The 57,671-nt window shown below is 60.8% G+C and carries 54 protein-coding genes (1 of these 54 running past the window's edge); 23 read left to right on the top strand and 31 right to left on the bottom strand.

From position 1 onward, the window contains the following. From ccoN to EE36_RS01850, 9 genes are all read left to right on the top strand, one after another. Positions 1-1,452, top strand: partial view of a cytochrome-c oxidase, cbb3-type subunit I gene (gene ccoN, locus EE36_RS01890; protein WP_005848932.1) — the 3' portion only. Its footprint begins 159 nt before the window's first position; 1,452 of the gene's 1,611 nt are visible here — the last part of the coding sequence; the start codon falls outside the window, past its left edge; the stop codon is at positions 1,450-1,452. Between the two features lie 5 nt (positions 1,453-1,457). Continuing rightward, positions 1,458-2,294 carry a cytochrome-c oxidase, cbb3-type subunit II gene (gene ccoO / locus EE36_RS01885; protein ID WP_005848931.1) on the top strand — a complete coding sequence of 279 codons (837 nt, stop codon included), beginning with the start codon at positions 1,458-1,460 and terminating at the stop codon, positions 2,292-2,294. Between the two features lie 10 nt (positions 2,295-2,304). Then, complete coding sequence (locus EE36_RS01880; protein WP_005848929.1) at positions 2,305-2,493, top strand: CcoQ/FixQ family Cbb3-type cytochrome c oxidase assembly chaperone; 189 nt, start codon at positions 2,305-2,307, stop codon at positions 2,491-2,493. Continuing rightward, positions 2,490-3,395: a cytochrome-c oxidase, cbb3-type subunit III gene (ccoP, locus tag EE36_RS01875; protein WP_005848927.1), complete on the top strand. Its 906-nt coding sequence runs from the start codon at positions 2,490-2,492 to the stop codon at positions 3,393-3,395. Before EE36_RS01880 ends, ccoP begins: the two co-directional genes overlap by 4 nt. 96 nt (positions 3,396-3,491) lie before the next feature. Continuing rightward, entirely contained in the window at positions 3,492-5,099 is a 1,608-nt protein-coding gene (gene ccoG, locus EE36_RS01870; protein ID WP_005848925.1) for a cytochrome c oxidase accessory protein CcoG, read from the top strand. Next, complete coding sequence (locus EE36_RS01865) at positions 5,080-5,550, top strand: FixH family protein (RefSeq protein ID WP_005848923.1); 471 nt, start codon at positions 5,080-5,082, stop codon at positions 5,548-5,550. Before ccoG ends, EE36_RS01865 begins: the two co-directional genes overlap by 20 nt. Then, the gene (locus tag EE36_RS01860) at positions 5,547-7,667 is read left to right on the top strand and encodes a heavy metal translocating P-type ATPase (protein WP_005848921.1); all 2,121 of its coding nucleotides are present in this window, start codon (positions 5,547-5,549) and stop codon (positions 7,665-7,667) included. The genes EE36_RS01865 and EE36_RS01860 overlap by 4 nt, the downstream gene beginning before the upstream one ends. Next, the gene (gene ccoS / locus EE36_RS01855; protein WP_005848920.1) at positions 7,664-7,828 is read left to right on the top strand and encodes a cbb3-type cytochrome oxidase assembly protein CcoS; all 165 of its coding nucleotides are present in this window, start codon (positions 7,664-7,666) and stop codon (positions 7,826-7,828) included. The genes EE36_RS01860 and ccoS overlap by 4 nt, the downstream gene beginning before the upstream one ends. Before the next feature lie 156 nt (positions 7,829-7,984). Further along, positions 7,985-8,806: a glycosyltransferase family 25 protein gene (locus EE36_RS01850; protein ID WP_368072180.1), complete on the top strand. Its 822-nt coding sequence runs from the start codon at positions 7,985-7,987 to the stop codon at positions 8,804-8,806. Positions 8,807-8,811: 5 nt separating this feature from the next. Here the strand turns inward: EE36_RS01850 and EE36_RS01845 are convergent, their stop codons facing one another. From EE36_RS01845 to EE36_RS01835, 3 genes are all read right to left on the bottom strand, one after another. Further along, on the bottom strand, positions 8,812-9,543 hold the full coding sequence (locus tag EE36_RS01845) for a hypothetical protein (RefSeq protein ID WP_005848918.1): 732 nt from the start codon (positions 9,541-9,543) through the stop codon (positions 8,812-8,814). A gap of 22 nt (positions 9,544-9,565) precedes the next feature. Then, complete coding sequence (locus EE36_RS01840) at positions 9,566-10,411, bottom strand: glycosyltransferase family 25 protein (protein ID WP_005848916.1); 846 nt, start codon at positions 10,409-10,411, stop codon at positions 9,566-9,568. A gap of 306 nt (positions 10,412-10,717) precedes the next feature. Further along, on the bottom strand, positions 10,718-11,833 hold the full coding sequence (locus EE36_RS01835) for a glycosyltransferase (RefSeq protein WP_254655529.1): 1,116 nt from the start codon (positions 11,831-11,833) through the stop codon (positions 10,718-10,720). Between the two features lie 229 nt (positions 11,834-12,062). Between EE36_RS01835 and hmgA the strand changes: the two genes are divergently transcribed. The 4 genes from hmgA (at position 12,063) to EE36_RS01815 (ending at position 16,348) form a co-directional block, all read left to right on the top strand. Continuing rightward, a complete protein-coding gene (hmgA, locus tag EE36_RS01830; protein ID WP_005848912.1) occupies positions 12,063-13,424 on the top strand; it encodes a homogentisate 1,2-dioxygenase in 1,362 nt (453 codons plus the stop codon). A 139-nt stretch (positions 13,425-13,563) separates the two neighbouring features. Further along, complete coding sequence (locus tag EE36_RS01825; RefSeq protein WP_005848911.1) at positions 13,564-14,514, top strand: MBL fold metallo-hydrolase; 951 nt, start codon at positions 13,564-13,566, stop codon at positions 14,512-14,514. Positions 14,515-14,537: 23 nt separating this feature from the next. Next, complete coding sequence (locus tag EE36_RS01820; RefSeq protein WP_005848909.1) at positions 14,538-16,163, top strand: FAD-dependent oxidoreductase; 1,626 nt, start codon at positions 14,538-14,540, stop codon at positions 16,161-16,163. Positions 16,164-16,165: 2 nt separating this feature from the next. Continuing rightward, positions 16,166-16,348 carry a DUF2783 domain-containing protein gene (locus tag EE36_RS01815; RefSeq protein ID WP_005848908.1) on the top strand — a complete coding sequence of 61 codons (183 nt, stop codon included), beginning with the start codon at positions 16,166-16,168 and terminating at the stop codon, positions 16,346-16,348. A gap of 449 nt (positions 16,349-16,797) precedes the next feature. Here EE36_RS01815 and EE36_RS01810 read toward each other — a convergent pair whose 3' ends face one another. Continuing rightward, a complete protein-coding gene (locus EE36_RS01810; protein ID WP_005848907.1) occupies positions 16,798-18,015 on the bottom strand; it encodes a multidrug effflux MFS transporter in 1,218 nt (405 codons plus the stop codon). Positions 18,016-18,118: 103 nt separating this feature from the next. Between EE36_RS01810 and EE36_RS01805 the strand changes: the two genes are divergently transcribed. After that, positions 18,119-18,691, top strand: coding sequence for a TetR/AcrR family transcriptional regulator (locus EE36_RS01805; RefSeq protein ID WP_005848906.1), 573 nt, complete (start codon positions 18,119-18,121; stop codon positions 18,689-18,691). Positions 18,692-18,719: 28 nt separating this feature from the next. On the opposite strand, the gene EE36_RS01800 is transcribed toward EE36_RS01805, so the two are convergent. From EE36_RS01800 to EE36_RS01780, 5 genes are all read right to left on the bottom strand, one after another. Beyond that, entirely contained in the window at positions 18,720-19,421 is a 702-nt protein-coding gene (locus EE36_RS01800; protein WP_005848905.1) for an ABC transporter ATP-binding protein, read from the bottom strand. Continuing rightward, the gene (locus EE36_RS01795; protein WP_005848904.1) at positions 19,414-20,190 is read right to left on the bottom strand and encodes an ABC transporter ATP-binding protein; all 777 of its coding nucleotides are present in this window, start codon (positions 20,188-20,190) and stop codon (positions 19,414-19,416) included. The genes EE36_RS01800 and EE36_RS01795 overlap by 8 nt, the downstream gene beginning before the upstream one ends. After that, complete coding sequence (locus EE36_RS01790) at positions 20,187-22,049, bottom strand: ABC transporter permease (RefSeq protein ID WP_005848902.1); 1,863 nt, start codon at positions 22,047-22,049, stop codon at positions 20,187-20,189. The genes EE36_RS01795 and EE36_RS01790 overlap by 4 nt, the downstream gene beginning before the upstream one ends. 72 nt (positions 22,050-22,121) lie before the next feature. Next, positions 22,122-23,339 (bottom strand): ABC transporter substrate-binding protein, encoded by a 1,218-nt coding sequence (locus EE36_RS01785; RefSeq protein WP_005848900.1) that lies wholly within the window; start codon positions 23,337-23,339, stop codon positions 22,122-22,124. A 56-nt stretch (positions 23,340-23,395) separates the two neighbouring features. After that, a complete protein-coding gene (locus EE36_RS01780) occupies positions 23,396-24,463 on the bottom strand; it encodes an aromatic ring-hydroxylating dioxygenase subunit alpha (RefSeq protein WP_005848898.1) in 1,068 nt (355 codons plus the stop codon). A 158-nt stretch (positions 24,464-24,621) separates the two neighbouring features. Here EE36_RS01780 and EE36_RS01775 point away from each other — a divergent pair, with 158 nt between their 5' ends. Continuing rightward, entirely contained in the window at positions 24,622-25,059 is a 438-nt protein-coding gene (locus EE36_RS01775; RefSeq protein WP_005848896.1) for a MarR family winged helix-turn-helix transcriptional regulator, read from the top strand. A 3-nt stretch (positions 25,060-25,062) separates the two neighbouring features. Here EE36_RS01775 and EE36_RS01770 read toward each other — a convergent pair whose 3' ends face one another. The 7 genes from EE36_RS01770 to EE36_RS01740 form a co-directional block, all read right to left on the bottom strand. After that, positions 25,063-25,647, bottom strand: a complete 585-nt coding sequence (locus EE36_RS01770) for an amino acid synthesis family protein (protein WP_005848894.1) — start codon at positions 25,645-25,647, stop codon at positions 25,063-25,065. Beyond that, positions 25,644-26,228, bottom strand: a complete 585-nt coding sequence (locus tag EE36_RS01765; RefSeq protein WP_005848892.1) for an amino acid synthesis family protein — start codon at positions 26,226-26,228, stop codon at positions 25,644-25,646. Before EE36_RS01765 ends, EE36_RS01770 begins: the two co-directional genes overlap by 4 nt. Further along, positions 26,221-27,069, bottom strand: coding sequence for a UPF0280 family protein (locus tag EE36_RS01760; RefSeq protein WP_005848890.1), 849 nt, complete (start codon positions 27,067-27,069; stop codon positions 26,221-26,223). Before EE36_RS01760 ends, EE36_RS01765 begins: the two co-directional genes overlap by 8 nt. Further along, positions 27,066-28,553, bottom strand: a complete 1,488-nt coding sequence (locus tag EE36_RS01755; protein ID WP_005848888.1) for a hypothetical protein — start codon at positions 28,551-28,553, stop codon at positions 27,066-27,068. Before EE36_RS01755 ends, EE36_RS01760 begins: the two co-directional genes overlap by 4 nt. Beyond that, complete coding sequence (locus tag EE36_RS01750) at positions 28,546-31,293, bottom strand: molybdopterin cofactor-binding domain-containing protein (RefSeq protein WP_005848886.1); 2,748 nt, start codon at positions 31,291-31,293, stop codon at positions 28,546-28,548. The genes EE36_RS01755 and EE36_RS01750 overlap by 8 nt, the downstream gene beginning before the upstream one ends. After that, complete coding sequence (locus EE36_RS01745; protein WP_005848884.1) at positions 31,293-32,129, bottom strand: xanthine dehydrogenase family protein subunit M; 837 nt, start codon at positions 32,127-32,129, stop codon at positions 31,293-31,295. Before EE36_RS01745 ends, EE36_RS01750 begins: the two co-directional genes overlap by 1 nt. Before the next feature lie 89 nt (positions 32,130-32,218). After that, complete coding sequence (locus EE36_RS01740; RefSeq protein ID WP_005848881.1) at positions 32,219-33,025, bottom strand: ferredoxin--NADP reductase; 807 nt, start codon at positions 33,023-33,025, stop codon at positions 32,219-32,221. A gap of 133 nt (positions 33,026-33,158) precedes the next feature. Between EE36_RS01740 and EE36_RS01735 the strand changes: the two genes are divergently transcribed. The 8 genes from EE36_RS01735 to EE36_RS01700 all read left to right on the top strand — a co-directional run bounded on the left by EE36_RS01735 (position 33,159) and on the right by EE36_RS01700 (position 41,793). After that, positions 33,159-34,349 carry an amidohydrolase family protein gene (locus EE36_RS01735; RefSeq protein ID WP_005848879.1) on the top strand — a complete coding sequence of 397 codons (1,191 nt, stop codon included), beginning with the start codon at positions 33,159-33,161 and terminating at the stop codon, positions 34,347-34,349. 377 nt (positions 34,350-34,726) lie between these two features. Beyond that, complete coding sequence (locus EE36_RS01730) at positions 34,727-36,418, top strand: class I adenylate-forming enzyme family protein (RefSeq protein ID WP_005848877.1); 1,692 nt, start codon at positions 34,727-34,729, stop codon at positions 36,416-36,418. Between the two features lie 33 nt (positions 36,419-36,451). Further along, positions 36,452-37,744 (top strand): 3-hydroxyacyl-CoA dehydrogenase, encoded by a 1,293-nt coding sequence (locus EE36_RS01725; protein WP_005848875.1) that lies wholly within the window; start codon positions 36,452-36,454, stop codon positions 37,742-37,744. Beyond that, the gene (locus tag EE36_RS01720) at positions 37,741-38,520 is read left to right on the top strand and encodes an enoyl-CoA hydratase-related protein (RefSeq protein ID WP_005848873.1); all 780 of its coding nucleotides are present in this window, start codon (positions 37,741-37,743) and stop codon (positions 38,518-38,520) included. The genes EE36_RS01725 and EE36_RS01720 overlap by 4 nt, the downstream gene beginning before the upstream one ends. 53 nt (positions 38,521-38,573) lie before the next feature. Beyond that, a complete protein-coding gene (locus EE36_RS01715) occupies positions 38,574-39,860 on the top strand; it encodes an acyl-CoA dehydrogenase family protein (protein ID WP_005848871.1) in 1,287 nt (428 codons plus the stop codon). After that, positions 39,857-40,624, top strand: coding sequence for an SDR family NAD(P)-dependent oxidoreductase (locus EE36_RS01710; RefSeq protein ID WP_005848869.1), 768 nt, complete (start codon positions 39,857-39,859; stop codon positions 40,622-40,624). The genes EE36_RS01715 and EE36_RS01710 overlap by 4 nt, the downstream gene beginning before the upstream one ends. A gap of 9 nt (positions 40,625-40,633) precedes the next feature. Then, positions 40,634-41,425, top strand: coding sequence for an SDR family oxidoreductase (locus tag EE36_RS01705; protein WP_005848867.1), 792 nt, complete (start codon positions 40,634-40,636; stop codon positions 41,423-41,425). Beyond that, positions 41,422-41,793: a VOC family protein gene (locus EE36_RS01700; RefSeq protein ID WP_005848865.1), complete on the top strand. Its 372-nt coding sequence runs from the start codon at positions 41,422-41,424 to the stop codon at positions 41,791-41,793. The genes EE36_RS01705 and EE36_RS01700 overlap by 4 nt, the downstream gene beginning before the upstream one ends. Before the next feature lie 21 nt (positions 41,794-41,814). On the opposite strand, the gene EE36_RS01695 is transcribed toward EE36_RS01700, so the two are convergent. From EE36_RS01695 to EE36_RS01625, 15 genes are all read right to left on the bottom strand, one after another. Beyond that, complete coding sequence (locus EE36_RS01695; RefSeq protein ID WP_005848861.1) at positions 41,815-42,870, bottom strand: amidohydrolase; 1,056 nt, start codon at positions 42,868-42,870, stop codon at positions 41,815-41,817. Then, a complete protein-coding gene (locus tag EE36_RS01690; protein ID WP_005848859.1) occupies positions 42,867-43,745 on the bottom strand; it encodes an acyl-CoA thioesterase II in 879 nt (292 codons plus the stop codon). The genes EE36_RS01695 and EE36_RS01690 overlap by 4 nt, the downstream gene beginning before the upstream one ends. A 6-nt stretch (positions 43,746-43,751) precedes the next feature. Beyond that, positions 43,752-45,710: an acetoacetate--CoA ligase gene (locus EE36_RS01685; RefSeq protein ID WP_005848857.1), complete on the bottom strand. Its 1,959-nt coding sequence runs from the start codon at positions 45,708-45,710 to the stop codon at positions 43,752-43,754. Further along, positions 45,707-46,867 (bottom strand): serine hydrolase, encoded by a 1,161-nt coding sequence (locus tag EE36_RS01680; RefSeq protein ID WP_050752190.1) that lies wholly within the window; start codon positions 46,865-46,867, stop codon positions 45,707-45,709. The genes EE36_RS01685 and EE36_RS01680 overlap by 4 nt, the downstream gene beginning before the upstream one ends. A gap of 143 nt (positions 46,868-47,010) precedes the next feature. Next, positions 47,011-47,715, bottom strand: coding sequence for an ABC transporter ATP-binding protein (locus EE36_RS01675; RefSeq protein ID WP_005848854.1), 705 nt, complete (start codon positions 47,713-47,715; stop codon positions 47,011-47,013). Continuing rightward, entirely contained in the window at positions 47,715-48,476 is a 762-nt protein-coding gene (locus EE36_RS01670; protein ID WP_005848852.1) for an ABC transporter ATP-binding protein, read from the bottom strand. The genes EE36_RS01675 and EE36_RS01670 overlap by 1 nt, the downstream gene beginning before the upstream one ends. Continuing rightward, positions 48,473-49,813 carry a branched-chain amino acid ABC transporter permease gene (locus EE36_RS01665; protein WP_005848850.1) on the bottom strand — a complete coding sequence of 447 codons (1,341 nt, stop codon included), beginning with the start codon at positions 49,811-49,813 and terminating at the stop codon, positions 48,473-48,475. Before EE36_RS01665 ends, EE36_RS01670 begins: the two co-directional genes overlap by 4 nt. Further along, a complete protein-coding gene (locus EE36_RS01660) occupies positions 49,810-50,766 on the bottom strand; it encodes a branched-chain amino acid ABC transporter permease (RefSeq protein WP_005848848.1) in 957 nt (318 codons plus the stop codon). Before EE36_RS01660 ends, EE36_RS01665 begins: the two co-directional genes overlap by 4 nt. A gap of 78 nt (positions 50,767-50,844) precedes the next feature. Beyond that, positions 50,845-52,092 carry a branched-chain amino acid ABC transporter substrate-binding protein gene (locus EE36_RS01655; RefSeq protein WP_005848846.1) on the bottom strand — a complete coding sequence of 416 codons (1,248 nt, stop codon included), beginning with the start codon at positions 52,090-52,092 and terminating at the stop codon, positions 50,845-50,847. A gap of 464 nt (positions 52,093-52,556) precedes the next feature. Beyond that, on the bottom strand, positions 52,557-53,354 hold the full coding sequence (locus EE36_RS01650; RefSeq protein ID WP_005848844.1) for an IclR family transcriptional regulator: 798 nt from the start codon (positions 53,352-53,354) through the stop codon (positions 52,557-52,559). Between the two features lies 1 nt (position 53,355). Beyond that, positions 53,356-54,387, bottom strand: a complete 1,032-nt coding sequence (locus EE36_RS01645) for a phosphotransferase family protein (protein ID WP_005848841.1) — start codon at positions 54,385-54,387, stop codon at positions 53,356-53,358. Positions 54,388-54,399: 12 nt separating this feature from the next. After that, on the bottom strand, positions 54,400-55,047 hold the full coding sequence (locus EE36_RS01640) for a histidine phosphatase family protein (protein WP_005848839.1): 648 nt from the start codon (positions 55,045-55,047) through the stop codon (positions 54,400-54,402). A gap of 6 nt (positions 55,048-55,053) precedes the next feature. Further along, positions 55,054-56,250, bottom strand: a complete 1,197-nt coding sequence (locus EE36_RS01635) for an acetyl-CoA C-acyltransferase (RefSeq protein WP_005848837.1) — start codon at positions 56,248-56,250, stop codon at positions 55,054-55,056. Positions 56,251-56,277: 27 nt separating this feature from the next. After that, complete coding sequence (locus EE36_RS01630) at positions 56,278-57,204, bottom strand: SDR family NAD(P)-dependent oxidoreductase (RefSeq protein WP_005848835.1); 927 nt, start codon at positions 57,202-57,204, stop codon at positions 56,278-56,280. A gap of 9 nt (positions 57,205-57,213) precedes the next feature. After that, positions 57,214-57,671 (bottom strand): SDR family oxidoreductase (locus EE36_RS01625; protein WP_005848833.1); only part of this gene is annotated, 458 nt, incomplete at its 5' end.

The raw sequence follows: 57,671 nt of genomic DNA, 5'->3' as shown, positions 1-57,671 counted from the left end.
GACGGTGTCGCCGCGCCCCACGCGCCAGCGCCGCAGGGCTATATGGACGGGCCGATCCGATATGGCGTGATTGCCACGGCGTTCTGGGGTGTTGTCGGGTTCCTCGCGGGGACATACATCGCCTTTCAACTTGCGTTTCCAGCGCTGAATATCGAATGGGCGCAGCCCTATGCCAACTTTGGCCGTCTGCGTCCGCTGCACACCAGCGCGGTGATCTTCGCCTTTGGCGGTAATGCGCTGATCGCCTCTTCTTTTTACATCGTGCAACGCACCTCGGCGGCACGGCTTTGGGGCGGCAACGCTGCTTGGTTTGTTTTCTGGGGCTATCAGCTTTTCATCGTGCTGGCAGCGACGGGCTATCTGCTGGGGGCGACCCAATCGAAGGAATATGCCGAGCCGGAATGGTACGTCGACATCTGGCTGACCATCGTCTGGCTGACCTACCTCGCCGTGTTCTTCGGTACGATCCTGAACCGGCGCGAGCGTCATATCTATGTCGCCAACTGGTTCTTTCTGGCTTTCATCATCACCGTGGCCATGCTGCATGTGGTCAACAACCTCGCCATTCCGGTGTCGATCTGGGGCTCCAAATCGGTGCAGGTCTTTGCGGGCGTGCAGGATGCGATGACGCAGTGGTGGTACGGGCATAACGCCGTGGGCTTCTTCCTGACGGCCGGTTTTCTGGGGATGATGTATTACTTTGTGCCGAAACAGGCTGGCCGTCCGGTCTATAGCTACAAACTGTCGATCATCCACTTCTGGGCGCTGATCTTTCTGTATATCTGGGCGGGTCCGCACCACCTGCACTATACCGCCTTGCCCGATTGGGCGGCGACGCTGGGGATGGTGTTCTCGATCATCCTGTGGATGCCAAGCTGGGGCGGCATGATCAACGGTCTGATGACGCTTGAGGGTGCGTGGGACAAGATCCGCACCGATCCGATCATCCGCATGTTTGTCGCCTCGCTCGCCTTCTACGGGATGTCCACCTTTGAAGGGCCGATGATGTCGATCCGCGCGGTGAACAGCCTTAGCCACTACACCGACTGGACCATCGGGCACGTGCATTCCGGTGCGCTTGGCTGGAACGGGCTCATCACCTTTGGCGCGCTGTATTTCCTGACACCGCGGCTTTGGGGCAGGGCGCAGATGCATTCGCTGTCGGCGATCAACCTGCACTTCTGGCTCGCGACCGTGGGCATCGTTCTTTACGCGGCGTCGATGTGGGTTTCGGGCATTATGGAAGGGCTGATGTGGCGCGAGGTCGATGCCAACGGCTTCCTTGTGAACAGCTTTGCCGACACCGTCGAAGCCAAATTCCTGATGTATGTGGTCCGTGGTCTGGGCGGGGTGCTCTACCTCGCGGGGGGTGCGGTGATGGTCTGGAACATGTGGATGACCATCCGCGCCCCGCAAGCCCGCCCCGTCACCGTCGCCCTGCCAGCGGAGTAATATCAATGGCCAAGAACCCCCAAAGCCCCAACTATGACCCCGCTGACGATCCCAAGGTGGTGACCGCCAGCGAAGGGATGAAAAAGGGCAAAATCCCGAACGAGCTGCCGCCCGAGACGCAGACGATCACCTTTCACCAGCGGTTTGAACGCAATGCGACGCTTCTGCTGATCGCCTCTCTCGGGGTGGTCAGTATCGGCGGCATCATCGAGATCGCGCCGCTGTTTTGGCTGGAAAACACGATCGAAAAGGTCGAGGGCATGCGCCCCTATTCGCCGCTGGAACTGGCGGGGCGCGAGATCTACGTGCGCGAGGGCTGCTATGTCTGCCACAGCCAGATGATCCGCCCCATGCGCGACGAGACGGAGCGTTACGGCCATTACAGCCTCGCCGCCGAATCCATGTATGACCACCCGTTTCAGTGGGGCTCCAAGCGCACCGGTCCGGATCTGGCGCGGGTCGGTGGGCGCTATTCGGACGAGTGGCACGTGGACCACCTGATGGACCCGCAGTCGGTCGTGCCGGAAAGCGTGATGCCGAAATACGCCTTTCTGATGGAGGCCAAGCTAGACAGCGAGGATGTGACCGATCTGCTGGCGACCCACCGCATGGTTGGTGTGCCCTACACCGACGAGATGATCGCCAGCGCGAGCGGAGATTTCCGCATGCAGGTTGACCCGATGGGGGATTATGACGCGCTGCTTGACCGCTATCCCGGTGCGCAGGTGCGCGACTTTGACGGGCAGCCCGGTGTCAGCGAGATGGATGCCCTGATCGCCTATCTGCAAATGCTCGGGACGTTGGTCGATTTCTCGACCTTTGTGCCCGATGCCACCCGCTGAGGAGCCCGCCATGGACACCTATTCCTTCCTGCGTGAACTGGCCGACAGCTGGGCCTTGCTGATCCTGACGCTGATCTTTCTGGGGGTCATTGCTTGGGCCTATCGCCCCGGCTCGCGCGCGCTGCATGATGACGCGGCGGATGTGCCGTTTCGCAACGACGACCCCGACCAAGCCCGCCAAGACGGAGCCCGCCAATGACCGACAACCGCAAGATCGACCCCACCACCGGCACCGAAACCACGGGCCACAGTTGGGATGGCATCGAAGAGCTGAACACACCCCTGCCGCGGTGGTGGCTTTGGACATTCTACGCCACCATCGTCTGGGGCGTCATCTATACCATCCTCTATCCCGCGTGGCCTTTAGTTTCGGGGGCGACGGCGGGGCTGTTGGGCTATTCCACCCGTGGCGAGGTCGCGGCTGAAATCGCGCGTGTCGATCTGTCGAATGCCGATCTGACGGAAAGCCTGATCAACGTCGATATGGGGGTTCTGAAAGACAACGAAGAACTGCACCGTTTCGCCGTGCAGGCGGGGCGTTCGGTCTTTGCGGCGAATTGTTCGCAATGTCATGGCGCGGGGGCAGGGGGTGTGGTGGCCTCGGGCTATCCGAACCTTCTGGACGATGACTGGCTTTGGGGCGGCACGATGGAGGATATCGCCTATACCGTGCGCCACGGCATCCGCAACGAGGATGACGCCGACGCGAGGGTGTCGCAGATGCCGTCCTTTGACTGGCTGGGCGCTGCGGAGCTGGACGCCACGGCCCATTTCGTGCGCAGCCTTTCGGGGCTCGCGCATGACGAGACAGCGGCCCAAGCGGGTGCGGATATCTTCGCCACGAATTGCAGCGCGTGCCACGGTGAGACGGGCCTTGGGGATCGCGAGATCGGCGCGCCAAACCTTGCCGATGCGATCTGGCTGCGCGGCGGCAGTCACGAGGCGATCATCCAACAGCTGAAAACGCCGCGCATGGGGGTCATGCCGCCGTGGCAGGCGCGTTTGGGTGAAGCCGATGTGCGCGCTGTAACGGCCTATGTGCACGGTCTGGGCGGGGGTGAGGCCGCGATGGACACGGCCCAAGATGGGTCTGCTGACTGAGCCGCAGCACAAAAAGACCTGTTGTTTGATGCAGATCAAAGCGGCCTGCGCCCCAGGGGTGTAGGCCGCAAGACGTAACCCCGGAGCCCCCCGCACATGTCCAACGCCGCCCCCCCGCTTTTCGCCGCGCGCGAGCCGATCTTCCCCCGCCGGGTGAGCGGCTTTTTCCGCCGGCTCAAGTGGGTGATCCTGATCCTCACGCTGGGGGTCTATTACGTCACCCCGTGGCTCCGTTGGGACCGCGGGCCGAACCTGCCGGATCAGGCGGTTCTGGTCGATCTTGCCAACCGGCGTTTCCATTTCTTCTGGATCGAGATCTGGCCGCATGAGTTCTATTTCGTCGCCGGACTGCTGATCATGGCGGGGCTGGGGCTGTTCCTGTTTACCTCTGCCTTGGGGCGGGTCTGGTGTGGCTATGCCTGCCCGCAGACCGTCTGGTCTGATCTCTTCATGACCGTGGAGCGCTGGATCGAGGGCGACCGTAACGCGCGCATCCGCCTGCACAACGCGCCGTGGAGCCTGCGCAAGGCGCGGTTGCGGGGGGTGAAATGGGCGGTCTGGTTGCTGATCGCAGTGGCGACGGGCGGGGCTTGGGTCTTTTACTTTGCCGATGCGCCCCGTCTCGCGCGCGACCTCGTGACCCTGCAAGCCGCCCCCGTGGCCTATGCCACCATCGCCGTGCTCACCGCCACGACCTTTATCTTTGGCGGCTTCATGCGCGAACAGATCTGCATCTACATGTGCCCCTGGCCCCGCATCCAAGGCGCGATGATGGACCCCGGCACGCTGACCGTCGGCTACCGCAAATGGCGGGGGGAGCCGCGCGGGAAGGGTGGGGTGAAGCGCCAGCAAGCCGCCGCCGCCGCGATTGGGAGCGGCGATGCCGTGGCGCGCTATGGTGCCGCGCTGGATATAAACTCCGCCGGAGACCGCCAGTCGCGCAGCGGCGACGTGCTGGGGGATTGTATCGATTGCAACGCCTGTGTCGCCGTCTGCCCGATGGGGATCGACATCCGCGAGGGTCAGCAGATGGAGTGTATTACCTGCGCCCTATGCATCGACGCCTGTGACGATGTGATGGCCAAGATCGGGCGGCCACGGGGGCTGATCGACTATCTCGCACTGGATGACGAACCGCCAACCGCCCCGCAACAAAGCGCCGCAGTCGCGGGGTATGCCGAAGCCCCCGCCGGTGACGTTGCCGGTGCCACGCTGCCCCCGTGGCAGCCCAAGCCGCTTTGGCAGCATATCTTTCGACCCCGCACGATTGTGTACACGACGGCATGGGCCGCCATCGGTGTGGCGCTGGTAGTCGCGCTGTTCATCCGGCCTGAGATCGACATGACCATTGCGCCGGTGCGCAACCCGACCTTTGTCACCCTGTCGGACGGGTCCATCCGCAACGCCTATGACATCCGCCTGCGCAACAAACACACCGAAGCACGGGATTTCAGAGTGTCGCTGGTGGCCGACAGTCCCTTGGAACTGGCGGTAGAGGGCGCAAGTAACGCCGTGGTCAACGTGCCCGCTGACACCAGCCGGTTGCAACGTGTCTATGTGATCGCCCCGCCGCAGACCCCCGCCGCCCGCGCGCAGCGCAGTGACCTGCGCCTTTGGGTCGAAGATGTCACCTCGGGCGAGCGGGCCTATGGCAATACAATTTTCAACGGAAAGGAAGGATCTGATGAGCGTGGTACAGACTGAACGCCCGCTGACCGGCTGGCATGTGCTGGCGATGTTTATCGGCGGCTTTTCGATCATCATCTCGGTGAACCTCGCGCTGGCGTTCAACGCGGTGCGGACTTTCCCCGGCAAAGAGACCGAGTCGAGCTATGTCGCCTCGCAGAACTTCGACACGGACCGCGCCGCACAGGAAGCTTTGGGCTGGACCGTGCGGACGACGCTGACCGACACGACGCTTGCGCTCTCTGTGACAGATGGGGGCAATCGCGTGCTAAGGCCCGAGATCATCTTTGCCACATTGGGGCGCGCGACGACGGTGGCGGATGACATCTCGCCGGCGTTCAGCTGGGACGGCACCGCATGGGTTGCCCCCGTCACGTCGGGCCCCGGCAACTGGAACCTGCGGATAGAGATGCGGGCCGCTGACGGCACGCTCTTTCGGCGCCGCATCCCGCTGCGGGGCCTGAGATGACTGTCGCTGCCTGTCCGGGCTGTATCGCGCTGGCCCCATCGGTCGACACCGCGCGCAGGGGCGTGCCCGAGACCGAGGCGGCGGTCTACCTTGCGCTGCCGCAGATCCGCTGTGCCGCTTGTATTGCGGGGGTCGAAGGAGTTTTGGCCAAGCTGCCGTCTGTGAAAGCGGCCAGAGTAAACCTGAGCGCCAAGCGGGTTCGCCTTGTGCTCGCCCCCGGGTATGACGTCAGCACCGCCCTTCAGGCCTTGAACGACGCAGGCTTTGACGCGCATGAGCTGGACGCGACCGCCCTGCGCCCCGCCAATGACGACGCGGGGCGGCGCCTTCTGGCCCGTGCTGCGGTGGCGGGCTTTGCGATGATGAATGTGATGGCGATCTCTGTCGCGGTCTGGTCAGGGGCCGGGGATGTGACACGGGTGATGTTCCACTGGGTCTCGGCCGCCATAGCACTGCCCGCCCTCGCGTTTTCTGCGGTGCCATTCTTTGCCTCGGCATGGGGGGCCTTGCGGGCGGGGCGGATGAACATGGATGTTCCCATTGCGCTGGCGATCCTGCTGGCCGCTGCGACATCGCTTTATGAAACCTTTGCGGCCCGCGGGGCGCATACATGGTTTGATGCCGCACTGTCTTTGACGTTTTTCTTGCTGGTGGGGCGGTATCTTGAACACCGCGCGCGGGCGACGGCGCGTTCTGCCGCAGCAGAGCTGACGGCGCTGGAGCTGCCGCGCGCCACCCGACTGACCGCGACAGGGCGCGAAACCGTGGATGTCGCCGTGCTGATGCCAGACGACCGGATCGCACTGGCGGCAGGGGCCCGTGCGCCTGTGGATGGCATAGCTGAAACCGCCGCAATGGTGGGCCGCTCTGCCCTGACCGGAGAGGCGGACCCCGTCGCTTTGGCGGCAGGGGATCTGGTCTGCGCGGGCGAAGTGATCCTTGGTGCACCGCTGACACTGCGGGCCACGCATCGCGCCGAAGACAGCACCCTGCGCCGTTTCGCGGCCCTCGTCGAGGTCGCAGAGACCGGCAAGCACCGCTACAGCGGGATCGCGGACCGCGCCGCGCGGCTTTATGCGCCGGTGGTGCATGGTTTGGCCGCGGTGGCTTTCGCGGTCTGGTGGGCGCTGACGGGGGATCTGCATCACGCCATTGCGGTGGCCACCGCGACGTTGATCATTACCTGTCCCTGCGCCTTGGCGCTTGCCATTCCGGCAGTGACGGCGGCAATGACGGGGCGCTTGTTCCGCGCGGGCGTGCTGCTGAAATCGCCCACGGCACTGGAACGGCTGGCTGACATCGACACGGTCGTTTTTGACAAAACCGGCACGCTGACCGAAGGGGTGGCTGTTCTTCCCGCGCTTGACCCCGACGCCGCGTCAGTTGCGCTGAGCTTGGCCCAAGCGTCGGACCACCCCGCGTCCCGTGCGCTGGCGGCGTCCCTTGCGGGGCAGGCTCCTGCCGAGTTGCGCGACGTGGTCGAGGTCGCAGGAAAGGGGGTCACCGCCCTTTGGAATGGTGAGCCCGTGGGGCTGGTGCGCGGAGAGGACGGGCCCGAGCTTCATCTGCCCGATCGGTGCATCCCCCTGCCGCTGACCGAGACCCCGCGCCCCGGCACCGCCGCGTTGATCGCCGCGCTTTGCGCCGGCGGGTGGCAGGTCGCGATGATCACCGGAGACACATCGGCCCGCGCCGCCGCCCTTGCCGCAAAGCTTGGGATTGATCAGATACATGCCGGTGTCTTGCCGCACGAGAAAGTCGATCTGGTGCGTGGCATGGCCGAACAGGGCAGGCGGGTGCTGATGGTGGGTGACGGGCTGAATGACACCGCAGCGCTTGCCGCCGCACATGCATCGCTCGCCCCCGGTTCTGCGCTGGACGCGGCGAGGGTCGCCTCGGACGGCGTCATTCTGGGGGGCACTCTCGGCACGGTCGCGCAGACCCTGAGCCTGGCACATCGGGCGCGCAGCCGCATCAAGCAGAACCTCGCCCTCGCCGCCGCCTATAACTGCGTGGCGATCCCGGTCGCGGTCATGGGTTTTGCCACACCGCTGATGGCGGCGGCGGTCATGTCTTCGTCCTCCATCCTTGTCGTTCTGAATGCGCTGCGTCGATGAATATTCTGATTGTCCTCATCCCCGTTTCCATATGCCTCGGCGCAGTAGGGCTGATCGCCTGTCTGTGGACATTACGCAGTGGTCAGTACGAAGATCTGGAGGGCGATGCCGCGCGTATCTTGCTGGAGGATGACATGAGTGTTGAAGGTGAAGAGGGGTAGAGCTGGGCTTAGTACCCGCGTCACAGCCTACCAACGCCGCAGCGGATGTGATGGCCGCTCCCGCCCTCGGGCCCACAAGGATCACCGGGGGGCGAGAATAATCATCTTAGATTGCCGTGTGAGGTGACTGTTGATAGAAGCCGGTAGTCGCACGCCATCTGTCCGGAGGGGCTCCTCATACTGTCGATCATCATCAACGTCGCTTCGGCTCGGGACCGTATGGCCTTTATGGCGCAACAGATGGATGCGCTTGGCCTGTCCTATGAGCGACTCGAAGCCGTTACCCCCGATGCGCAGAGCGGATCGCATAACGCGGCCTATTGGGCCAGTTGGCAACGCCCGCTTAAGGAAACCGAGAAGGCTTGTTTTCTGAGCCACGTAGCAGCATGGGAGCGTGTTGCGGCTTTGGGGGAACCTGCGTTGATCCTTGAGGACGATGTGGTGCTTTCTCGTGCGACGCAGGTATTGCTCAAGTCCTGTCGCGGGCTGGTGGATGTCGACCATCTGACGCTTGAGGTACGCCAGCGTCGGAAGATTGTCGCCAAAGACGCACAACCGCTGACAGACGACCACGTTATGCGCCGTCTCTATCAGGATCGAAGCGGTGCCGCCGCATATGTGCTATGGCCGTCAGGGGCGGCAAAACTGTTGCAGCGCGCAAAGACACAGGCAGCACTTGCCGATGCGATGATCTGTGGTGCTTACGAGCTTAAGAGCTATCAGGTCGAACCGGCCTGCGCGATCCAGATCGACCAAGCGGAGGCTTACGGTGTTGCTGTCGGGCTTAAGACACATTCGCTGATCGGGGCCGGTGTGCCGACACGGCAGCCAACCACCGCGAGGTTCAAGCTGCGCCGCATCGCCGCCCAACTTCGCATGGGCATGCAAGCCTTGCTGCATGCCATGGATGCCGAACGCCGAGAGATATCATTGTCACCCGCCGAGTTTTATACGGCCCCCCAAGAGCCGCGGCGCTAAGCCCTTTACCACCAGCTTGTTTTATCCCGTTTGTGCTGTGCCTTAAAGCGCGCAAACGCGGTATCATTGATCTGAAGCCGCGCCCAGATTTCCTGGAAAATGGGCCCGACGGGATCAAGTGCCATAAACGGTTCCATCCTCCAGACCATATTGCGCAGGGTGTCATCCGTTCCGACGGTAAAGCAAGACATTCCTTCGAAAAGCGGGATGAGCCGGTGTTGAACATCCTCGACATGCGTGGGAGTCATCGTGGTGCCCAAGGTATCCGTCAGATACCGTTCACTTTCGTACATCTTAACTGTGTTGACGACCGCGCTTGTCATCATGGCAACCGCGCGCACCGCCATATCGCTATCATGGGCCGCAAATGTGTCGGTGGCTGAGACAAGCCAGCGGATATTCAGTTTCTCCCGCAGGAAGTCCCCCTCGGCCATCCACAGGGTGCGGAATTTCTGATAGGTTTCAGCCAGGTTGTGGTCGCGCCGGATCAGCACGATCAACTCTGCATGATAAAGCAGCAGCGCAGACTGCCCCGAAAATTCCGTCCTTAGATTTTGCAGATGCAGGTCGATGGATTTCGCTGACCCTCGCGTCTGAACCGGATCGCCCGCGTCAATCATCGTCGCTTTGAGCTCGGCTAGATCATGTTCCGCCGCCGCATGCCTGCGCGCCCCCCAGCGTTTGCGATGCTGGTTGAGGGATAAAAACCGTCTAAGCCGTCCGGGTTTCTTTCGCATTGGTCTCGCTTTTCCTATCGGTTTAGTGGCGCAACACTCCGTAAAGACGCAGTACATCAAACCGCCGGCGTAGTCTTCGGCTTTTTAGGAAGGGTCTGAGAAGCCGGTATTTCAGCGCCATCTTCCCTTGGTCAAAGCGCCCCGGAATATCGGAGTCCTTGTCAGTTTGCGTCACAATAGGTCGGGCTAAGAAGCCCTGCCGCAGCATGCCCGGGGCATGCCGCCAAACGAGATCGATCGGAAAGAAGAGGTGCTCGGTGGTCTGCAGAAACGCCTCTGCCGCACGACGCGAAACGATATACCCGCTTCCCAGTAGCGGTGCCGGATCACATTCACACGCCACATGGCCGTTGGGGAGCGGGTGAAGGTGAAAAATCCGCCAACGTCTACGCCATTCAAGCCTGCGCCATAGGCGACGCCGTGACCGTTCAAACACCGTTGGGCGTGTTCTAACTGCGTCGTTCGCAAGTTGACTGAGTGTCTCTTCATCCAGCGTGTAGGTGTAAGGCGCGTTAGAGGAGAGATTCAAGAAATCCAGGCCAAGGCCGGGCATTTGCTTCTGAACCATCTCCAAATCCGGTGCGATATCAATATCATCTTCAAGGATCAGTGCATATTCTTCGTCTGTTTCAAGAAACTGCCGCCAAACGGCGATGTGCGAGGCTGCGCATGCGATCTCGCCACGCACGGGCTGTTTTTTTTGATTGATTACGAATAGATGTCTATTCAAATCTGGGAGCTTAGCATCATCGTCATGGCCATCGACGGCGCGGAAGAGTTTGAATGGCAACCCTAGTTCAGCCATCTTTCGCGAAACCTCCGACAGTCGGTCAGGGCGCCGCTCTAGGTTGATCAGGTAAGTATCCACAGAGTTCCTCGTTATTTACAACTGGACAGTATCCAGTACCTTTATCTTTCCAGCTAGAGCTTGTGGCCAAATCCTTGAGCGGACCACATATTGTTAAGTACCCCTTAGGATACGACTTCAGGTTGTTGGTCAAGATCACTCATAGACGCCACATATCTGGTATTCACGAGGCATTCCCCACTTTCAGGCGCAACAACCCGTGACCGGACTACGAAAGCTATGTATCGCGTGGGCATATTGAGTGCGGAGTATTAAGCCCCAAGGACGTCACACCGTCTTGTCGTCAAATGTTTCCGGACACATCCATCAAGCGCTGAGGCTCATATAAGCGCGGGTCACGGCCTTGGCATCGAATTTTTCGGGGAAGTCGATCCTGAAGTGCTCCGGGTTGTCTGAGGCTTCCGTCATTCGGGCTGAAAGCGCTTCGATGTTATCGGGTGGTGACACGAGATTTTGTGCGGGCAGTATTTCAGCCGGCCCCGAGGGGCAATCCGTGCTGATGACGGGGACACCAAGGACAATCGCTTCGAGGATCGTCATGTTCAGCCCTTCATATTCCGACGATACAACCATGAATTTTGCCGCTTTGATCAACGGGAACGGGTTTTTCTGGAAGCCCGTGAAATGCACGCGGTCCGCGATGCCCAAAGAATGCGCCAATGCTTTGGTTTCTTCCAGCAAGGGTCCGGTCCCGACGAGCAGCAGGTCATACGGGGTCTTTGCCTGCGCATATGCATGTAGGAGCCGATCGTGGCGCTTGGCTTTTTTGAACTTGCCTACGTTGACGATATAGTCCTTCCGGGGCGGCACCGGTTCACCAGCCTGCCGTTGGATCAAAGCAGGTTCAACCGGGTTATAGATTGTGCGCGTCTCGATCGATTGCCCAAACAGCGCCTGCATGTCCTCTTCGACGCCCTTGCTGACGCAGATACATTTTTTTCCGCTGTAGACGCGGCGCAGTTTTTCCAGCTCCGCGTTTTGCTGACCCCCCAGGGCATATTCATGTGACGCAGTGCTGTGCATGACAAAGTGAACATTCGGCAGTTGGCTGTGCGAGAGGATGAAATCAACTGGGAACAGATTAGAGAGAACGAAGTCAGGCACACCTATATGTTTTTTGACAGATCTGTCGAAAGCCATGGCTGCGACTTTGCCCCGGATTTTGCGCGGCAGTGAACGCCAAAGCCGATATGGAAACCTGTGAATTGGCACCTCAGGGTCGAGATCGTGATCGATGTCGTCTTTAAAAACAACGATATGCGCTTGGTGGCCCATGGCATTCATAGTACGGGCCAAGGTCTGAACAACGCGCTCTGCACCACCGCCCTGTAGGCTGAAAACAGCGAGAACTATCGTTTTCATATATTCTTCTCCAATACGCGCTTTGGGCGTTGCATAGACCAAACGGTAGATAATGCGCACGGGCGTTGTGAAGTCCAGAACGGTTTTTGCAAGAATGCCGTGTTAAGATGCCGTTATCTGTTCGGGACGTGTCCGGCGGCTGTGGCGGGGCCGGCCTTGGCGCGGCGGAATTGACGCCAGATGTTTTACCCATCCCCCAAACCACCTCACACCGCCCCCCCGAAAAAACCAGTTGTTAGTTACAAATGCAACCTTTAGGCAATCGCTAGTGGAACGCGAGGAGCCGAGTATGACTGTCGAAAAACATCCGACCCGTATGACCCAAGCCCCGTCTCTTCCCGGGGCCAACGCCGGATATATGCCGGGCTTCGGGAATGATTTCGAGACAGAGGCGCTGCCGGATGCCTTGCCGCAAGGGATGAACAGCCCGCAAAAATGCAACTACGGGCTTTATGGTGAGCAGCTTAGCGGGACCGCCTTTACGGCACCAAGCCATCAGAACGAACGTACCTGGTGCTACCGCATTCGCCCGTCGGTTAAACACTCGCACCGGTATCACAAGATCGATCTGCCCCTTTGGAAATCCGCGCCCAACATCGACGCGGATGTCACGAGCCTTGGGCAATATCGCTGGGATCCGCTGCCGCACACAGACACGCCGCTGACATGGCTGACGGGGATGCGCACGATGACGACGGCGGGGGATGTCCATACGCAGGTCGGCATGGCGACCCATGTGTATCTTGTGAATGCCTCCATGGTTGATGCGTATTTTTATTCTGCCGACAGCGAGATGCTGATCGTCCCGCAGGAAGGGCGTCTTCGGTTTTCCACTGAATTGGGGATCATAGATATCGCGCCGCAGGAAATCGCGATCATCCCGCGGGGGCTGGTCTACCGTGTCGAAGTGCTTGAAGGGCCGTGCCGCGGGTTCGTCTGCGAGAACTATGGCCAAAAGTTCGAGTTGCCTAATCGTGGGCCGATCGGGGCCAACTGCATGGCCAACCCGCGCGATTTCAAAGCACCCGTTGCCGCGTTTGAAGACCGCGAAGTCCCCTCTACCGTGACGGTGAAATGGTGCGGGGCGTTCCATGAAACCAAGATCGGGCAGTCACCGCTTGATGTGGTGGCATGGCACGGGAACTACGCGCCGGTGAAATATGACCTGCGCACCTATTGTCCCGTGGGGGCGGTGCTGTTCGACCATCCTGACCCGTCGATCTTTACCGTTCTCACCGCGCCGTCCGGTGTCGAAGGGACGGCGAATATCGACTTTGTCTTGTTCCGGGAACGCTGGATGGTGGCGGAAGATACGTTCCGCCCGCCGTGGTATCACAAGAATATCATGTCCGAATTGATGGGTAATATCTACGGCCAGTATGACGCCAAGCCCAAAGGCTTTATTCCCGGCGGGATCAGCTTGCACAATATGATGCTGCCGCACGGGCCTGATCGTAATGCCTTCGAGGGGGCCTCCAACGCAGAGCTGACGGCCCAAAAGCTCGACAATACGATGTCGTTCATGTTCGAGACCCGCTTCCCGCAGCAACTCACGAAATTTGCCGGACAGGAGGCCCCCTTGCAGGATGATTACATCGATTGCTGGGCAGACATTGAAAAGAAGTTCGACGGCACACCGGGCAAGAAATGAAGCGGGCCTCCGACCGGTGAAAGCACAACGTTGACCCGGCGCGGTGCCGTAGGGCGTAACGGGTATCAGATGAGGTTGGGCAGGTGCCAAAGCACAGTTCGATCCGCAACAAATTCCCCTAAGTAAAAGGACCAGAACCATGGCAAAAGCATTCGCATCCCAAGGGGATATGACAGAGAAGAAAGTCACCTTTGACGAAGTCGGCGAGGGCCTATGGGCCTTCACCGCGGAAGGCGACCCGAATTCGGGCGTGATCATCGGGGATGACAGCGTCATGATTGTAGAGGCACAGGCGACGCCGCGTCTGGCCAATAAGGTCATCGAGAAGGTGCGCGAAGTCACCGACAAGCCGATCAGCCATGTGGTGCTGACCCATTATCACGCGGTGCGCGTGTTGGGGGCCTCTGCCTATGGGGCACAGCAGATCATCATGTCCGACGTTGCCCGCGCGATGGTCGAGGAACGCGGACAGGAAGATTGGGACAGCGAATTCCAACGCTTTCCCCGATTGTTCGAGGGGCATGAATCAATCCCCGGGCTGACCTACCCGACCACCACATTCAGCGACAGCATGACCGTCTATCTGGGCAAACGTCGCGTTGATATCAAACACATCGGCCGGGCCCATACGGCGGGTGATGCGGTGATCCATGTGCCGGATCAGAACGTCATGTTCACGGGCGACATCGTTGAGGATCATTCGGCCTGCTATTGCGGCGACGGATACTTCGGCGACTGGGGGCAAACGCTCGATAACATCAAGGCCTATGACGTGGATGCGATCGCACCGGGTCGGGGGGGCGCCTTGATCGGCAAAGACGCCGTTGAACGGGCGATTGAAAGCACGCGTGATTTCGTCGAAAGCACCTTCAAGCCAGCGCAGCGGGTCGCCATGAAAGGCGGCACGTTGAAAGAGGCATGGGATGCGGTGCGCGCGGAATGCGACCCGAAGTTCAAGGATTACGCGATCTACGAGCACTGCCTGCCGTTCAACGTCAGCCGCGCCTTCGACGAGGCCCGCGGCATCTGGCATCCGCGTATCTGGACAGACAAGCGCGATCTGGAAATGTGGGCGCAGTTGCAGGGCTAAGGCCGGGTCTGGGAGGGCAAACCATGGTCGACGTCCGCTATGATATCGCGTTCAAACTATACCCTTACCAAAAGGGAGCGGATCAAGATCTTGCCCCCCGGCGTCACCCTGTGGTGATCGTCGGGGGCGGGCCCATCGGGATGGCGCTGGCGCTTGATCTTGGGCGCAAGGGCACACCTGTTGTGGTATTGGATGATCATGAAGGTGTCGGACAGGGCAGTCGCGCCATCTGTTTTGCCAAACGCACGCTCGAGATCTGCGACCGCCTCGGCGCGGGCAAAGCGATGATCGACAAGGGCGTTCAGTGGAACGTCGGCAAAGTGTTTCATGGCGATGAGCGGGTGTTCGAATTCAATCTGCAACCCGAAGACGGCCATAAGGCTCCGGCGTTTATCAACCTGCAACAGCCCTATTTCGAGAAATACCTCGTGGATGAAATCCGTGTGGCGCAATCTGACGGTGCGCCCATTGAAATCCGCGGGCGCAACGGGGTCACGGGGGTGACACCGCAGGGCGATCACGTGGTGCTGGATATCAACACACCCGACGGCCCCTACCAGCTTGAGGCCGACTGGCTGGTCGCTTGCGATGGCGCACGGTCTCCCACGCGCGAGATGCTGGGCCTGAGCTTTGAGGGCCGCGTGTTCGAGGATAATTTCCTGATCGCTGACGTGAAGATGAAGGCCGATTTCCCGACCGAACGCTGGTTCTGGTTCGAGCCGCCCTTCAAAGACAGCGGCGCGTCGGCGCTTTTACACAAGCAGCCCGACGATATCTGGCGGATCGATTTCCAACTGGGGTGGGACATTGACCGCGCCAAGGAACTGAAGCCCGAGAATATCCGCGCCCGCGTGGATGCCATGTTGGGCGAGGGGGCGGAGTACGAGCTCGAATGGACCTCGATCTACACGTTCCAATGTCGGCGAATGGAAAAGTTTCGACACGGCAGGGTGCTCTTTGCGGGCGATAGCGCGCATCAGGTCTCTCCTTTCGGGGCGCGGGGGGCCAACTCCGGCGTGCAGGACGCGGACAATCTGGCGTGGAAACTTGATCTGGTGATCAAGGGCTTGGCACCCGACCGCCTGCTCGACAGCTATTCGCAAGAGCGGGTCCACGGCGCTGACGAGAATATCCTGAATTCCACCCGCGCAACGGATTTCCTTACCCCGAAGACAGAGATGAGCAAGATTTTCCGCAATGCGGTGTTGAGCCTTGCACACCGTCACCCCTTTGCACGGCCCTTGGTGAATTCCGGTCGTTTGTCCGTGCCATGTGTCTATGACGGGCTGTCACTGAACGGCCCCGATGCACTGAATGGCCCCGCGACAAACCGTGTCGGCGCCACCTGCAGCGACGCGCCCTTGAGGGACGGCTTCTTGCTGGACGTGGTGGGCGGCGTGTTCACCGTTTTGGCGATCAACACCGACCCGCCCGCGCTGGCCGAGGTGGGCGGGGTCACGGTAAACACCGTCATGCTGAACACGCAAACCGACGATCCCAGCGGTGCCATTGCGGCACGCTACCTCGGCGACACGCCCTGCGGCATCTACCTGATCCGTCCGGACCAGCATGTCGCCGCACGGTGGGCCCGCGCAAGCGCCGCAGACATCCGGTCAGCCGTAGGCATCGCAACAGGAAAGGGGCAGTAACGATGGGGCTCAACCTTCAACCGAACATCAAGGATCCGGACGGGTTCTATGATGAATTGCTTTGCGCACATGAAGGGCGAAGCAAGGACGAAAGCGACGCATTCAACGCACGCCTGATCCTCATCCTCGCGAACCATATCGGTGACAGAGAAACCCTGCGCGCAGCATTGGCCGCCGCCAAGTAGGGGCGTCCGGCGTCTGAAGCCGCGTCGAGGTTTGGGATGCTATCGCTGATGTTCGTTGTAGCCGGCAAGAGCGGAGACAGTTCTTGTTTAGTGAGCCGCGTTCCCTGTCGCGCCCTTGTGCGGAAACTGTAACTGATAATTATGATTATGTAAAAAACTGTTCAACCAAGCGGCCAGCCCGACCCATATCCCGGCTCATATATGCGGTGCCAGTAACGGTTGGATGTCGCTGTCGGGGGGCGCGTTTGAGCTGTTTCGAATTGGCGATGCCGTGTCGGCCCGCGGCACTCACGCGCGATTTCCGGCGCGCTGCGCTTGATGAAAGGCGTGTAGGCCGCCTTGATCAAGAAGAGCCCACTCTAGACCCCGCGCAGGCAGTCCGCTTTACCGCAGATCGCTCGCGCGGGTGTCGGGGCGTGGGCGGCTGCCCACCTCTACACGCATCGGGCTTAGGACGTCAGTCGCGATGACGAGGGCACGGTGAAGCGCCCTGCCGCGAAGAACAATACCGTTGCCAGCCCGGCAGGGATCGCAAGCCCGAGGGACATGGGGAGCGCCGTAGCTGTCCCGCCAATCGCGACAGAGGTCGAGACCGCAAAGGCAAGGGCAAACTGGATCGCCCCCAGCAACGCCGAGCCCATGCCCGCGCCTTTCTCTGTCAGCGACATCGCGATGGACATCGCGTTCGCCGACAGCAGCCCGACGCAGCCAATCGATATCCATAGCGGGATGGCGAATACCAGAAGCGAGCTTGTCTGCGACAGCAGCGCCAGCACCAAAGTAGCGGCGAAAAACAGCGGCAAGACGGCGGTGAGGATCTGTTCGGGGCTATAGTGGTTCAACAGCATGCCATTGATGCGGCCGAAGATGATTAGTGCGGTCGCAATAGCCGCGAACATGAGTCCAAAGCCGATTGAACTCAGCCCAAAGATCCCTTGGAAGACCCCAGAGGAGCCCGTGATAAACGCGAACATGCCGCTTTGAATAAGCCCCGCAACCAGCGCCATGATGAGAAATCCGCGCTCGGACAGGAGCCGCTTGGCGGTTTTTGCACCCGTGCGGAAGGGCCGAGGCTGGCGGCCTTCGGCGGGCAATGTCTCGGGCAAGGTAATCACGGACAAGACCAGCGCGACAAGGCTGATAAGGGCCATCGTCGCAAAGATGGAACGCCAACCAAACGCTTCAAGCAACAGGCTGCCCAACGTGGGCGAGGCGATGGGGCCAAGCGTCAGCAACATGACAAGCACCGTCATGACTTTCGCCGCCTTCCGCCCTTCGTACAGGTCTTTGACCATGGCGCGCCCCACGACCATGCCCGCGCTCGCCCCGATGGCCTGAATGAAACGAAGTGCGTTGAACCACGCGATGTCGCTGAGCATCGGCAGAACAAGAGAGGTCACGGTGAAAAGGACGGTGCCGATCAAAAGCGGCCCCTTGCGCCCGTAGGTATCGGTCAAGGGGCCGATCAGGATTTGCCCGAAACAGAGCCCCAGAAAAAAGAGAGAGAGCGACAGCTCGGCCGCCGTATGGGTGGCGTCCATCGACGTCGCAAGATCGCCGAGGGCGGCCAGATACATGTCGGTTGCCAAGGGCGGAAAAAGGGAGAGCAGGCCGAGGGTCGCGGTCACAGCGAACGCGCGGCTTGGGGACAGGGAAATTTGAGACATCTTGGCTCCAACGAGATAATAGACTACGGTCTACTTGCATTTAGTAGATCGCAGTCTAACAATCAACGTCATACCACGCTGCATCGATGAACAGGAGCTGTGCATGTCGGTAAAGAAGTCGGGCGGACGTCCCGCGAACGAGGAAGCCAGCGCCGCTTTGAAGGCCGCCGCGCTGCGGCTTGTGCGGGAAACGGGCTACGAAAAGGTCTCTATCGCGGCGATTATTGCCGAGGCGGGCGTTGCACGCCAAACGCTATACAATCGCTGGGACACAAAGGCGGACCTCATCCTCGAAGCGATATTCGAGGCGACGAATTCTTATGCCGCTGAACCGCCTTTGGATAGCGCGCAAGACTATAGGGCGCAGCTTGAAGACTTCCTGATCAAGGTTTTCGAACACCTGAAGCTGGACGGCGCAACGATCCGGTCGCTGATTGCATCGTCACAGCAAGACGCGAAGTTTCACGCGTCGTTCCATGCCAAATTCGTTCTGCCGCGCGAGCAGATGATGACGCTGATGCTGCGTCGCGCGCAGGACCACGGGGCGCTTTCACCCGCGCGCAACGTCGAGGTATTGTCGACCATGATCCACGGTGCATTCTGGTATCGCTTGCTGAACCGCGGCGTCTTGGATGCGACTTTCGCGAAAGAGATCGTGGCAGAGACCTTCGCCTGAACCAGCCTTGTGATCGCGGGCGCTGCCCCTACACCGACAGATATTGATCCCGAATTTCCGGCTGCGATTGCAGCGCGGCGAGCGTGCCGACGAATTTCTGTGTGCCGTGTTCGATGATCACCACGCCATCGGCGACCGCTTGCGCGAAATGCAGGTTCTGTTCGGACAGCAGCACCGTCAGCCCCTCTGCCTTGAGTTGCAGGATCACGCGGGCCATCTGTTCGACGATCACCGGCGCGATACCTTCGGAGGGTTCGTCCAGCAGGATGAACGCGGGGTTGCCCATCAGGGTGCGGGCGATGGTCAGCATCTGCTGCTCGCCCCCCGACAGTGCCTTGCCGCGGTTGTGACGGCGTTCGGCGAGGTTGGGGAAGAGGTCGAACACCATGTCCTCGGTCCATGTGGTGCAGCCGTCGCGGGGGGGCTGGCGGCCGACCTCCAGGTTTTCCAGCACGGTAAGCTGGGTGAAAATCCGGCGTTCCTCGGGGACATAGCCCAGACCGTTGCGCGCGACCTTGTGGCTGGGCCAGCCGGTGATGTCCTGGCCCTGATAGATGATCTTGCCCTGCCGTGGCCGGACCAGCTGCATGATAGATTTCATCGTCGTGGTCTTGCCCGCACCATTGCGCCCCAGCAGGGCGACGACAGTGCCGCGATCCACGGTAAAGTTCAGGTCATTCAGCACCTGCGCCTTGCCGTAGAATGAATTGACGCCGTTCACCTCAAGCATGGGCACCCTCCTGCGCTTTGAACAGCGTGCCGCCGCCCAGATAGACCTCTTGCACCTGCGGGTTGTTGCGGATCTCGTCGACGGTGCCGTCGGCGATCAGCTGGCCACGGTTCAGCACCATGATGCGGTGCGAATGGGCAAAGACCACGTCCATGTCATGTTCGGTAAACAACACGCTGATGTTCCGTTGCTCTAGTATATCGGCGGTCAGCTGCATCAGCGCGATCCGTTCGCGCGGGGCCATGCCTGCGGTGGGTTCATCCATCAGCAGCAGGATCGGGTCATTGGCGAGGGCAACCGCCAGTTCGAGCCGTTTGAGGTCGCCATAGGCCAGCACCGCGCAGTGGCGTTCGGACTGGTCGGCCATGCCCACGGTATCAAGCAGCGCCAGCGCCTCGTCTCGGTAGAGTTTATGGGCGAAAGTGGTCAGGGAATAGAGCCGCTTGTGATGCGACATCAACGCCATCTGCACATTCTCGACCACGGTCATCGAGGCATAGGTCGCGGTGATCTGGAACGTCCGCCCCACCCCCATGCGCCAGATCTTGCGCGGTTGCATGCCCGCGATGTTCTTGCCCATCAGCTGCACGGTGCCCGACGACGGCTTGAGCTGTCCCATCAGCATATTGAAACAGGTGCTTTTGCCCGCGCCATTGGGGCCGATCAGCGCCAGCAGCTCGCCCTTGGCAAGATCAAAGCTCACGTCATCCACCGCCTTGATCGCACCAAAATTGCGGGACAGGTTGCGCACAGACAGGATCGGGCTCATTTCGCGTCCTCCGGTGTTTTCAGCAGGCCAATGCGTTCGCCCGCCTTGCGCAGCGATCCGACGATGCCTTCGGGGCCAAGGATCACGACAAAGATGATCAGCAGGCCCAAGGCGAGCCGCCAATATTCGAAACGGGTCAGGTAGTCTTTGACGCCTTCAAAGAAGGCCCCGCCGACCCAGCCGCCCGATAGGGTCTTCACCCCGCCCAGAAACACCACGATCAGCGCGTCGAAACTGCGCGCGGTTTCAAGCTCGTTCGGGAAGATGCTGCCCTTGGAAAAGACGAACAACCCGCCCGCAAGCCCCGCCATGATACCCGCAAAGGTAAAGGCGACCCACTGGATGCGTTTGGTGTTGATCCCCATCGCCTCGGCCTGTCGTGCACTGTCGCGGGCCGCGCGCATGGCATAGCCAAAGGGCGCATGTGCAGCTTGGCGCAGCAGCAGGATGCCCCCGATGCAGAAGACAAAAGCGAGGTAGTAATAGACATCATTGTCCGACGCCCAATCGGACGGCCAGATGTTGACCAGCCCGTCATCGCCCCCCGTCACATCGCCCCACTGGAACGCGAGGCTCCAGAGCAGTTGCCCGAAGGCCAGCGTCAGCATGGCGAAGTAGACACCGGTGGACCGCAGGCAGACCCAGCCGATCACCACGGCGGCCAGCCCCGCGCAGATCGGCGCCAGCACCAGCGCCAGCTCCATCGGGGTGTCGGCATAGGTCACAAACAGCGCCGCGGCATAGGCCCCCCCGCCAAAGAAGGCCGCATGGCCAAAGCTGACCAACCCGCCCTGCCCCAGCATAAAGTGCAGCGAGGCGGCGAAGAGACAGAAGATCATGATGTCGGTCACCAGCACCACGGCGAAATTCCCGCCGTAGAACGGCAGCAGCGCAAGGATGAACAGCCCCGCCATCACCAGCAAGCGCATGCGATTGCCCGCGGGCTTGATCGGGCGCTCCGGCTCTCCGGTCTGGCCGTGCTCGCCCGCGATCTCCTCTTTCCCGAGCAGGCCGAAGGGGCGGAACATCAGGACGATCACCATGACGACAAACATCAGAACAAGCGTCGACTGCGGCGCATAGGTCACGCCAAACACATTCAGGACCGAGATGATCACCGCCGCCAGATAGGCCCCCGGCAGCGACCCCATGCCGCCGATGACCACGACCACAAAGACCGCACCAATGATGCTGAAATCCATCAGCAGATCGGCACCACCCTTGGGCAGTTGCAACGCGCCGCCAAGCCCTGCAAGCGCACAGCCCAGAAAGAAGACGCCCGTGAACAGCCACGCCTGATTGACCCCAAGGGCACCGACCATCTCGCGGTCCTGGGTGGCGGCGCGCACCAAGGTGCCGACACGGGTTTTCGTGATCAGATACCACAGGGCGATGGCCACGAAGGGCGTGATAATGATCAGCGCGATGTCATATTGCGGCACGGGTTCCCCCATGATGCGGATCACCCCTTTCAGCCCCGGCGCGCGCGGGCCCAGCAGATCTTGCGGGCCCCAGATCATCAGCGCAAGATCCTGAATGACAAGGATCACGCCAAAGGTCGCGACCAGTTGGAACAGTTCAGGCGCGCTATAGACAGGGCGCAGCACGCAGATCTCGACGATCACCCCGATCAGCCCGACAATCAGCCCTGCCAGCAGGATCGCACCCCAGAAACCGACCATGCCCGGCAGCACCTGCATCAGCGAATAGCCGACATAAGCCCCCAGCATATAAAACGACCCATGGGCAAAATTCACCACCCGCGTGACGCCAAAGATCAGCGACAGCCCAGAGGCAACCATGAAGAGCGCACCCGCATTGGCAAGCCCAGTCAGAATCTGTGCGATGAAAAGGCCCATGGGCACCTCTTGATGTTTGGGATGGGGTCAGATGCAGCCAAGGGGGCCTCCCCCCTTGGCTGCGGGTCCGGATTATTCTGCCGGACGCAGTTTCGACACCTCTTCGTCAGACGGCAGGTAGTCGGCACCGTCCAGATAGGTCCAGTCGGTCATGACGCCCGCACCGTCCTTGAGCATGGTCTTCCCGACAAAGGCCCCCATGGTGGCCTGATTGTCGATCTCGCGGAAAGTGATGTCGCCCACGGGCGTCGCCACATCCAGCCCTTCGAAGGCCATACGGATCGCGTCGCCTTCGGTCGACCCCGCCTTGCTGATCGCGGCCGCGATGCTTTGCGCGGTCATATACCCGACGAGAGACCCGAGCTTTGGCGTTTCGTCGAATTTCGCCTGATAGGCATCAACGAAAGGCTTGTTCGCGCCGTCTTCATCCGAGAAGTCATACCAGGGATAGCCGGTCACGACCCAGCCTTCCGGGGCTTCGTCGGCTAGCGGTTCAAGGTATTCCGGTTCGCCCGAAAGCAGACCATAGACCGTGCGCCCGTCGAACAGACCACGGGTGGTACCTTCGCGGACGAACTTGGCAAGGTCGGGGCCGAAGGTCACGTTATAGATCGCGTCCGGCTTGGACCGTTCCAGCGCCTGAACCTCGGCGCCGGCGTCGATCTTGAACAGGGCGGGCCATTGCTCTCCGACGAATTCGACCTCGGGTTTCAGTTCGGTCAGCACTTCCTTAAAGGCGGCCACCGCGTCTTTGCCATAGGCGTAGTTGGGTGCGATGGTCGCGTATTTCACGGCATCGGTCTTGGCGGCCTGTTCGGCCAGCATTGCGGCCTGCATATAGGTCGAGGTCCGCAGGCGGAAGGTCCAGGGGTTGCCTTGGCTCCAGGTCAGGGCATCGGCCAGCGGTTCTGCCGCGAGGTACACCCAGCCCTTTTCCGCCGCGACCGAGGAGATCGCCAGACCGACGTTCGACAGGATCGAACCGGTGATCATCACGGTGCCTTCGCTGGTCATCAGCTCTTCGGCGATTTTGATCGCTTCACCGGGGTCGCCCTGATCGTCGCGGAAGATGAATTCGAGCGGGCGATCCAGCACACCGCCATCGGCGTTGATTTCCTCAAGCGCCAGTTCGATGCCCTGTTTATACGGCTCGGCAAAGGCGGCGAGACGTTTGTAGTGGTTGATCTCTCCGACTTTGATCGGGTCGCCCGACTGCGCCGATGCGGCAAAGCCGGTGACGCCAAGGGCAAAGGCCCCTATGACGCTGTTCAGGAATGTCTTTCTGTTCATGTGATGGTCCTCTCGTGTTGGGGTGTGCCGTCTGCTGCGGCTTTGCTTTTTATAGATCAGTCATGCTGGACAAAGACCGGTGCGACGGGGTCGCCCAGATCGTCCGTCGCCTCTGCCTCGATCCGGTCGCGGATGCGTTTGCGGTAGACGTTGGGCGCTTTGTCGATAGCGATGCGGATGGGTTTGCGTTTTTGGGGGCGCTGTTCTTCTTGGTGGACGGCTTCCAAAATCGCCTTGTCCTCGGCAAATGCTACGCGGAACATCGCGTCCATTTGGTCCGACGCGGCGTCATCGCCAAGGGCGGTGTTGCGCAGGTGCATCCAGTGGTCGATCGTATAGTCCTCTGTCACGGGTGTGACGAAATGGAGCGCAAAGATACGCACGCCTTTGTTGCGCTGATCTTCGGGAAGTTCAAGCTTTGCATCAGACGACCCAAAGTCAATCACGGCGGTCGAGGGCATGTGCAGATAGTAATAATGCCAGCGGTCCACATTGCCGCTAAAGCCGCCGAATGCCTTGAAAAAGCCGATGGGTTCCGCGTCTCTGATCCAGCGCCATGCCACGATCACCTCGTCTGCGGTTTTGACATGCACGGGTACGTTTTCGGAGGCCGCATTGCCCAATGTCGTCGGATGGACAAAGCTCACATGCGCCGGATCCACAAGGTTTTCGGCAACGTTGAGGTAATTTGCGCGGATATGCAGCTTGTCTCCGTGGTGGACGTGCCAGCCCTCTTGACCCAATTCCGGCATATCGAAAGCAAGCGCGGGGTCGGCCTTGTCGGCGTCGCCCATCCAGATGAACACAATGCCGTGGCGTTCCAGCACCGGATAGCTGTCGACATAGGCGGATTTGGGCAGGTTCGATTGCCCCGGCACCCGCACGCAGGCACCGTCCGCGCCAAAGGTCATACCGTGATAGCCGCATTGAATGGTGTCGCCGATGCGCTTGCCCTTGGACAGCGGCAGCAGCCGGTGCGGGCAGCGATCTTCGAGCACGGCGATCTGGCCATCGCTGGTGCGGTAGGCTACTAGGTTCTGCGCAAGCAATGTCAGCGGCACCAGCTCATCGCCAAAATCGGTAGACCAACCCGCAACGTACCAAGCGTTTCTGACAAAGGACATCGGTTCACTCCTTGCTCTGCACAGCTTCATGAAGGACCAAAAAATTGTTAGCTGTCAAACAATTTCTTGCACCCCATCTGATATAGACCCCAGATGGAAACCGTGGGATGATAGTGCCTAATCTATACGCATTGACCCAAGAGCACTGGATAAGAACCTTGGTTGAAACCACACAAGACCTGACCCTGACCGCAGACTATGCGTTGGAACAACAGATCGGGTTCAAGCTGCGCCTCGCGAACCAGCGCCACCTTGAGATCTTTAACCGGAGGATGCCGGATATCACGCCGACACAATTCGCCGTACTGGCCAAGCTGCGCGACGAGGCGCGGATCAGCCAGAACCATCTGGGGCGTCTGGTCGGGATGGACGCGGCGACCACCAAAGGCGTGATCGACCGGTTGCGCAAAAAGGGGCTGGTCCATTCGACCCCGTCAAAAACCGACATGCGGCGGCTGGAGATTTCGCTGACCGACGAAGGCATCGCGGTGACCGCCAAGGCGATTGCCACCGCGCAGGAAATCTCGGCCGAGACGGTCGGCAACCTCACCCCGCGCGAGGTCGACCGGCTACTGGCCCTGCTCGAGAAACTATAGGCTCTAACGCAGGCCGTCTTTGCCTTCGGCCTCGGCATGGGTCAGCCCGCCGACACGGGGCAAGGGGCGCCCGGAATCTGTGACAGCCACGGCCACCAGTATCTCGCCCGCGCGCGGCGCGTCGTTCAACCGCACCTCGATCCCGTCGAAATGGCTGCGCACATAGGCCGCGTCCTTGTGCCCTAAAGGCACGTCAAGCACCTGCCCCGGCCCGCCCATCTTTTTGGAAGACGGCACCAGTGCGGCCCCCTTTTCAACCGCGACCCGCAGCGGTGCGCCCAGCTTCGGGTGCAGGATCGCGGCGGCATGTTCCAGCTCTCCCCCCTCGCCCACCATCGCGGCCTTGCCATAGCTTTCGGCCTGCGCGGGGGTGATCCCAAGGGCAGCAACACATTTATCGCCCAGCAATCCCCCCAGCTCTGCGCCGATGTCCATCAGCGGGGTCAGGTCTTCCGTATAAGATCCTACAAAGGGGTTTTTGATCACGGCCACAGCAACGGCCTTGCGCGTGGGCGGCGATATCTGCTGCCCGATCTCGCGGTGAGTCTCTTCGACCCAAGTGGCGATTTTGCGGATTTCGGCGCTCATCTCAGACCATCCTTTCCTTCGATATCCTTTGCATCCAACCCGCCCGCGCGGTTGTGGATACGTGCCCCTGTGGTCATCACAAGGATCACCGCCATTTCATCGGCGCGGGGGCTGTCATTCAGGCCGACCTCGATTGAATCGAAATGGCTGCGGACATATGAGGCATCGACATGGGTCACAGGCACATCCAGCCGCACCCCCGCCGCGCCAACCTTTTTCGTCGATGGCACAATCGCCTTCGACCCCCCAAGCACGTCGCGCATGGCATAGCCGCCGGGGGCGTGCCAGAGCGCACCGTGCTCCAGCTCTCCACCCGTGCCGACGATGCTGCCTTTGCCGTAGCCTTCGATCTGTGCCGCCTCGACCCCGAGAGCCGCCAGCAGCTTTTGCGCCATCGCGACCCCCAGCGGTTTGAGGTCTTCCATAAAGGGCTGGATGTCCTCGATATAAGAGCCTGCATAGGGGTTTTGGATCACAGCCATGACCGACCCGCGTTTCAGCGGCGTATTGGCGCGGGGGCCGCCTTCGTGGAAAATCTCTTCGACGCTGGTGACGATTTTGCGGGTCATAACCTCAGGCATATTCGGGGGCTTTCACTAGGGATTTCAGGGTTTCGGGCAAGCCGATGACATTATGTTGGTCGCGCAGAAAAAGCGCCGCGCCAGAGACAAGGCCAAGGTCGCGCAAACCCTGCGCCGCTGTCGCGCCTGCATTGAGCGCTTGGTTAACATCGGCGGGGGAGAGCGGCCCGACATGGGTGACCACCGGGGCCGCGCCAAGGTCACTGTCGTCGTGCAACTGGTTGGCGGGGCTGCGCCGGATCGCGGGATGGGCGGGCAGATCGACGGCGTTGCCAAGTTTGGTCGCCGCCGCGTCGGCCATCGCGGCGGATCGGGCCAGCACGGTGACACTGTCGGCAATGCCCAAGGAGTGGCTGCGCCCGCCCTGCCCGCTGGTAGCGATGCCGCGAATGGGGTCACCGCTGCGGATCGTGACGGTGCCAAGCGACCGCCCGTCCAGCCCCGCAATGCCCACGTCAAAACGCGCGCCCTCGGTTAGATGCAGCGCGATATCGCCACCGTTGTTCACATAGGCGCGGGTCAGATCGGCGGCATCCACCATGGCCGACAAGACCTCTGCCGCGACGGCACCGGCGACGCAGATCATCGGCGTGGTCAGCCCGTCGGCATGGGGCAAGGCGGCGCGGTACATGGCGCGGGCGATCTTGCCTTTTGGCTTGGTGCCCATAGGGCGGCGCAGCAGGGGCAGCTCTGCCGTCAGTTCGGACAGGATCGTGCCAAAGCGATCAAAACCCGCGCGAAATGCCAGATCACGTGCGCCATCCGCCCCGATGACCAGATCAATCGGACCGTGGGACAGGTGCAGCCTGCCACCGGGGAGAAGAGCCGCCTGTGCCGTCATGTCTTATCCTTCGACCAGCCGTAGTTTTCCCGCGCATTCGGGTCGGGTTGCAGCAGTTGCTGCGCCACCCGTCGCACATCATCGGTGACCACATCGCGCACGGGCTGGATATGCTCCATATGCCCGCCAAGCGTGCCGTAATCCTCGCGCCGCAGGGTGAATTCGATCGGTGCGACCAGCGCGGGCGTGGGTACATAACCGAAAGAGTTCGTGGGCATATCCATGACATCCACCATGACGGTGATCCCGCCCCCCGGCCAGACATAGGCCTCGGCCCCGCCGCAGGACACATGGGTCAGCGATTCCTTGACCGACCGCGTCAGCCGCACGGGGTTCTCTGTCACGCCAGCGCGCAGACTGCCGCCCGCCCCTCCCATGAAAAGCACCGAACAAAGCGAGGGTTCGCAATTCTCGGCGATGCGGTCCGCGACGACCAGCAGCTCGGGCGTGATCTTGGCGGGTTGCGGGATCAGATCGTCATCCAGCGTGAAATAGGCCCATTGCTCTCCGGTGGTAGAGATCATCAGCAGCCGCAGCCCCGGCCAGGCACGCTTCGGGTCGGCGTCACGCAGGATGGTCAGCGGGTCTTCGACATCGGTGCCGCCCCATCCGGTGCCGGGGTCCGCCACCTGAAAATACCGCCCCGGCGTTGACCGCCGTCCGTTCACGCGGATGCCAGAGGGGGTCATATCCAGCCCCTTGCCCGCCTCGTGTTCTGTCAGCACGCCGGTGATGTGATCATCGACAACGACGACCTCGTCCACATGCCCGTGCCATTGTTTGGCGAACATCCCGATGGTCGCTGACCCACAGCCCACGCGCATCAGCTTTTCCGGGACGCCGTTGATGATCGGCGCTTTGCCCGCCTCGACCACCATGGTGACGCCGCCGTCGATGGTGACCTCGACCGGTTCACGGTTACATAGGCGCAGCAGCGCGTCACAGGTCACGCGACCCTCTTTCTTGGAGCCGCCCGTCAGGTGTTCGACCCCGCCCAAAGACAGCATCTTGGACCCGTATTCAGAGGTCATCACATGGCCGATCGCCTCTCCGTCCACACGCACCACGGCGCGCTCGTCGCCGATGTGGCGGTCGGTATCGATCTTCACCTTGACCCCGCAATACGAAAAAATGCCCTCGGTCACGACGGTGATCATATCCACGCCCTCGACCTCTTGGCTGACGATGAAGGGCGCGGGTTTGTAATCCGGATAGGTGGTCCCCGCCCCCACGGCGGTGACGAAATCGCGCCCGCCCTGAATGACGTCGCCGTCCCAATCTTGCGCGTTGTCGCCCTGATCCAGAAAAGCGACGGCCTTGGCCCCCGACTGGATCACGGTCAGCGGATCCAGCCGCACCAGCTCGCCCGCGTGGTTGGCATAGCGGTCGCAGGCACCGGATTTGCCGTCGGCGATAAAGCACATCACCGGGCAGGCATCGCAGCGGATTTTCACGGGCTTGGGGTCGCGCAGGTCGTCAGGCATGTCCGGCCTCCTTAAGGGCGGCGCGCAGGCGCGTCGGCGTGGCCGGTGTCTGCGTCACGCGCGCACCGGTGGCATGGTAGATTGCATTGAGGATCGCGGGGGCGGTGGGGATCAGCACATGTTCGCCCAGACCTTTCGCGCCGTAGGGGCCGTGGGCGTCGGCCACCTCCAGGATCAGCGTCTCGATCGGGGGAACGTCGCCGATGGTCGGCACCAGATAATCATGCAGGTTCTCGGTGCGCCCGGGGATATATTCCTCCATCAGCGCCATACCGAGCCCTTGGGCAATGCCGCCCTGTACCTGCCCCTCGACCAGCAACGGGTTGATCGCGCGGCCCACGTCATGGGCGGCGACAAAGCGCAGCGGGCGGCACAGGCCAAGGGCGATATCCACCTCGACCACCACCAGATGCGCGGCATAGCCGAACTGCGCATAGGGCACGCCCTGTCCGTTTTCATCCAGCGGTTTGACCGGCGGATCATAGCTTTCTTGCGCCTGCAGCACATAGCCCTGCGCATCGACCGGCAGCCGCGTCAGATCAAGGCGCTGCGTGCGCCCGCCGTCGGTCACCGTGAGCTGCCCGTCTTGGCAGCCGATCTGCGCGGCGGGGCCCGCGTTGACCTGTCGCAGGATCTGCGCCCGCAGCGCCTCTCCGGTCCTCACTGCGGCATTGCCCGACACAAAGGTCTGCCGCGAGGCAGAGGTTTTGCCCGCGTCCGGCGTGATATCGGTGTCACCCCCTAGGATCTTGATCCCCTCGACAGACAGCCCAAGCGCTTGGGCAAAGATTTGCGGGATCACCGTATTGGCCCCCTGCCCGATGTCCATTGCACCTTGGTGCAGCACAACCGTGCCATCCGGCCGCACGCCCGCCAGAATGGTCGACGGGTTCGGCAGCGAGGTATTGCCGCAGCCGTACCACGCCCCCGCAATCCCGACACCGCGTTTCACCGTGTCATTCCTTGTATTGAAACGGGCGCATTCGGCTTTCGCTTCCTCCCACGCGGGGCGCAGCGCCTCTAGGCAGGGGGCGATGCCGACGCCCTGATCGAACACTTGCCCGCAGACCGTGGGCACCCCGTCCGCCAGCGCGTTCTTCAAACGGAACTCCAGCGGATCAAGCCCCAGCTTTTCGGCCAGCAGGTCAAAGGCGGTTTCCTGTGCGATGGCCGATTGCGGCACGCCGAAGCCGCGGAAGGCACCTGCGGGGGGGCAATGGGTATGCACGGCACGGCTGCGTGCGCGATAATCAGGGATGTGGTAGGGACCAGAGGCATGTACCGGCACGCGATTGGCGACCGTCGGACCCCAGCTTGCATAAGCACCGGTGTTGAAATCCCCGTCGAACCGCAGCCCCGACAGCGTCCCGTCCGCCTTGGCCCCGACCTTGATCGTGATCTGCGCGGGGTGGCGTTTGGTGGTCGATTGCATCGTTTCGGCGCGCGCATAGGTCATGCGCACGGGCCGCGCCGTCTTGAGCGCGGCAAGCGCGATGAAGGGCTGCAACGACAGGTCGATCTTTGATCCGAAACCGCCCCCGACCGCCGTCGGCACAATGCGGATGTCGGCCATGGGACGGTCAAGGATCGCGGCCAGTGCTTCGCGGTCCATACCCGGTGCCTGGGTGCAGGCGTGTACATGGATGCGCCCGTCGATCACTTGGGCAAAGCCTGCCTCAGGCTCGATATAGCCATGTTCGACAAAACTGGTGGTATATTGCGCCTCGAAAGTGACGTCGGCGGCGTCGAGCGCGGCCTCCACATCGCCGCATTGCACGAAGCCGCCGCACATGATGTTGCCTTTGCGATCCTCGAACAGCTGTGGCGCGTCTGGGGCGGTCGCGGCATCGGTATCGGCAAGCGCAGTTTGTGGCACCCAACGGACAGGGAAGCTTTCCAGATCAAGGGCGATCATCGCCTCCGCCTCTCCCACGACGCAAGCAACCGCCTCCCCCCGGAACCGGATGTGGTTCACAGCGAAAACCGGCTGGTCGATGAAGCCCGGGATCACGCCAAAGGCGTTGAGGCCGGGCACGTCATCTGCGGTCAGGATGCAATGGATACCGGGCTGCGCGCTGCGCCATGCCTCAAGATCGCCGAAGGTAAATCCGGCCGAGGCATGGGGCGCGCGGATGACCCGCGCGACCAAAGCACCGGCTGGGGCAACGTCATCGCCAAACGCCTCTGACCCGTCGACCTTGGCCTGCCCGTCCAGCCGCCGCGCAGGCTGGCCAAGCGCGGTAGAGGCGACAGTCAGCCCGTCGGCAGCATGGGCCCCGACCACCGCGTCGATGATCTTGCGATAGCCGGTACAGCGACACAGCACGCCGCCAAGGGCATCCTGCACCTGCGCCGCGCTCGGCTGCGGCACCTCGCGCAACAACGCCACGGCAGAGACCATCATCCCCGGTGTGCAAATCCCGCATTGCGCGGCCTGATGGTGCTGAAAGCTTTGCATCAACGCCTGCGCGTCGTGGTCGGTTTTCACCAGCCCCGCCAGCGTCTCCACCTGCCGCCCCACCGCCTGCTGCACGGGCATCAGGCAGGCGCAGACCGGCGCGCCATCGACCAGCACAGTGCAGGCCCCGCAATCGCCCGCGTTGCAGCCGATCTTTACATCCTTGCGGTCCAGCCGCTCGCGCAGCGCGTAAGACAAGCGTTCACCGGGCAGCGGTTCAACCTGCGCAATGCTGCCGTTCAGGGTGAAAGAGGTCACTTCTGTCGTGGTCGGTTTATCCATCACAGGGCCCCTTTCAAGGCGCGCATCACAGCGCGGCGGACCAAAGTGACGCTGGCGGCAAGGCGGTAGTCGGCGCTCGCGCGCGCATCCGTAATGGGGCTTAGCGATTGCATCAGATCAGCAGTTATGCGGTTTTCTACATCGCCAAGGGCGCTACCGCGAAGCTGATCCTCAAGCGCGGTCAGACGCTGCGCGACAGGGGATGCGGCTCCGATGGCGATGCGGATATCGGTGAGCCTGCCGCTCTCGATCTTTGCCAGCACCGCGACCATGCAGATCGAGATCACCAGATACTTCCGCGCACCGAGTTTGACAAAGCTGCTATGACTATCAGCCGGGGGCGCGGGGATGTGGATGGCGGTGACAAGCTCGTTCTGGGCGCGGTCGGTCTGGCGCACGCCTTGCAGGAACTGCGATAAGGGCAGCGCGCGCGACCCGTTTGCGCTGCAAAGCTCTACCTCGGCATTCAGGGTCAGCAGCGGCGGCACCCCGTCGGCGGCAGGAGAAGCGTTGCACAGATTCCCCGCGATGGTGCCCGCGTTCTGGATCTGGATCGACCCGACTTCGCGCGCCGCCAGCTTGAGCCCGTCGAAAGCGGCGGGCAAATCAGCGCGGATAATGTCTGTCCATGTGGTGGCCGCCCCGATACGCCAGCCTTGGTCTGTTTGGCTGATGCCGCGCAGCTCTGGCAAGCGGGTGATGTCCAACAGGTCGCCCGTCACCGGACGGTCGCCGCGTGCGGGGAACCAATCGGTCCCCCCCGCGATGATCGACACCGGCCCCGCGGCCAATGTGGTTAACGCTTGATCCAATGTCGTCGCGGTCAGGTAGCTCATCCGGTCACCTTTTGCTGCGGGCGTAAAACTTGTTGGTATACGAATAGAAGTGCGTCGGGTGCCTTCGTGTCAAATCAATTCGCATGTCGTCAGCCGACAAAGGCTTTTTCGACCACAAAACTGGCAGGGCGATTATTTGCCCCCTCCACCAGCCCAAAGGATTCGAGCGCGGCCTTGGTGTCGTTCAACATGGCCATCGACCCGCAGATCATCGCGCGGTCGCGATCAGGAGAGATCGGCGGCACGTCCAAATCGCGGAACATCTTGCCCGACGCCATCAGGTCTGTTTGCCGCCCTTCGCGCGGCCACGGCGCGCGGGTCAGCGTGTCGTATAGGGTCAGCCTTTGCGCCAATTCACCCACCAGCGGATCGGCCTTGAGGCTGGCGACCAGATCACGGCCATAGGTCAGCTCTTTGGCAGTGCGACAGGTGTGGCACAGAATCAGATCATCGAACTTCTCGTACGTCTCGGGGTCACGGATGACCGACGCGAAAGGCGCGATGCCGGTCCCCGTGGCGAACATCCACAGCCGTTTACCGGGCAGCAAGGCATCATTCACCAACGTTCCCGTCGGCTTGCGGCGCATCAGCACGGTATCACCGACCTTAAGCTTTTGCAGGTGCTGCGTCAGCGGCCCGTCAGGTACTTTGATAGAGTAGAACTCGACCCCCTCGTCCCACGACGGCGACGCGATGGAATAGGCGCGGAACACCGGCTTCTCGGCATTGGGCAGCCCGATCATCACGAACTCCCCCGACCGGAAGCGAAAGGACGGGTCGCGGGTGATGCGGAAGCGGAACAGGCTGTCGGTATAATGCTGCACCTCCGTCACCGTTTCGGCAAAGACACCAGTGGGGATCGGGAAGCTGAGGCGAGAGAGAGAAGCGGCGTCCATGGAGAGTCCTTATCAGCTGCGGATGTAATATTGTTTGTATACGAATGATTATCTGTCAAGTGTTTCATCTTGATCGGGCGCATTTTTCTGTTAGCGTTCAAATGAAACTGATGCTGCTTGAAAGGCGTGCCCCATGTCAGACACTTCTGCAAAACTCGTGATCCGAAACATCGGGATGATCCTGACCGGCAAGATGGAAGACCCCATTGCCGACGGGGATTGCCTGATCGCGATGGACGGAAAGATCACGGAATGGGGCTATGCCAAGGATATGGATTGCGACGGGGCCACGACAGAAGTCGACGCCCATGGCGCGACGCTGGCACCGGGGTTGATCGACAGCCATGTGCACCCGGTGGTGGGCGACTATACCCCGCGCCAGCAGCAGTTGGGGTGGATCGATTCAACGTTGCACGGCGGGGTGACCACGCTGATCTCTGCCGGCGAGGTGCATATGCCGGGGCGCCCGAAGGATATCGTCGGTCTCAAGGCGATGGCGATCGCGTCGCAGCGTTGGTACGAAAACTTCCGCCCCTCGGGCGTCAAGGTTCACGCGGGCGCGCCGGTGATCGAACAGGGCATGGTCGAAGAAGACTTTGCCGAGATGGCCAAGGCCGGCGTGACCCTGCTGGGCGAGGTCGGATTGGGCACGGTCAAGGACGGCAAGACCGCCGCGCAGATGGTCGGATGGGCACGCAAATACGGCATGCAAAGCACGATCCACACCGGCGGCCCGTCGATCCCCGGATCAGGGTTGATCGATGCGGATATGGTGCTTGAAACCGGAACGGATGTGGTCGGGCATATCAACGGCGGGCACTCTGCCTTGCCCGACGATCAGATCATCTGCCTGTGCGAGGGCTGCAAGGCCGCGCTTGAGATCGTGCATAACGGGAACGAACGCGCCGCCTTGCTGACGCTGAACACAGCGCGCGAGTTGGGCAAGCTTGATCAGTTGATCTTGGGCACCGACGGTCCGGCGGGATCTGGCGTGCAGCCTTTGGGGATCATGCGCATGGTTGCGATGCTGTCGTCGCTTGGCGATGTACCCGCCGAGGTCGCCTTTTGCTTTGCCAACGGCAACACCGCACGGCAACGCAAGCTGGACACCGGATTGATCGAGGTCGGCAAATGCGCGGATTTCGTCCTGATGGATCAGGCACAGCATGCGCCCGGCAAAAATATGCTTGAATCTGTGCAACTGGGTAATCTGCCCGGTGTTGGCATGACGGTGATTGATGGCGTGGTACGCAGCCTGCGCAGCCGGAACACGCCCCCTGCCACGCGGCTCCCCGAGCTGATTTGCGGCACCGTCGGCGCCTGAACGCCGGCACAAGCGGCTGCGGCGGGGGATCTGCCGCGCCTCAAGTGACGCGATGTTTCAATGACATCGCAGGTGCCATTGGCCGCTTTCCCCGCTTTCGGGGAAAGTAGGGCTTTCCTTACCTTTATATTCATGGTCAATTTTCGCCGAGATATGGGGCCGCACGTGCGGAGGGCCTTGGTGCGCGTAAAATCCTGTCAAACGTCAGCTTGCGGAACATCGTTCCATCATGCGGTATTGGCAGTTTGAATTTTAGCGCTTAGGCTGCAGAAATCAGAGTCGCGGACAATCGTGGAGGAGTGTCCGGCAACAGGCTCGATAAGGGAGGACGAAATGGCCACACTATCTGTATCTATGCTGTCTGCGGGCGGGTGCATATGACCGCAATGACCCCCGAAGAAGCCATTCGCCACGTGGTTTCAACGAACCCGACGTTCGAAGTAACCGAAAGTAATATCCGTGGCGTCACCTATAAAACATTCAAGAATATCCCGAAAACCCTGGGCGGGCTGATCCAGGCGAGCCGCGAAATTCAGGGCAATGGCGCGGCGGAGTTTCTGGTCTATCAGGATGAACGCTGGACCTATGATGCTTTCACCGCCGATGTGAACCGCATCGCCAACGGGCTGCGCGACAGGCTGGGGATCAAGACCGGCGACCGTGTCGGCATCGCGATGCGCAACTATCCCGAACTGCTGATGCTCACGCTGGCGGTCGCGTCAGCGGGTGCTGTGGTGGTGTTCGTCAATGCGTGGTGGACCACCGAAGAGCTTGACTATGCGTTGCAAGACAGCGGGGCCAAGACGGTCTTTGCCGATGGTCCCCGTTTTGAACGGATGAAACCGCTCGAGGATGATCTGGGCCTGCGTCTCATCGGCGTGCGCGATGCCGAGGAAATGGGCCCGCACAAGCTGTCGGACCTCATGCAGGGCATGGCCGAAACGCCGCCCGAAGGGGTCGATCTGAACACGGACGATGACTTTGCGGTCATGTACTCCTCTGGCACGACGGGCAAGCCGAAAGGGGTGGTGCAGACCCACCGTGGTGCGCTTAGCGCGGTGTTCAGCTGGCTGTTACAAGCCGTCGCCGCGCCGCTGGTCACACCCCCTGAACCCGGCGCACCGCCCGCGCCGCGCCCGTCGGGGTTGATCGTCACGCCGCTGTTCCACGTCACCGCGACGCATCCGCTGTTTCTGCTTAGCCTGCCCGCCGGTGCCAAGATTTCCTTGCTACACAAGTGGGACGCCGAAGAAGCGGTGCGTGTGATCAACCGCGAAGGGGTGACCCGTTTTCTCGGCGTGCCGACGCAATCTGCCGACCTGCTGGAAGCCGCAAAGCGTATGGGGGAAACCCTGCCGACGCTCACCTGGCTTGGCGCAGGCGGGGCGAAACGCCCTGCGGCGCAGGTGGCGCAGTTGAAAAACCAGTTCCCCGCCGCCGATATCGCGACAGGCTGGGGAATGACCGAGACGAACGCGCTTGGCATCGGCATGGTGGGCGAGGAATACAACAAACGCCCCGACGCCGCAGGCAAGCTGCATCCGCCGCTGCAAGACATCCGCTTTCTGGACGACAAGGGCAACGATGTCCCGCAGGGCGAATTGGGCGAGATTACTGTCAAAAGCCCCGCCAATATGCGCTGCTACCTCAACAAGCCGGAAGCCACCGAAGAGACGATGCAAGACGGCTGGCTGCGCACCGGTGATCTGGGTGTGATCGACGCCGAAGGCTATATCACCATCCTTGATCGCAAGAAGAACATCATCATCCGGGGCGGCGAAAACATCGCTTGTCTGGATGTCGAAGGGGCGCTGCACACGCATCCCGATGTGATCGAGGCTTGCGCGTTTTCCGTGCCGGACCCGCGCTTGGGTGAAGTCGTCGGGGCCTCTGTGCAGACCCGTGATGGCAAGCCTTTGACGCAAGCCGATATGGCGGCGCATCTCGACGGGCGGCTGGCCAAATTCAAGATACCCGAAAAACTGTGGTGCCAGGACGGTCCTTTGACCCGTGGTGCCACCGACAAGATTGACCGCCGTGCGATCCGCGCGGCCTGTCTGGACACATAAGGCCCCCCAACCGGGCCGGAAGAAAGGAAGACTATGAACACCCCAACCGACGCAGAAATTGGTGCCTATATCGGTGCTGCCGGCAAAGCCGCATGGGAGGTCCCGGACCTGCCCGCCAACACCAAACAGCGCGAGATCAAATCCGTAGGCATCATCGGCGCGGGTACGATGGGCGGCGGTATCGCGATGAACTTTGCCACCGCGGGCATCCCCGTCACCATCGTCGAGACCACGCAAGAGGCGCTGGACCGCGGGTTGAAGGTCGTGCGCGGCAACTACCAGCGCAGCGCCGATAAGGGTCGTTTCCCGCAAGAAGAAGTCGAAGCGCGGATGGATCGCTTTGACGGCAAGCTGGAACTGGCGGCCTTGGCTGATTGTGATCTGGTGATCGAAGCCGTGTTCGAAGACATGGAGCTGAAGCGCAAGATCTTCACCGAGCTGGACCGCGTGATGAAACCGGGCGCGATCCTTGCGACGAACACCTCGGCGTTGAACATCGACGAAATCGCCGCGATGACCAAGCGCCCCGAAGACGTGATCGGGCTGCACTTTTTCTCGCCTGCCAACGTGATGAAACTGCTCGAAATCGTGCGCGCGAAACATACTGCTGATGATGTGGTCGCGACCTCAATGGATCTGGCGGCCAAGATCAACAAGATCGCTGTGCTCGTCGGCGTTTGCCCCGGTTTTGTCGGCAACCGTATTTTGTTCGCACGCCAGAAACAGGCCAACAAGCTGCTGCAACAGGGCTTGATGCCCTGGGATGTGGACGCCGCGCTGAACGCCTTTGGCTTCAAGATGGGGCCGTTCCAGATGTCCGATCTGGCCGGTCTGGATATCGGCTGGTCCAAAGGGGCCAAGACCGAAAACCCGATCCGTGATGCGCTGTGTGAAATGGACCGTCGCGGCCAGAAGACCCAAGCGGGTTTCTACGACTATGATGAATCCCGCCGCCCGATCCCGTCGGATGTGGTTGCCGGTGTGATCAAGGACATCACCGGTGCCGAAGCTAACCAGATGTCGCAGGAAGAGATCATCGAGATCTGCATCTATCCGATGATCAACGAAGCGGTCAAAATCCTTGAGGAAAACAAGGCGCAGCGTCCCTCTGACATCGATGTGGTCTGGCTGAACGGCTATGGCTGGCCCGCCGACAAGGGCGGCCCGATGTTCTATGGCGATATGGTCGGTGCGCAGGCCGTGCTGGACGTGATGGAAAAGCTCGGCGCCGAAGACCCCGAATTCGCGCCCGCTGAGCTGCTGCGTGATCTGGCCAAGAATGGCGGGAAATTCACTGAAATCGACACCGGAGGGCTGAAGGTATGAGCTATCAATATATCACCACCGAAAAGAAGGGTCACATCCTTGTTGTGACCATGAACCGCCCCGAGGTGTACAATGCCGTGCACGTCGACATGCATAATGAAATGGCCGATTGCTGGGACGCTTTTGCAGCGGATCAGGATCTTTGGGTCGCGGTTCTGACCGGCGCGGGGGACAAGGCGTTCTCCGCGGGGAACGACCTGAAAGCCACCGCTGCCGGCGGGTCCAAGGCGACGATGCCCGCCAGCGGCTTTGCCGGTCTGTCCTCGCGTTTCGATCTGGAAAAGCCCATCGTCGCGGCCGTCAACGGTTTCGCCATGGGCGGCGGATTTGAAACGGCGCTGTCATGCGACATTATCCTCGCCTCCGATCAGGCGAAATTCGCCCTGCCCGAGGTCAAGGTCGGCTTCTTTGCCGCGGCTTCCGGCGTGCAGCGCCTGTCGCGCTATATCGGGCGGCTTGCCGCGCAAGAGATGATGTTCACCGGCCGCACCATCATGGCCGATGAGGCGCTGTCGATGGGCTGCGTCAACGCGGTCTACCCTGCCGACCAGCTGATGGCGAAAGCGATGGAAAAGGCCGAAGAGCTGTGCGCCGTGTCGCCGTCGGCGGTCAAGGCCACGAAACGCGTCCTGAACGACATGTACAAGCGCGACGGGATGCAGGAAAGCATCGCCTATTCGCGCGAGGTGATCGCGGACCTCAGCAAAACCGAAGATTTCAAGGAAGGCGTGAACGCCTTTGTCGAAAAACGCAAACCCAACTGGGTCAATAAATAATCGAACCAACTGCCAGGAGGCACTCTATGTCACATAACGAAGCTATGGCCGGAATGAATAATCTCGAGATGTCCGAGAAGGCCAAGCCGCTGTTGGCCGCCGTCATCAAACACATCCGCGAAAATGTCGATCCGATCACCGACGAGTATTTCCGCCTTGGCGAAGGTCGTGCCGACCGCTGGTCACACGCGCCCGGCCAGTTGGAGCTGCTGGAAACCGCCAAGAAAAAGGCCCGTGAAAATGGGCTGTGGAATTTCTTTTTGCCGAATGCCGAAACCGGTGAAGGTCTGTCGAACCTTGACTACGCTTATATCGCGGCCGAGCTTGGCAAAAGCCCGCTGGCCTCTGAATCGCTGAACTGTTCCGCGCCCGACACGGGCAACATGGAAGTGCTGGAACGGATCGGGACAGCGGAGCAGAAAGAAAAGTGGCTCAAGCCGCTGTTGGCCGGTGAAATCCGGTCGGCCTTCGCGATGACCGAACCCGATATGGCGTCTTCGGATGCCAAGAATATCTCTACCTCTGCCGTGCTGGAAAACGGTGAATGGGTCATCAACGGCGAGAAATACTATATCTCCGGTGCCGGTGATCCGCGCTGCAAGATCATGATTACCATGGTCAAGACGTCGCCAGATGCCGAACCTTTCCGTCAGCAGTCCCAGATCCTCGTGCCGATCGACACCCCCGGTGTTGAAATTGTCGGCCCGATGCATGTCTTCGGTCACGACGACGCGCCGCACGGTCACATGCATATCAAGTTCACCAATGTGCGCGTGCCCGAGGAAAACATCCTCTGGGGCGAAGGCAAGGGCTTTGAAATCTCCCAAGTGCGTCTTGGGCCAGGCCGTATCCACCACTGCATGCGCTCTATCGGGGCGGCGGAAAAGGCGCTGGACCTGATGATCGAACGCGGGCTGAGCCGTGAAGCCTTTGGCAAGAAAATCATCGATCTGGGCAAGAACATGGAAACGATCTCTCGCGCCAAGATCGAGATTGAAGCCATGCGCCTGATGGTTCTGAAAGCCGCCAAGGCGATGGACGTTCTGGGCAACAAAGAGGCTCGCATCTGGGTCAGCATGATCAAGGCGATGGTGCCGGAAAAAGTCTGCAACATCATCGATCAGGCGATGCAGGTGCATGGTGCGACAGGTATTTCGCAGTGGTCGCCGCTGTCGGGCATGTACACGTCGCAGCGCACGCTGCGTTATGCGGATGGCCCTGATGAGGTCCACCACCACGTGATCGCCCGCGCCGAGGTCAAGGATTATCAGGAATCCAACCTGCGCACATCGCGCGCCCGTGAAGAGATCGCCGCAGGCCGTACGCGAGGTGGCGTATGACCCTATTCGATCTGACCGGAAAGGTGGCGCTGTTGACCGGCGCCTCCAAGGGCATGGGGCTGGCGATGGCCAAGGGTCTGGCCGAGCATGGCGCGACCGTCGTCATCTCGGCGCGCAAGCAAGACCAGCTGGACGCCGCCGCCGCCGAGATCAACGCGCTTGGCAAGGGCAAAGCGTTCGGCGTCGCCTGCAATGTTGGTTATAAAGAGCAGCTGCAAGCGCTGGTGGACGAGACCCACAAGCTGGCAGGCAAGATCGACATCGTGATCGGCAACGCGGGCGTGAACCCCTACTATGGGCCCACGTCCGAGATCCCAGATGATGCCTATGAAAAGACGATGAACGCCAATGTGCTGTCCAATCTTTGGCTGGCACAGATGGTGGCCCCCGACATGATCGAGAAAGGCGCCGGGTCGATGGCGTTCACCTCGTCCATCGGGGCGTTCAAACCGTCGGTCATGCTAGGCACCTATGGCATGTCCAAGCTGGCGCTGATCGGCCTTGTGCGCAACCTTGCCGCTGAATTCGGGCCCAAGGGTCTGCGGTTCAACGCGATCTGTCCGGGTCTGGTGAAAACCGAATTCGCGCGCGAGCTGTGGGACAATCCCGATGTCGAGAAGCGCATCAAGAACGAGATCCCGCTGCGCCGTCTTGGCGAGGCAGAGGATTTCGCGGGGCTCGCCGTGTTCCTCGCCTCTGATGCAAGCCGCTACATGACCGGTCAGGCGCTGACCGTTTGTGGCGGGTCGAACATGTGGACGTAAGGGGCTGCTATGGAACTGAAGGATAAAATCATCGTCATCACCGGCGCCGCAAGCGGCATCGGCAAGGCGATGGCCATTCGCTTTGCCGCGGAAGGGGCCAAGAAAGTCGTCTGTGTCGACCTCAACAAAGAGGGCGCGCAGGCGGTTGCCGATGAAATCGACGGCGCGGCTTTCGGTGTGAATGTCGGTGTCGAGCAAGAGATCGCGGATATGATCGATGCCGTGGAAAACGACATCGGCCCGATTGATCTGTTCTGCTCAAACGCGGGCATATTGATCGCGGGCGGCATGGAAGTGCCGAACGAAGACTGGCAGCGCATCTGGGATATCAATGTGATGGCCCATGTCTGGGCGGCCCGTCATCTGGTGCCGCGCATGACCAAACGCGGGGGCGGCTATCTGCTGAACACCGCGTCTGCGGCGGGACTGCTGAACCAGGTCGGCTGCGCGCCTTACGGCGTGACCAAACACGCGGCTGTTGCCGTGGCCGAATGGCTGGCGATGTCCCATGGTGATGACGGGATCAAGGTGTCGGTGCTCTGCCCTCAGGCTGTCCGCAGCGAGATGACCCGCGGTCACGAGGATTCTGTCGCCGCGCTCGACGGTCTGCTTGAAGCGGAACCCGTGGCCGAAGCCTGTCTGGAAACCATCCGCAACGAGACGTTCCTTGTGCTGCCGCACCCGCAAGTGCTGGAGTATATGCGCAAGAAAACCGAGAACTACGATCGCTGGATCGGGGGCATGCGCAAGCTGCACCGGATGTATGGCGACCGCAGAAACCCGCAGGGGAATGTATCATGATCGGCTATACCACCGTGGGCACCAGCGACATGGCGCGCGCCAAGCAGTTCTATTGCGACCTGTTCGAAAGCAAGGGTGCCAAGGTGCTGATCGACAGCGGCCGGATCGCCATGATCGGCACCGGCGGCGGCACGCCCATGATTTCGGTCTGCGAACCCTACAACAAAGAGGCCCCCACCCCCGGCAACGGGGTGATGGTCGCTTTTACCGCTGACAGCAAAGAGGAAGTGGACGAGATCTACGCCAAGGCGATCTCGCTTGGTGCGACAGACGAGGGCGCGCCGGGGCAAAGGGTGCCGGACCGGTTCTACGGGGCCTATGTCCGCGACCTTGATGGCAACAAACTGTGCTTTTTCAAATTCGCCTAACGTAAAAATCTGCCGTCCGCGTCACGCGGGCGGCAGCCCGTAGACGCGCCGCGCCGTGCCAGAAAAAAGCGCCGCTTGCCCCGCGTCATCCAGATGCGCTGACATCTTCTTGAACGCGTTCCAGATCACCACGTAGCTGACCGCCGTGCGATCCACGGGAAAGTTGCTTTCGAACATGCAACGTTCGGGGCCGAAGACATCCAGCATATGCGCGTACCATTTGCCCTGCGTCTCTACGATCTCGTCCGAGGACGGTGGCAGGTCGCGATGCATGTAGCCATACCCATTGTCGGGCATGCAAAGCCCGCCCAGCTTGGCCATCACATTGGGGCATTCCGCCAGCTCTGACATATGGTCTTTCCACGCGGCAAAGATATCGTCGCGTTTGCCTTCGAACCGTCCAACGCCCAAGGGTGTGCCGAAGTGGTCAAGGATCAGCGTGGTCTGTGGTACCGCGCGGGCAAGGTCCAGAAACTCTTGGTGTTGATGGTGGTAATGCCAGCTGTCCAGCGTCAGCCCACGATCACCAAGGATCGCGGCACCGCGGATGAAGTCTGGATCGCCGTATTGGTTTTCTACCCCGCGTCCGGGGATCGCCAGATGCTGCGGTTCCGCATCGCGCGCGCCGGAGTTGCGGATACCCTTGAACAACCCGTTCCCTGCGGCCTCATGCGCGTCGAGCGCGGCATGCAGCTGGTCGGGGGGCAGCACCAGTTCGGTCTGCGCGATGATGCCCGCGATCTGCGCCTGACCGCGCGGCACCTGCGCCGTCATCTGCGCCACGGTGCGGGTCTCGCCCACCGATTGCAGATGCGCGGGCGCGTCGCGATCCCAATAGGACCGACATTCGATATAGACCGTCTGCACCACGTTATGCCCGGCGCCGGTGTCGCGCCAAAGCGCGTCCATCTCGTAGACGGCGGGGGCATCGGGCGTGCCGTGACGCCAGAGGTGGTGGTGGGGGTCCACAATCTCGCGCAGCGGGTCGATTGCGGTCTCGGGGACCAGCCCCAGCCAGTCGTCGCGCAGTTCGATCCCCGGTCGCCAACCCGGATAGCGGCCCCCCGTTTGTGTCATGAAGCAGCTTCTTTCTTTTTATAGGGGCGCATCAGCCCTTCTTGCGCCGTTGTCGCGGCAAGTTGGCCGTTCTGGTTGTAGATCAGCCCGCGATTGAACCCGCGCGCGCCACCGGTGAAGGGGGCGTCGAGTTCGTACAGATGCCAGTCAGAGAAATCGATCGGCGCGTGAAACCACATGGCGTGGTCAAGGCTGGCGGTCATGACCTGTCCCTGGAACCACGTCAGCCCGTGGGGCCGCAACGACGAGCCGAGCAGGTTCATATCGGACGCATAGGCGAGCAGGCAGTGCTGCATGATCGGGGACTGCCCCTTTGCCGCCTCCATCCGGAACCAGAGGTAATTCTTGTCCGAGGTCTTTTCCGGTTCGAACAGATCGCGCGGGTCAACCTCGCGGATCTCAATAGGGCGTTCGCGCAGGAAATCGTCGCGGTGTTTGGGCGAGATTTTTTCGATATAGGGTTCGCGCAGGTCGGGACGGTCAAGCCAGTGTTCCGGCCCTTTTACGTCGGGCATCTTGTGCTGGTAATCCCAGCCCTCTTCCTGCACGTGGAACGACGCCGAGAGGTTGAAGATCTGCTTGCCATGCTGGATCGCGACGACCCGCCGCGTGGTAAAGCTGCCCCCGTCGCGGGCGCGGTCCACCTGATAGATCACCGGGATCGACGGGTCACCGGGACGGATAAAATAGGCATGCAGCGAATGGCACATCCGGTCCGGCACCGTGCGATAGGCGGCCATCAGCGCCTGCGCGATAACATGGCCGCCAAAGATGCGCGTGGTGGTTTCCCCGCCCGACCCGATGCCGCGGAACAGGTCGATCTCAAGCTGTTCGATATCCAGCAATTCAAGGAGTTGGCGGGCCACATCGGTCATCTGGGTTCAGTCCTTCTGGGTCGCACGCGCATTGGCGTAGGCGACATAAAAATCAAAGCTGTCCGGATTGGCCATTGAATCCCTGTTCACCACCTTTTCCGGATCCTGCCCAAGCAATAGCTTTTTCACAGGAACCTCAAGCTTTTTGCCAGATAGGGTGCGGGGGATCTCGGCGACATCGATGATCTCGTTCGGGATGAACCGGGCCGAGACGTTCTTGCGGATTGCTGCGTTGATATTGTCCTTGAAGGTGTCATCAAAGGCGACGCCTTGGGCTGGCACCACAAACAGCGGCATAAAGCTTTCGCGGCCCAGAAATTCGAGGTCGACAACAAGGCTGTCCATCACCTCGTCCAGCCCTTCGACGGCCTGATAGATTTCCGCACTGCCAAGGCGCAGACCCTTGCGGTTGATCGTGGCGTCAGAGCGGCCATAGATCACCGACCCGCCGTGTTCGTTGATCTCGATCCAGTCGCCGTGGCGCCAGATGCCGGGATAGGTGTCGAAATAGCTGTCGTGTAGGCGGCTGCCATCATCGTCGCCCCAGAAGAACAGCGGCATCGACGGCAGCGGCTCGGTACAGACCAATTCGCCCACAACGCCGGTCAGGTCATTGCCATCCTCGTCGAAGGCACGCACCGCGTTGCCAAGCGCGCGGCACTGCATTTCACCTGCGCGCACCGGCATGCCGGGATGGCCCAGCACAAAGGCCCCCGCCAGATCGGTCCCGCCCGAGATCGGCGCCAGCCAGACGTCCTCTTTCACCTGCGCGTATATCCAGTCATAGGCATCAGAGCTCAGCGGTGATCCGGTCGAGCCGAGCGAGCGCAGCGCGGAAAGGTCAACCTCGTCCCGTGGGGTCAGCCCTGCCTTCATGCAACCGCTAAAGAAGGCCGCGCCCGCGCCAAAGAAATCAAGCTTTTCATCCGCGACAAAGCGCCAGATCACGCCCATGTCAGGATAATTCGGCGCCCCGTCGAACATCGCGACCGTGGTGCCCTGCCCCAGTGCGGTGAATTGCGAGTTCCACATGATCCAGCCCGAGGATGTCAGCCAGCAATAGCGCCCGGCGCGCCGCAGATCATGGTGCAGGGATTGTTTTGCGGATTCCAGAATGATCCCGCCATGCCCGTGCACGATCGGCTTGGGGTTGCCGGTGGTGCCGGAGGAATAGACGATCCACAGGGGATGATCGAAGGGGACTTGCGTGCTTTCATAGGGTGCGTCGCGGTCCAGCAGACTGTCCCACGCCATATGCCCCTTGGGCAAATCCCCGACAAAAGGCACCGTGACGCATTGCACCAGACTGGGCAGCGCCGCCTCTAGCCCTGCGAGGATCTCGCGACGGTCCACGGTTTTGCCCGCGTGGACATAGCCGTCTTGCGCGATCAGCACCTTGGGTTCGATCTGCTTGAACCGGTCCAGAATGGCGACATGACCCATATCGGGGGCACAAAGCGACCAGATCGCGCCGATGCTCGCGGTGGCGAGAAAGGCGATCATCGCGGTTTCGGTATTGGGCAGCACGGCGACAACGCGATCGCCTTTGGTCACGCCCATATCCCGCAGATGCGCGGCGACGCTTGCCACTTGCGCGCGCAGCTCGGACCACGACAGACGTTTGCGGCCAAAGGTTTCGGACTGCACGATCAGCGCATCGCCGTCAGGCTGGCTGTCCACATGCTTCATGATCTGGTCGGTGTAGTTCAGCATCGCGCCGGGGCACCATTCGGCACCGGGCATCTGACGCTTCGCCATCACGGTCGTGTAGGTCGCGCTGGCCTGTACGTCGAAATAGTCCCAGATCGCGGACCAGAACCCGTCAAGGTCGGTCACGCTCCACTCCCACATGGCGTTATAGTCTTCGAACGTCAGCCCGCGTTGGTCTTTCAGGAACCGTTCAAATTCCGCCATGGTCGAGGCATCGGCGCGCTCTTTTGTCGGGGTCCAAAGGATATCGTTCATGTCATCGCTCCGTGGATGAGGGCCTTGAGTTGGGGGCGCGCGGGGTACGAGCTGGACGGCGCAAGCTGCGTGAAGAATACGACAGACAGGTCCAGCACCGGGTCAATCCAGAAGAAGGTAGAGGCCATGCCGCCCCAGCTGAAATCGCCTAGGCTGCTGGGAACGCGGACGCGACCGGGGTTCAGCACCACGGCACCGCCAAGGCCAAAGCCCATCCCTTCCATCGGTTGTTCGGCAAAGCTGGCAGGCCCCATCGACGCGATGTCGCCGGGCAGATGATTGCGCATCATAAAGTCGAGCGTCTTGGGCGAGATCAGCCCCGCCCCACCGGTGCGCAGCATCTCGGCGAACTTGAGGTAATCATCAATGGTGCCCACCAGTCCGCCGCCGCCAGAATGCATCTCGGCGTTCAGGAAGGGGGAGGTGTCGGGTTTGTCCACGCAGCGCAGCACGGGCGTCTCTGGTTTGGCCGCGTTCATGCCATAGGCGCTGCCCGCCAGCGGGGTGTAAAGCGAGGCAAAGCGGTCAATGCCACCTGCGGGCACGGAAAACCGCGTCTCGTCCATGCCAAGGGGGCCGAGGATTTCATCAACTAGAAACGCCTCTAGCGACTTGCCCGAAACGACCTCTATCACACGGCCAAGCACGTCGATGCCGACGGAGTATTCCCAACGGGTGCCGGGGTGAAACGCCAGCGGCAATGCGGCCACGCGGTCGGTCATCTCGGCCAGCGATCCCTGATCGGCGCGGAACAGGATGTCGGCCTCGTCCATCGCCTTCGCCGTGATGCCGGGGTTGAACGGATAGCTCAGCCCCGAGGTATGGGTCAGCAGCTGGTGCAGTGTCGGCGTCTGGCAGGGTTCGGTCTGATCCGCCGCTGCCGCGCCGTCAATCAGGCAGCGCATATCTGCGAAAGCGGGGATGAAATCGGAGACCGGCGCATCAAGGTGGAACAGCCCGCGTTCCGCCAGCATCATGATGCCGACCGAGGTGACGGGCTTGGTCATCGAATAGATGCGGGCGATCGTGTCGCGGGTAAACGGCTGCCCGGTGTCCGTGTCGCGCTGGCCCTTGGCATCAAAGTAGACCTCTTGCCCGCCCTGCGCCACCAGCACCGAACATCCGGCAAACCGTTTGCGGTCCACATAGGTCTGCATCCAGTCCCCGATGCGGCCCAGCTTATTTGTGTCGAACGCCAAAAAACTTTCCTCCCGAGCCGCGACCGCGCCTCAGGAGGATGAGGCCGCGGAACGCGACGATTTCAATAGATGATTTACTGGTAATGGTCTGGCTTAGGTCATCAGACCTCAAGCCATTCCTTGCGCACGTCATCACGCTGGCGCAATTCAGCCGGCGTGCCCTCATAGACCACCTGACCATGCCCCATGACATAGACCCGATCCGCGATGTCCATCGCGATCGACAGTTTCTGTTCCACCAGCAAGGTAGAGATCCCGCGGTTGGCGATCTCTTTGAGCACCTCGGCGACCTTCTGCACCATCTGCGGGGACAGACCTTCGGTGGGTTCGTCGATCATGACCAGATCGGGGTCGCCCATCAGCGTGCGACACATGGTCAACATCTGCTGTTCCCCCCCCGACAGAACCGAGGCTTCGACGTCGGCGCGGCGATCGAGGTTTTCGAACATGTCGAACATCGACTGCATCGACCAACGGCCCGCGCCATCCTTTTGTCCCGGCTTCAGACCCAGCGTCAGGTTCTGCCGCGTCGTGAGACCGGGAAAGATATCGCGGTTCTCGGGCACATAGCCGATCCCCATATTGGCGATCTGGAACGCTTTCTTGCCGCTGATCTCCTGCCCCTGAAACTTGACCGATCCTTTCGGTTCGACCTCGCCCATGATGGCTTTGCAGGTGGTGGACCGCCCCACCCCGTTGCGCCCCAGAAGCGCGACGATCTCGCCTTCTTTGACGTTCAGGTTCACCCCCTGAAGGATGTGGGACTTGCCGTAGAAGGCGTGCATATCCGTGACTTCTAGCATCATTAGTGTTCTGCCTCCAATGCGGCGCCCAGATAGGCTTCTTGTACGCGGGCGTCTGCACGCACGTCTTCGGGTTTTCCGGTGGCGATGATTTCGCCATAGACCAGCACCGAAATCCGGTCGGCGAGACCGAAGACCACGCTCATGTCATGTTCCACCATGATCAGTGTCTTGCCCGCGGTCACCTTGAGGATCAGGTCGGTGATATAGTCGGTTTCCGTATTGCTCATCCCCGCCGTCGGTTCGTCCAGCATGATGACATCGGCACCGCCCGCGATGGTGATCCCGATCTCAAGCGCGCGCTGTTCGGCGTAAGACAGGGTGCCCGCGGGCAGGTTGCGCCGTTCCAGCAGGTTGATCTGGTCAAGGATGCGGTCCGCGCCCTCGGTCAGCTCACGGGACCGGTTCACCAGATTCCAGAAGCTGTATTTATAGCCCTGCGACCACAAGAGCGCACAGCGCACGTTTTCAAACACGCTCATCGCCGGAAAGATGTTGGTGATCTGGAACGAGCGGCTAAGCCCCTTGCGGTTGATCTGGAAGGGTTCAAGCCCCGCCAGATCCTCTCCGTGCAGCTTTACCGTTCCAGCCGAAGGCGCAAACCGTGCGGTGATCAGGTTGAACAGCGTCGATTTGCCCGCGCCGTTCGGCCCGATCACGGCGTGACGTTCCGCCTTGCCGATGCTCAGGTCGATGCCGCGGATGATCTCGGCCTTGCCAAAGCTTTTCTTGAGGCCAGTCAGTTCAAGTGCGGGTGTGCTCATGACGCGCCTCCTGCTGTGTTTGCTTCGTTCCAGGCGTCTTTCAACGCGGGTGCTGTGGCCTTGGCAATGCCCAAACCGATCAGCGCGACCGCGCCCGCCACCAGCCACGGCATCAGCGTGTGGCTGTCGAATGTGGTCCAGAAGACGGTCATTTCATTGTCACCCGTGGCCCCATGACGATAGTGGAACGTCATCTCGACCAGTGCCGCCAGCCCCATCAAACCGATTGCCGCCGGCAGCAGCGTCTTGAGATAGGGCATGATCAACGTCGATGCCTTGCCCAGCTTGAACACAGGCACATGCATCATCAGAAGACCTGCCAGACCACCGGGGAAGAACATCACCGTGGATAGGAACAGGACGCCCGCATAAAAGGCCCAAAGCTCTGTCGACAGGCTCAGAACGGTTTGCAGCAGGGTAAAGGCGATGGCCCCGATGATCGGGCCAAAGAAGAACCCGACGCCGCCAAGGAAGGTCACCAGCAGGATGATCCCTGACGAGGCGGTGTTAAGGTTTTCCTCGGTCAGGATTTCGTAGTTGATCGCGAAAAGCCCACCGGACACGCCCGCAAAGAAGCCAGAGGCGACAAAGCTGTAGAAGCGGACCCACCGCGAGGAATAGCCCAGAAACTCTGCCCGTTCGGGATTGTCGCGCACGGCGTTTGCCATGCGACCCACGGGGGTGCGGCTCCAGAGGTACATCAGCGCGGCAGAGATCACGACCCAGCCAGCGGTCAGGTAATAGACCTCGATCTGTTGCAGGAATTCGACGCCAAAGAAGGGCTGTGCGTAGGTCCGGTCGCCGCTGATGCCTTCTTCGCCACCAAAGAACGCGACGATGATGACGGAACAGGCCGCGATCAATTCACCCACACCCAGCGAGATCATGGCGAATACCGTGCCCGCGTTACGGGTCGAAAACGCGCCGACGATCATAGCCAGCCCCATGCCGAAGAGACCACCAAAAACCGGCAGGATCACCAGTGGAATGGTCGAGAAGAAATCGGACATGTTCATAATGTGCATACAGGCAAAGCCGCCCACACCGGCATAGACCGCATGGCCAAAGGACAGCATACCCCCCTGCCCGAGCAGCATGTTATAGGCCAGCGCGAAAACGATCGTGATCGACATCTGGTTCATGATCGTCAGTGCCGAATTATTGGTAAACACCATCGGCAGGATGGCCAGTACGACAGAGGCAATGACCCAGGGGGCCAATGTCAGCACCAGCGACCCTGACCGCATACGCTGCGCGGGTTTGGAAGGGTCCGTGGTGATCTGCTCTTTCGGGCGGGCGCCTTTGGGAATGTCGGTTCTTGGATCTGAAACTGTCATGAGCTGCGCTTTCCGAAAAGACCTGCCGGGCGGAAGATGAGGATCAGCACCATCAGGATATAGGGCAAGATGTCGGCGATCTGCGGGCTCGTGAGGCTCCAGAAGTCGCGGAATATGCTGTCATCCAGGCTCTCGGGTTTAGAGATGCCAAGGCCGGTCAGGATATTCTCCATCTCGATGTTGTAGGATTTGGCGAAAGTGGTGATCCAGCCGATCAATAGCGACGCGATCAGCGCCCCCCAGAGCGACCCGAGGCCACCAATCACGATGGTCACGAACACGATCGACCCCAGCACAAAGGCCATACCGGGGAAGGTGCCAAGCACCGGTCCGGCAATCACACCGGCCACACCGGCCAGCGCCGTGCCGACCCCGAAGACCCCCATAAAGATCAGCGGCACATTGTGGCCCAAGGCTTCGACCGTGCGCGGATAGCTCAGCGCGGCCTGAATGATCATGCCGACGCGGGTCTTGGTCAGCACGTAAAGCAGCCCGATAAAGATGCTGATCGAGATGAAGATCATGAAAATCTTATAGGCGGGGATCGAATTCCCCGAGATCGCAAACGCGGTAAAGTTCAACGCGTCAGGAATGGCGTAGGGCAGTTGGTTCTTGCCCCAGATGAATTGCACCAGTTCTTCGATCAACAGCGCCAGACCAAAGGTAAAGATCAGTTCGGGCACGTGTCCGTATTGGTGAACCCGGCGCAGGCCGTAGCGTTCAACCCCTGCCCCCATCACACCCACGACGAGCGGCGCGATCAGCAGCCCCATCCAGAAGCCGAGCGCAAGACTGATCTGGTAGGCGAAATAGGCACCAAGCATGTAAAAGCTGGCGTGAGCGAAGTTCAAAACACCCATCATCGAGAAAATTAGGGTCAGACCGGCGGAGAGCATGAACAACAGCAATCCAGTAACCAGCCCGTCGATGAGGTTGACGAGAATGAGGTCCATGAGGCCCCTCCAGTAGTGTGGTGGCAAGGTGCAAGAGGGGCCCGCCCGCCAGCGCAGGCGGACCCGAGAGAAATCGCCTTATTCGGGGCGCTTCATCTCGCAGGTTGTCGGGCTGTCCATCGACGCCATTTCGACGGTCGATTCAGTCACGACACCATACCCGGACTGGTCATAGTCAAAGTCCAGGTTGTCGTTTGTGTGGACGCCGACATGCATGTCCTGAATGATCTGGTGATCTTGCGGACGCATGAACAGTTTACCACCCCACATGCTGTCGTATTCCATGCCTTCCAGCTTGCTGGCCACCGCGACCACATCTGTGGCGGAGCCCGCTTCGGTGATGGCCTGGGCCAGCATACCGATGGTGTTGAAGATACGGCTTTGGTCGATGTTGCCGTCTGGATACTTCTCAAGGAAGGCGTTGTAGGTGTTGCGCGCTTCTTCGGTAGCAATCGGGTTGATGCTGCCTTGCGAAATCAGGCGGATCTTGTCTTTACCGCTTTCACCAAAGGCGGCCGTGATGCCGGAACCCGCAGCGTAATAGGTATAGATCGGCCCTTCGAACCCGTTGTCGATGATCGCCTTGCCGATACCCAGCATGTCAGCGCCCCAGTTCCCCGTGATCACGGCATCCGCACCAGAGGATACAACCTTGCGCGCGTAGGGGGTAAAGTCTTTCACCTTGCCGATAGGGTGCAGTTCGTCACCGACGACCTCGATGCCGTCACCTTTCGCGCCCAGCATTTCGTTGGCGGCGGCTGACACAGCCTTACCAAAGGAATAGTCCTGCCCGATGATGTAGACTTTCTTGATGTCCTTGTCCTGAACGATCACATCGGTCAGCGCGTCCATCTTGATGTCAGAGTTGGCGTCGAAACGGAAATGCCAGAAGTTGCATTTGTCGTTGGTCAGCGCAGGGTCCACAGCGGCATAGTTCAGGAACAGAACACGGCTGTCGGGGTTGCGGCGGTTGTGCTTGTCGATGGCTTCGGTCAATGCGTTCGCAACGCCAGAGGAGTTCCCCTGAACGACGTAGCGCGCGCCTTGGTCAATCGCGACCTGAAGCTGAATAAGGGATTCTTTGGGGCTGACCTTGTTATCAAAAGGCAGCACTTCCATTTTTTGGCCGTCCAGCAGACCGCCTTTGTCGTTTACCATGTAATCAGCCGCGAATTCGAACTGATGCAGGCCGTTTGTTCCGGTGCTTGCGAATGGACCGGACAGCGGGTCAATGAACGCGATCTTGATGTTTTCGGCAAAGGCTGCGCTCGCGCCAATGACCAAAGAAAGCGCGGAAACCGCGCCGTACTTAGCGATATTTTTCATTTTAATCCTCCCAAGGACGGCCCGGCGCTTTTAATGCGTTTTTTGGATTGCCAGACCTTGGGATGAGCCTTGCATAATGCGATTTATTGTCAAGCGCCTCTATTCATAAGTTGCGAGCCTGCACCGTTGGTTATGCCATATATTGCGTGATGGTACGGGCGAAATCACCTGCGTGAAATTTTGCCCGCTGCCGGTTTTTGACGCAGGGTCAGAAATAAGCATTTGAAAATAAATGTATTAATGAATTGCACAAGATTGTGACGGCTGATCAGTTTTTACGCGGTGCCTGACAGATGTCCGCTGGACACTATTCAAAAAAAATTTGCGACGGCGGGTGCGATCCTGACAATTGTCATGGCACCGTAGATTTGCCAATTCCAGCCACTGGAACGAAGCTGCTGGCCGCGGTGGTTGAAATCTATACGACCGGCCAAGTTGATTCTCCCGCCCTGCGGGTCCACACCCTAAAACCGGATGCTGATGGCTTGCGCCGCTGCCGACAAAAGCTGTGCATAGGTCGTTTCAAGCTGTCGCTTCTTCACGTGGAAAGCGGGACCGCCCACATTCAGCCCGTAAACCTGCGATCCGTTGGGCGAAAACACTGGCACCGCGATGCCGTTCACATCGGGACGCCAATCGCCATAGCTTGAACAAAATCCCTTATCTGCAAACTCTGTCATCGCGGCGGCATAGCTGTCGCGTGCGCGGGCTTCGAACTCGGGCCCTTCGGCTGCAGCATAGCGGAACGCGCGGTCGCGGCTTTCGTCGGACATGCCGGTCAGAATTGCGCGACCAATGGCGGAATCAAACAGCGGCAGCCGTGACCCGACGCGAATTTGCAATGCGACATCCTCGCGCGAGCGTTTGGTCGCGATATAGACAACGTCCAGCCGGTGGACCTCTCCGATCGCGATGGTGACGTAGGAATTGGGCCCGTCACGCAGCTTGCGCATCTCTTCCTGCGCGCGGTCGCCGATCTCCATACTCGACAGCACACCAAAGCCAAGCTGCAACACCCCTGCGCCCAGCCGATAGGTGCCGGTGCGGGCGTCGGCGACAAGATAGTCCAGTTCCACCAGCGTATGGGTCAAGCGCGACACCGTCGCCTTGGGCAGCCCTGTCCGTTCGGAGAAATCCGTGTTGGTCAGGGCTGTTTCGTTTTCCCGAAAGCAGCGCAACACATCCAGCCCGCGGGCAAGCGCCGTGACGAAGTTTCTGTCCTTCGTCTCTGCCGGATCTGTCGCGAACTCGTTGGAGGCCATCTTACTTGCCTTCCAGCGCTTTAAGCCCGTTTTCCGCAAACACAGGGACATAGGCACCGACCTTCATCGCCCGCTCGGGGTTGGAGGCATTGCCGTCCAGCGCGCGTTTCAATACGCCCTGAATGATCCCGGCCATGCGGAAGAAGCAAAAGGCGAGGTAGAAGCCAAAGTTGTCGATCCCGTCCAGCCCGCGGCGTTCGCAGTATTTGGCGATGAACTCGGCATCACTCGGCACGCCAAGCGCTGCGCGGTCCACACCGCCAAAGCCGCGCCCTTCGGTGCCCGCGGGCATTTGCCACTGCATGATAACGGCCGCAAGGTCAGCGTAAGGGTGGCCGATGGTCGACAGTTCCCAGTCCAGAATGGCCAGACATTTGGTGCCGTCCTTTTCGAACATCATATTGTCGATGCGGTAGTCGCCATGCACCAGCGTGCGCTGCCCGTCATCCGCAGGGATGCTGGCGGTCAGCTTTTCGATCAGCTTGTTCATCGCGGGCAGGTCTTCGGTTTCGGACGCGCGGTATTGCTTGGTCCAGCGGGCGACCTGACGTTCATAATAGTTACCGGGAGGGCCGTAATCCGACAGACCCACCGCGTCGATGTCCACCTCGTGCAGGGCGGCAAGCACGCGGTTCATCTCATCAATCACGCCGGCGCGGCCTGCCTTGTCCATGTCGGGCATGCGCGGGTCCATGAAGTTGCGCCCGTCGATATGATCCATGATGTAGAACGCCGACCCGATCACGTCGTCGTCTTCGCACAGCAGGTGCATTTTCGACACCGGCACATCGGTATCCTGCAACGCCTTTTGCACGCGGAACTCACGATCAACCGCGTGTGCGGATTTCAACAGAACCCCCGGCGGTTTGCGACGCAGCACATAGTTACGCGACGGGGTTTTCAGCAGGAACGTCGGGTTGGACTGACCGGCTTGGAACTTAGAGACCTCAAGCGGGCCTTCGAAACCCTCAAGGTGTTTTTCCAGATAGGCGCTGACCTTCGGAATATCGAGTGTCTGGGTGTCTGTGCTCATGGCTACCGTTCCTTAACTATAGGTCAGCATGTCAGCAGTCTCGGCTGACATCAGATGCGGGGTCGCGTTGAATTCATGCAGGAAAAACGCGGATTTGGTGAAGACGAATTTGGTGATGGATGTGTTCTTGATCTGCAGGTTCAAGGTCATCATCATTTTATGCGGTGCGCCGAGTGACGCGGCCGTCAGCTGCCCAATCACCCCACCGGAGCTTACGGCAAGCACGCGCTCCGCCCCTTCGGCACAGGCAATCAGACGGGCGGCTTCCACGCGGTCGGTGAAATTGGCCCATGTCTCGGCGGGGCCTTCGATCTCGTCTGCCTGCCACTGAAAGACGGTTTCGCGCAGGGTACGGAAATGCACCTTGCGGTCGCCCTTGACCAGTTCGGGAACCGCCCCTTTATAGCGCGCGTCCAGTAGGTTCTGAAAATCATACTCATTCAGGCCGGGGTGGGTGTCGCCTGCCTCGAATCCCATCGAGGCAAGCGTTTCTTTCTGGCGGGTCAGGGTGCCGGTGATTGTCCGGTCCGGCACCCAGCCGGTATCGCGGAGCAACTGGCCAACGGCCTCGGATTGCCGGTGCCCGAGGTCCGACAACTTGTCATAGTTGTCAGCCCCGAAAGACGCCTGACCGTGGCGGATGACCAGTAGCTCTCCCATGATGGTTTACAGAACCTCAAAGAGGCCAGCAGCACCCATGCCGCCGCCAACACACATGGTGCAGACAACGTATTTGGCACCGCGACGCTTGCCTTCGATCAGCGCGTGACCAACCATGCGCGCGCCGGACATGCCGTAGGGGTGACCGATAGAGATCGCGCCGCCGTCGACGTTCAACAGCTCGTCCGGGATGCCCAGCTTGTCGCGCGATGCGATCACCTGACAAGCAAAGGCCTCGTTCAGTTCCCACAGACCGATGTCTTCGATCTTGAGCCCGTGCGCTTCAAGCAGCTTTGGCACCGCATAGATCGGGCCGATACCCATCTCATCGGGCTCGCAGCCTGCGGCCATCACGCCAACGTAGCGACCCAGTGGCTGAAGGCCGCGACGTTCGGCTTCTTTCGCTTCCATGACCACAGCGGCGGAGGCACCATCGGACAGTTGCGAGGCGTTGCCCGCGGTGATGAACTTGCCTTCGGGCAGGTGGATGCCGTCCTTGAATACGGGCTTCAGACCGGCAAGGCTTTCCGCCGTGGTGCCGGGGCGGTTGCCCTCGTCTTTTTCCAAGGTGACTTCGTGCTTGGAAATCTCTTTGGTCTCTTTGTCCTGAACCATCATCGTGGTGGTCATTGCGACGATCTCGTCGTCAAAGCGGCCGGCCTGTTGCGCTTGGTGCGTCAGCTCTTGGCTGCGCGCCGCGTATTCGTCCTGCGCTTCGCGGCTCACGTTATAGCGCTCTGCTACGTTTTCGGCTGTTTCCAGCATGGTCATGTAGATTTCGGGCTTGTTCTGCTTGAGCCACGGGTCGGCGCTGACGCGCATCTCTGGCGTTTGCACGAGGGAGATGCTGTCGACACCGCCGCCGATGACAATGTCCATCCCGTCGGTGATCACCTGTTTGGCCGCGGTGGCGATTGCCATCATGCCGGATGCGCACTGACGGTCCAGCGACATGCCTGCAACGGTCACGGGCAGGCCTGCGCGGATGGCGGCCTGACGCGCGATGTTGCCCGCCTGATGCCCCTGCTGCAAGGCGGACCCGATGACACAGTCAGAGATTTCCGACCCGTCAAGACCGGCGCGCTTCACGGCGTTCTCGATGGCGTGGGCGGCAAGCGCCTGTGGTGTGGTGGCGTTGAACGCACCGCGATAGGCTTTGCCGATCGGGGTACGGGCGGTGGATACGATTACTGCGTCACGCATGGTGATCTCCCTTTGAAAGTTCGTCTGTTAGCCCCAATCCAGATCAAGACCCTGGGCCTTGGCTGCATTGAGCGCGTATTTCTTCGTTTGACTAAAGGCATCGGTCAGCTCTTGCTGGCCGCCTGCGTCGGTGATTTTGTCGAAAGCGGATGCGACACCTTCAGGGGTATTCTCGTCGCCGGTCAAGGTCACGCCTTCCGTTTCGTAAATACGGGTTTGGGCAAAGCCACCCGCTCCTGCCCCAAGGATCACACGGCTGGGGCCGTCCTCGCTGACGAGGTACAGCAGGCCGGGGGTGATCGTTTCGGGTGCCAGCAGGGCTTGGGCCTGTTCAGGCAGCAGATCGGCGGTCATCCGCGTGGCCGCTGTGGGGGCCAGCGTGTTGACGCGGATATTGTCGCGCGCGCCTTCCAGATGCAGCACGTTCATCAGCCCCATCATCGCCGCTTTGGCCGCACCGTAGTTGGATTGACCAAAGTTGCCATACAGCCCCGAAGCCGAGGATGTCAGCACAATGCGCCCGTATTTCTGTTCGCGCATGATCGGCCAGCAAGCATGGGTCACATTCGCAGACCCGATCAAATGCACGTCGACGACCTTGCGGAAATCAGACATCTCCATCTTGGAAAACGTCTTGTCCCGCAGGATGCCTGCGTTGTTCACCAGAATGTCGATGCGACCCCAGGCGTCCATGACCTGCGCGACCATATCCTTGACACCGGCCTCGTCCGAGACATCACAGCCATGCGCCATCGCCTCGCCGCCCGCGTCGCGGATTTCCTGCGCGACGGCTTCGGCGGCTGCCGACGAAGACCCCTGCCCGTCGGTTGTCACGCCCAAATCATTGACCATAACCTTTGCGCCGCGTGCCGCGAGGCCAAGCGCATGGCTGCGCCCCAGACCCGTGCCCGCGCCGGTGACAATAGCGACGCGGTTGTCAAAACGAATATCCATCATCGCCCCTTAGTGCAGTGCTTGTTCAAAGATGTTCGGCCCGCTCATCACATTGATGCCGCCGCTGACGGGGACAATCGCGCCGGTGATATAGGCACCGCCCTTGCCGCAAAGAAACAACATGCAGCCCGCGATATCCGTATCGGTGCCGACGCGGCGCAGGGGGACGTCTTCGCCCACCTTGTTGCGCATATCCTCGTCGTGGGTCGCAAAGGCGGTCATCCGCGACACGAAGGGTCCGGGGGCCAATGCGTTCACAGTGATCGCGTCACCTGCCAGTTCCTTGGCGAGGATCTTGCTCAGGTGGATCACCGCGGCCTTCGAGGCAGAGTAGCTGTAGGCGCCGTCACCCATCTCGCGTTCGCCCATCACCGATCCGACGTTCACCACCCGCGCCGGATCGTCGATCGTCGCGTTCGCCTTGAGCAGCGGCAGCAGTTTTTGCGTCAGATCGAACAGACCCGCGA

Source organism: Sulfitobacter sp. EE-36, assembly GCF_000152605.1.
In the GTDB taxonomy this organism is placed as follows: domain Bacteria; phylum Pseudomonadota; class Alphaproteobacteria; order Rhodobacterales; family Rhodobacteraceae; genus Sulfitobacter; species Sulfitobacter pontiacus.
The sequence above is the reverse complement of the archived record's forward strand: the minus strand, read 5'-3'. Positions and strand labels throughout refer to the sequence as shown.

Bases quoted from the DNA above. Each gene is read 5' to 3' on its own strand.
- ccoO (WP_005848931.1), top strand. From the start codon at position 1,458: ATGGCCAAGAACCCCCAAAGCCCCAACTATGACCCCGCTGACGATCCC.
- EE36_RS01880 (WP_005848929.1), top strand. From the start codon at position 2,305: ATGGACACCTATTCCTTCCTGCGTGAACTGGCCGACAGCTGGGCCTTG.
- ccoP (WP_005848927.1), top strand. From the start codon at position 2,490: ATGACCGACAACCGCAAGATCGACCCCACCACCGGCACCGAAACCACG.
- ccoG (WP_005848925.1), top strand. From the start codon at position 3,492: ATGTCCAACGCCGCCCCCCCGCTTTTCGCCGCGCGCGAGCCGATCTTC.
- EE36_RS01865 (WP_005848923.1), top strand. From the start codon at position 5,080: ATGAGCGTGGTACAGACTGAACGCCCGCTGACCGGCTGGCATGTGCTG.
- EE36_RS01860 (WP_005848921.1), top strand. From the start codon at position 5,547: ATGACTGTCGCTGCCTGTCCGGGCTGTATCGCGCTGGCCCCATCGGTC.
- ccoS (WP_005848920.1), top strand. From the start codon at position 7,664: ATGAATATTCTGATTGTCCTCATCCCCGTTTCCATATGCCTCGGCGCA.
- EE36_RS01845 (WP_005848918.1), bottom strand. From the start codon at position 9,543: ATGCGAAAGAAACCCGGACGGCTTAGACGGTTTTTATCCCTCAACCAG.
- hmgA (WP_005848912.1), top strand. From the start codon at position 12,063: ATGACTGTCGAAAAACATCCGACCCGTATGACCCAAGCCCCGTCTCTT.
- EE36_RS01825 (WP_005848911.1), top strand. From the start codon at position 13,564: ATGGCAAAAGCATTCGCATCCCAAGGGGATATGACAGAGAAGAAAGTC.
- EE36_RS01820 (WP_005848909.1), top strand. From the start codon at position 14,538: ATGGTCGACGTCCGCTATGATATCGCGTTCAAACTATACCCTTACCAA.
- EE36_RS01815 (WP_005848908.1), top strand. From the start codon at position 16,166: ATGGGGCTCAACCTTCAACCGAACATCAAGGATCCGGACGGGTTCTAT.
- EE36_RS01810 (WP_005848907.1), bottom strand. From the start codon at position 18,015: ATGTCTCAAATTTCCCTGTCCCCAAGCCGCGCGTTCGCTGTGACCGCG.
- EE36_RS01805 (WP_005848906.1), top strand. From the start codon at position 18,119: ATGTCGGTAAAGAAGTCGGGCGGACGTCCCGCGAACGAGGAAGCCAGC.
- EE36_RS01800 (WP_005848905.1), bottom strand. From the start codon at position 19,421: ATGCTTGAGGTGAACGGCGTCAATTCATTCTACGGCAAGGCGCAGGTG.
- EE36_RS01795 (WP_005848904.1), bottom strand. From the start codon at position 20,190: ATGAGCCCGATCCTGTCTGTGCGCAACCTGTCCCGCAATTTTGGTGCG.
- EE36_RS01790 (WP_005848902.1), bottom strand. From the start codon at position 22,049: ATGGGCCTTTTCATCGCACAGATTCTGACTGGGCTTGCCAATGCGGGT.
- EE36_RS01785 (WP_005848900.1), bottom strand. From the start codon at position 23,339: ATGAACAGAAAGACATTCCTGAACAGCGTCATAGGGGCCTTTGCCCTT.
- EE36_RS01780 (WP_005848898.1), bottom strand. From the start codon at position 24,463: ATGTCCTTTGTCAGAAACGCTTGGTACGTTGCGGGTTGGTCTACCGAT.
- EE36_RS01770 (WP_005848894.1), bottom strand. From the start codon at position 25,647: ATGAGCGCCGAAATCCGCAAAATCGCCACTTGGGTCGAAGAGACTCAC.
- EE36_RS01765 (WP_005848892.1), bottom strand. From the start codon at position 26,228: ATGCCTGAGGTTATGACCCGCAAAATCGTCACCAGCGTCGAAGAGATT.
- EE36_RS01760 (WP_005848890.1), bottom strand. From the start codon at position 27,069: ATGACGGCACAGGCGGCTCTTCTCCCCGGTGGCAGGCTGCACCTGTCC.
- EE36_RS01755 (WP_005848888.1), bottom strand. From the start codon at position 28,553: ATGCCTGACGACCTGCGCGACCCCAAGCCCGTGAAAATCCGCTGCGAT.
- EE36_RS01750 (WP_005848886.1), bottom strand. From the start codon at position 31,293: ATGGATAAACCGACCACGACAGAAGTGACCTCTTTCACCCTGAACGGC.
- EE36_RS01745 (WP_005848884.1), bottom strand. From the start codon at position 32,129: ATGAGCTACCTGACCGCGACGACATTGGATCAAGCGTTAACCACATTG.
- EE36_RS01740 (WP_005848881.1), bottom strand. From the start codon at position 33,025: ATGGACGCCGCTTCTCTCTCTCGCCTCAGCTTCCCGATCCCCACTGGT.
- EE36_RS01735 (WP_005848879.1), top strand. From the start codon at position 33,159: ATGTCAGACACTTCTGCAAAACTCGTGATCCGAAACATCGGGATGATC.
- EE36_RS01730 (WP_005848877.1), top strand. From the start codon at position 34,727: ATGACCGCAATGACCCCCGAAGAAGCCATTCGCCACGTGGTTTCAACG.
- EE36_RS01725 (WP_005848875.1), top strand. From the start codon at position 36,452: ATGAACACCCCAACCGACGCAGAAATTGGTGCCTATATCGGTGCTGCC.
- EE36_RS01720 (WP_005848873.1), top strand. From the start codon at position 37,741: ATGAGCTATCAATATATCACCACCGAAAAGAAGGGTCACATCCTTGTT.
- EE36_RS01715 (WP_005848871.1), top strand. From the start codon at position 38,574: ATGAATAATCTCGAGATGTCCGAGAAGGCCAAGCCGCTGTTGGCCGCC.
- EE36_RS01710 (WP_005848869.1), top strand. From the start codon at position 39,857: ATGACCCTATTCGATCTGACCGGAAAGGTGGCGCTGTTGACCGGCGCC.
- EE36_RS01705 (WP_005848867.1), top strand. From the start codon at position 40,634: ATGGAACTGAAGGATAAAATCATCGTCATCACCGGCGCCGCAAGCGGC.
- EE36_RS01700 (WP_005848865.1), top strand. From the start codon at position 41,422: ATGATCGGCTATACCACCGTGGGCACCAGCGACATGGCGCGCGCCAAG.
- EE36_RS01695 (WP_005848861.1), bottom strand. From the start codon at position 42,870: ATGACACAAACGGGGGGCCGCTATCCGGGTTGGCGACCGGGGATCGAA.
- EE36_RS01690 (WP_005848859.1), bottom strand. From the start codon at position 43,745: ATGACCGATGTGGCCCGCCAACTCCTTGAATTGCTGGATATCGAACAG.
- EE36_RS01685 (WP_005848857.1), bottom strand. From the start codon at position 45,710: ATGAACGATATCCTTTGGACCCCGACAAAAGAGCGCGCCGATGCCTCG.
- EE36_RS01680 (WP_050752190.1), bottom strand. From the start codon at position 46,867: ATGCAGACCTATGTGGACCGCAAACGGTTTGCCGGATGTTCGGTGCTG.
- EE36_RS01675 (WP_005848854.1), bottom strand. From the start codon at position 47,715: ATGATGCTAGAAGTCACGGATATGCACGCCTTCTACGGCAAGTCCCAC.
- EE36_RS01670 (WP_005848852.1), bottom strand. From the start codon at position 48,476: ATGAGCACACCCGCACTTGAACTGACTGGCCTCAAGAAAAGCTTTGGC.
- EE36_RS01665 (WP_005848850.1), bottom strand. From the start codon at position 49,813: ATGACAGTTTCAGATCCAAGAACCGACATTCCCAAAGGCGCCCGCCCG.
- EE36_RS01660 (WP_005848848.1), bottom strand. From the start codon at position 50,766: ATGGACCTCATTCTCGTCAACCTCATCGACGGGCTGGTTACTGGATTG.
- EE36_RS01655 (WP_005848846.1), bottom strand. From the start codon at position 52,092: ATGAAAAATATCGCTAAGTACGGCGCGGTTTCCGCGCTTTCTTTGGTC.
- EE36_RS01650 (WP_005848844.1), bottom strand. From the start codon at position 53,354: ATGGCCTCCAACGAGTTCGCGACAGATCCGGCAGAGACGAAGGACAGA.
- EE36_RS01645 (WP_005848841.1), bottom strand. From the start codon at position 54,387: ATGAGCACAGACACCCAGACACTCGATATTCCGAAGGTCAGCGCCTAT.
- EE36_RS01640 (WP_005848839.1), bottom strand. From the start codon at position 55,047: ATGGGAGAGCTACTGGTCATCCGCCACGGTCAGGCGTCTTTCGGGGCT.
- EE36_RS01635 (WP_005848837.1), bottom strand. From the start codon at position 56,250: ATGCGTGACGCAGTAATCGTATCCACCGCCCGTACCCCGATCGGCAAA.
- EE36_RS01630 (WP_005848835.1), bottom strand. From the start codon at position 57,204: ATGGATATTCGTTTTGACAACCGCGTCGCTATTGTCACCGGCGCGGGC.